Source organism: Vibrio phycocola, assembly GCF_054404255.1.
Window position 1 is genome coordinate 230,687 of sequence record NZ_JBTAMQ010000004.1, and the last position, 57,671, is coordinate 288,357.

Annotated in this window: 51 protein-coding genes (2 of these 51 running past the window's edge); 16 read left to right on the plus strand and 35 right to left on the minus strand. The window is 41.9% G+C overall.

All coding sequences use genetic code 11. The features are described from left to right. On the minus strand, positions 1-980 hold the 5' portion of the coding sequence (locus tag ACXJY6_RS07290) for an ATP-binding protein (RefSeq protein ID WP_458767875.1). 976 nt of this gene lie to the left of the window's left edge; 980 of the gene's 1,956 nt are visible here — the first part of the coding sequence; the start codon lies at positions 978-980; the stop codon falls past the left edge of the window. Positions 981-1,149: 169 nt separating this feature from the next. Here ACXJY6_RS07290 and ACXJY6_RS07295 point away from each other — a divergent pair, with 169 nt between their 5' ends. Both ACXJY6_RS07295 and serC read left to right on the plus strand, forming a co-directional pair. Then, positions 1,150-2,433: a DUF945 family protein gene (locus tag ACXJY6_RS07295; protein WP_458767877.1), complete on the plus strand. Its 1,284-nt coding sequence runs from the start codon at positions 1,150-1,152 to the stop codon at positions 2,431-2,433. A gap of 98 nt (positions 2,434-2,531) precedes the next feature. Continuing rightward, on the plus strand, positions 2,532-3,626 hold the full coding sequence (serC, locus tag ACXJY6_RS07300) for a 3-phosphoserine/phosphohydroxythreonine transaminase (RefSeq protein ID WP_456049485.1): 1,095 nt from the start codon (positions 2,532-2,534) through the stop codon (positions 3,624-3,626). Between the two features lie 87 nt (positions 3,627-3,713). Here serC and ACXJY6_RS07305 read toward each other — a convergent pair whose 3' ends face one another. Beyond that, positions 3,714-6,023, minus strand: coding sequence for a YgiQ family radical SAM protein (locus tag ACXJY6_RS07305; RefSeq protein WP_458767878.1), 2,310 nt, complete (start codon positions 6,021-6,023; stop codon positions 3,714-3,716). Between the two features lie 390 nt (positions 6,024-6,413). Between ACXJY6_RS07305 and ACXJY6_RS07310 the strand changes: the two genes are divergently transcribed. Continuing rightward, positions 6,414-7,100 carry an HI_1241 family integral membrane domain gene (locus ACXJY6_RS07310; protein ID WP_458767880.1) on the plus strand — a complete coding sequence of 229 codons (687 nt, stop codon included), beginning with the start codon at positions 6,414-6,416 and terminating at the stop codon, positions 7,098-7,100. A 69-nt stretch (positions 7,101-7,169) separates the two neighbouring features. Here ACXJY6_RS07310 and ACXJY6_RS07315 read toward each other — a convergent pair whose 3' ends face one another. Further along, entirely contained in the window at positions 7,170-7,754 is a 585-nt protein-coding gene (locus ACXJY6_RS07315; protein WP_458767881.1) for a DUF938 domain-containing protein, read from the minus strand. Between the two features lie 40 nt (positions 7,755-7,794). After that, positions 7,795-8,211, minus strand: a complete 417-nt coding sequence (locus tag ACXJY6_RS07320) for a GFA family protein (protein ID WP_458767882.1) — start codon at positions 8,209-8,211, stop codon at positions 7,795-7,797. Between the two features lie 180 nt (positions 8,212-8,391). On the opposite strand from ACXJY6_RS07320, the gene miaE reads away from it, so the two are divergent. Continuing rightward, positions 8,392-9,153, plus strand: a complete 762-nt coding sequence (gene miaE / locus ACXJY6_RS07325) for a tRNA isopentenyl-2-thiomethyl-A-37 hydroxylase MiaE (protein WP_458767883.1) — start codon at positions 8,392-8,394, stop codon at positions 9,151-9,153. Between the two features lie 99 nt (positions 9,154-9,252). Then, positions 9,253-9,447, plus strand: a complete 195-nt coding sequence (locus tag ACXJY6_RS07330; protein ID WP_458767884.1) for a DUF4250 domain-containing protein — start codon at positions 9,253-9,255, stop codon at positions 9,445-9,447. Positions 9,448-9,470: 23 nt separating this feature from the next. Here ACXJY6_RS07330 and ACXJY6_RS07335 read toward each other — a convergent pair whose 3' ends face one another. The 6 genes from ACXJY6_RS07335 to ACXJY6_RS07360 all read right to left on the minus strand — a co-directional run bounded on the left by ACXJY6_RS07335 (position 9,471) and on the right by ACXJY6_RS07360 (position 13,959). Further along, on the minus strand, positions 9,471-10,382 hold the full coding sequence (locus tag ACXJY6_RS07335) for a LysR substrate-binding domain-containing protein (protein WP_456049491.1): 912 nt from the start codon (positions 10,380-10,382) through the stop codon (positions 9,471-9,473). 304 nt (positions 10,383-10,686) lie between these two features. Next, positions 10,687-11,076 carry a GspS/AspS pilotin family protein gene (locus ACXJY6_RS07340; RefSeq protein WP_456049492.1) on the minus strand — a complete coding sequence of 130 codons (390 nt, stop codon included), beginning with the start codon at positions 11,074-11,076 and terminating at the stop codon, positions 10,687-10,689. A 1-nt stretch (position 11,077) separates the two neighbouring features. Next, positions 11,078-11,374 carry a YciI family protein gene (locus tag ACXJY6_RS07345; protein WP_456049493.1) on the minus strand — a complete coding sequence of 99 codons (297 nt, stop codon included), beginning with the start codon at positions 11,372-11,374 and terminating at the stop codon, positions 11,078-11,080. Between the two features lie 87 nt (positions 11,375-11,461). Next, a complete protein-coding gene (gene yciA / locus ACXJY6_RS07350) occupies positions 11,462-11,863 on the minus strand; it encodes an acyl-CoA thioester hydrolase YciA (protein ID WP_456049494.1) in 402 nt (133 codons plus the stop codon). Then, a complete protein-coding gene (locus ACXJY6_RS07355) occupies positions 11,860-12,402 on the minus strand; it encodes a septation protein A (protein ID WP_456049495.1) in 543 nt (180 codons plus the stop codon). Before ACXJY6_RS07355 ends, yciA begins: the two co-directional genes overlap by 4 nt. Positions 12,403-12,531: 129 nt before the next feature. Next, positions 12,532-13,959: a sensor domain-containing diguanylate cyclase gene (locus ACXJY6_RS07360; protein ID WP_458767886.1), complete on the minus strand. Its 1,428-nt coding sequence runs from the start codon at positions 13,957-13,959 to the stop codon at positions 12,532-12,534. A 352-nt stretch (positions 13,960-14,311) separates the two neighbouring features. Here ACXJY6_RS07360 and ACXJY6_RS07365 point away from each other — a divergent pair, with 352 nt between their 5' ends. The 4 genes from ACXJY6_RS07365 (at position 14,312) to ACXJY6_RS07380 (ending at position 22,436) form a co-directional block, all read left to right on the plus strand. After that, positions 14,312-16,222 (plus strand): RecQ family ATP-dependent DNA helicase, encoded by a 1,911-nt coding sequence (locus tag ACXJY6_RS07365; RefSeq protein WP_458768084.1) that lies wholly within the window; start codon positions 14,312-14,314, stop codon positions 16,220-16,222. A 72-nt stretch (positions 16,223-16,294) separates the two neighbouring features. After that, positions 16,295-16,798, plus strand: coding sequence for an NlpC/P60 family protein (locus ACXJY6_RS07370; RefSeq protein ID WP_458767887.1), 504 nt, complete (start codon positions 16,295-16,297; stop codon positions 16,796-16,798). Between the two features lie 204 nt (positions 16,799-17,002). Further along, on the plus strand, positions 17,003-19,657 hold the full coding sequence (locus tag ACXJY6_RS07375) for an Ig-like domain-containing protein (RefSeq protein ID WP_458767888.1): 2,655 nt from the start codon (positions 17,003-17,005) through the stop codon (positions 19,655-19,657). Between the two features lie 169 nt (positions 19,658-19,826). Then, complete coding sequence (locus ACXJY6_RS07380) at positions 19,827-22,436, plus strand: ABC transporter substrate binding protein (protein ID WP_458767890.1); 2,610 nt, start codon at positions 19,827-19,829, stop codon at positions 22,434-22,436. Positions 22,437-22,589: 153 nt separating this feature from the next. On the opposite strand, the gene ACXJY6_RS07385 is transcribed toward ACXJY6_RS07380, so the two are convergent. From ACXJY6_RS07385 to ACXJY6_RS07415, 7 genes are all read right to left on the minus strand, one after another. Beyond that, positions 22,590-23,846, minus strand: coding sequence for a dicarboxylate/amino acid:cation symporter (locus ACXJY6_RS07385; RefSeq protein WP_458767892.1), 1,257 nt, complete (start codon positions 23,844-23,846; stop codon positions 22,590-22,592). Positions 23,847-24,206: 360 nt separating this feature from the next. Further along, on the minus strand, positions 24,207-25,013 hold the full coding sequence (gene trpA, locus ACXJY6_RS07390; protein ID WP_458767894.1) for a tryptophan synthase subunit alpha: 807 nt from the start codon (positions 25,011-25,013) through the stop codon (positions 24,207-24,209). Further along, positions 25,013-26,203 carry a tryptophan synthase subunit beta gene (gene trpB, locus ACXJY6_RS07395; protein WP_458767895.1) on the minus strand — a complete coding sequence of 397 codons (1,191 nt, stop codon included), beginning with the start codon at positions 26,201-26,203 and terminating at the stop codon, positions 25,013-25,015. The genes trpA and trpB overlap by 1 nt, the downstream gene beginning before the upstream one ends. 50 nt (positions 26,204-26,253) lie before the next feature. Then, positions 26,254-27,663 (minus strand): bifunctional indole-3-glycerol-phosphate synthase TrpC/phosphoribosylanthranilate isomerase TrpF, encoded by a 1,410-nt coding sequence (gene trpCF, locus ACXJY6_RS07400; RefSeq protein ID WP_458767896.1) that lies wholly within the window; start codon positions 27,661-27,663, stop codon positions 26,254-26,256. Between the two features lie 5 nt (positions 27,664-27,668). Next, positions 27,669-28,667 carry an anthranilate phosphoribosyltransferase gene (gene trpD, locus ACXJY6_RS07405; protein WP_456049503.1) on the minus strand — a complete coding sequence of 333 codons (999 nt, stop codon included), beginning with the start codon at positions 28,665-28,667 and terminating at the stop codon, positions 27,669-27,671. 87 nt (positions 28,668-28,754) lie between these two features. Further along, entirely contained in the window at positions 28,755-29,336 is a 582-nt protein-coding gene (locus ACXJY6_RS07410; RefSeq protein WP_458767897.1) for an aminodeoxychorismate/anthranilate synthase component II, read from the minus strand. A gap of 12 nt (positions 29,337-29,348) precedes the next feature. Further along, the gene (locus ACXJY6_RS07415; RefSeq protein ID WP_458767898.1) at positions 29,349-30,923 is read right to left on the minus strand and encodes an anthranilate synthase component 1; all 1,575 of its coding nucleotides are present in this window, start codon (positions 30,921-30,923) and stop codon (positions 29,349-29,351) included. A gap of 301 nt (positions 30,924-31,224) precedes the next feature. On the opposite strand from ACXJY6_RS07415, the gene rnm reads away from it, so the two are divergent. From rnm to ACXJY6_RS07430, 3 genes are all read left to right on the plus strand, one after another. Then, positions 31,225-32,082, plus strand: coding sequence for an RNase RNM (gene rnm, locus ACXJY6_RS07420; protein ID WP_458767900.1), 858 nt, complete (start codon positions 31,225-31,227; stop codon positions 32,080-32,082). Between the two features lie 20 nt (positions 32,083-32,102). Continuing rightward, a complete protein-coding gene (locus tag ACXJY6_RS07425) occupies positions 32,103-32,723 on the plus strand; it encodes an L-threonylcarbamoyladenylate synthase (RefSeq protein WP_456049507.1) in 621 nt (206 codons plus the stop codon). Between the two features lie 497 nt (positions 32,724-33,220). Next, positions 33,221-33,358: a hypothetical protein gene (locus ACXJY6_RS07430; protein WP_456049508.1), complete on the plus strand. Its 138-nt coding sequence runs from the start codon at positions 33,221-33,223 to the stop codon at positions 33,356-33,358. Positions 33,359-33,371: 13 nt separating this feature from the next. On the opposite strand, the gene ACXJY6_RS07435 is transcribed toward ACXJY6_RS07430, so the two are convergent. Together ACXJY6_RS07435 and ACXJY6_RS07440 are read right to left on the minus strand one after the other, a co-directional pair. Next, positions 33,372-34,055, minus strand: coding sequence for a DUF6796 family protein (locus ACXJY6_RS07435; protein WP_458767902.1), 684 nt, complete (start codon positions 34,053-34,055; stop codon positions 33,372-33,374). Between the two features lie 29 nt (positions 34,056-34,084). Beyond that, positions 34,085-35,683, minus strand: coding sequence for a CRTAC1 family protein (locus ACXJY6_RS07440; RefSeq protein ID WP_456049510.1), 1,599 nt, complete (start codon positions 35,681-35,683; stop codon positions 34,085-34,087). 604 nt (positions 35,684-36,287) lie between these two features. On the opposite strand from ACXJY6_RS07440, the gene rluB reads away from it, so the two are divergent. After that, positions 36,288-37,277, plus strand: a complete 990-nt coding sequence (rluB, locus tag ACXJY6_RS07445; protein WP_456049511.1) for a 23S rRNA pseudouridine(2605) synthase RluB — start codon at positions 36,288-36,290, stop codon at positions 37,275-37,277. Positions 37,278-37,365: 88 nt separating this feature from the next. Here rluB and ACXJY6_RS07450 read toward each other — a convergent pair whose 3' ends face one another. The 7 genes from ACXJY6_RS07450 to ACXJY6_RS07480 form a co-directional block, all read right to left on the minus strand. Next, positions 37,366-37,851: a GNAT family N-acetyltransferase gene (locus ACXJY6_RS07450; RefSeq protein ID WP_458767904.1), complete on the minus strand. Its 486-nt coding sequence runs from the start codon at positions 37,849-37,851 to the stop codon at positions 37,366-37,368. 11 nt (positions 37,852-37,862) lie between these two features. Next, positions 37,863-39,584: a heme ABC transporter ATP-binding protein/permease CydC gene (cydC, locus tag ACXJY6_RS07455; protein WP_458767906.1), complete on the minus strand. Its 1,722-nt coding sequence runs from the start codon at positions 39,582-39,584 to the stop codon at positions 37,863-37,865. Continuing rightward, positions 39,577-41,364 carry a heme ABC transporter permease/ATP-binding protein CydD gene (gene cydD / locus ACXJY6_RS07460; protein WP_458767908.1) on the minus strand — a complete coding sequence of 596 codons (1,788 nt, stop codon included), beginning with the start codon at positions 41,362-41,364 and terminating at the stop codon, positions 39,577-39,579. Before cydD ends, cydC begins: the two co-directional genes overlap by 8 nt. Positions 41,365-41,482: 118 nt before the next feature. Beyond that, entirely contained in the window at positions 41,483-42,439 is a 957-nt protein-coding gene (trxB, locus tag ACXJY6_RS07465) for a thioredoxin-disulfide reductase (RefSeq protein WP_458767909.1), read from the minus strand. A 135-nt stretch (positions 42,440-42,574) separates the two neighbouring features. After that, entirely contained in the window at positions 42,575-43,411 is an 837-nt protein-coding gene (locus ACXJY6_RS07470) for a DUF2797 domain-containing protein (protein ID WP_458767910.1), read from the minus strand. A 138-nt stretch (positions 43,412-43,549) separates the two neighbouring features. Then, a complete protein-coding gene (locus tag ACXJY6_RS07475; RefSeq protein WP_458767912.1) occupies positions 43,550-44,200 on the minus strand; it encodes a SanA/YdcF family protein in 651 nt (216 codons plus the stop codon). A 243-nt stretch (positions 44,201-44,443) separates the two neighbouring features. After that, positions 44,444-46,132 carry an NAD-dependent malic enzyme gene (locus tag ACXJY6_RS07480; protein ID WP_458767913.1) on the minus strand — a complete coding sequence of 563 codons (1,689 nt, stop codon included), beginning with the start codon at positions 46,130-46,132 and terminating at the stop codon, positions 44,444-44,446. Between the two features lie 356 nt (positions 46,133-46,488). Here ACXJY6_RS07480 and ACXJY6_RS07485 point away from each other — a divergent pair, with 356 nt between their 5' ends. After that, positions 46,489-46,863: a hypothetical protein gene (locus ACXJY6_RS07485; RefSeq protein WP_458767914.1), complete on the plus strand. Its 375-nt coding sequence runs from the start codon at positions 46,489-46,491 to the stop codon at positions 46,861-46,863. Positions 46,864-46,940: 77 nt separating this feature from the next. Here ACXJY6_RS07485 and ACXJY6_RS07490 read toward each other — a convergent pair whose 3' ends face one another. The 7 genes from ACXJY6_RS07490 to ACXJY6_RS07520 all read right to left on the minus strand — a co-directional run bounded on the left by ACXJY6_RS07490 (position 46,941) and on the right by ACXJY6_RS07520 (position 52,906). After that, on the minus strand, positions 46,941-48,044 hold the full coding sequence (locus tag ACXJY6_RS07490; RefSeq protein ID WP_458767915.1) for a phosphoribosylaminoimidazolesuccinocarboxamide synthase: 1,104 nt from the start codon (positions 48,042-48,044) through the stop codon (positions 46,941-46,943). A 236-nt stretch (positions 48,045-48,280) separates the two neighbouring features. After that, complete coding sequence (locus ACXJY6_RS07495; protein WP_458767917.1) at positions 48,281-48,670, minus strand: hypothetical protein; 390 nt, start codon at positions 48,668-48,670, stop codon at positions 48,281-48,283. A 476-nt stretch (positions 48,671-49,146) separates the two neighbouring features. Beyond that, positions 49,147-49,347 carry a hypothetical protein gene (locus ACXJY6_RS07500; RefSeq protein WP_456049522.1) on the minus strand — a complete coding sequence of 67 codons (201 nt, stop codon included), beginning with the start codon at positions 49,345-49,347 and terminating at the stop codon, positions 49,147-49,149. A 146-nt stretch (positions 49,348-49,493) separates the two neighbouring features. Further along, the gene (locus ACXJY6_RS07505) at positions 49,494-50,534 is read right to left on the minus strand and encodes a hypothetical protein (protein WP_458767919.1); all 1,041 of its coding nucleotides are present in this window, start codon (positions 50,532-50,534) and stop codon (positions 49,494-49,496) included. 92 nt (positions 50,535-50,626) lie between these two features. After that, positions 50,627-51,295: a YiaD family glycine zipper/OmpA-like lipoprotein gene (locus tag ACXJY6_RS07510; RefSeq protein ID WP_456049524.1), complete on the minus strand. Its 669-nt coding sequence runs from the start codon at positions 51,293-51,295 to the stop codon at positions 50,627-50,629. Between the two features lie 44 nt (positions 51,296-51,339). After that, positions 51,340-52,023: a DUF2786 domain-containing protein gene (locus tag ACXJY6_RS07515; protein ID WP_456049525.1), complete on the minus strand. Its 684-nt coding sequence runs from the start codon at positions 52,021-52,023 to the stop codon at positions 51,340-51,342. 193 nt (positions 52,024-52,216) lie between these two features. Next, complete coding sequence (locus ACXJY6_RS07520) at positions 52,217-52,906, minus strand: DUF3334 family protein (protein WP_458767921.1); 690 nt, start codon at positions 52,904-52,906, stop codon at positions 52,217-52,219. Positions 52,907-53,105: 199 nt separating this feature from the next. On the opposite strand from ACXJY6_RS07520, the gene ydiJ reads away from it, so the two are divergent. After that, positions 53,106-56,144, plus strand: coding sequence for a D-2-hydroxyglutarate dehydrogenase YdiJ (gene ydiJ / locus ACXJY6_RS07525; RefSeq protein ID WP_458767922.1), 3,039 nt, complete (start codon positions 53,106-53,108; stop codon positions 56,142-56,144). Positions 56,145-56,223: 79 nt separating this feature from the next. Then, a complete protein-coding gene (locus ACXJY6_RS07530; RefSeq protein ID WP_458767923.1) occupies positions 56,224-56,685 on the plus strand; it encodes a methyltransferase family protein in 462 nt (153 codons plus the stop codon). Positions 56,686-56,750: 65 nt separating this feature from the next. Here the strand turns inward: ACXJY6_RS07530 and ACXJY6_RS07535 are convergent, their stop codons facing one another. Together ACXJY6_RS07535 and ACXJY6_RS07540 are read right to left on the minus strand one after the other, a co-directional pair. Next, positions 56,751-57,479 carry a DUF3581 domain-containing protein gene (locus ACXJY6_RS07535; RefSeq protein WP_456049529.1) on the minus strand — a complete coding sequence of 243 codons (729 nt, stop codon included), beginning with the start codon at positions 57,477-57,479 and terminating at the stop codon, positions 56,751-56,753. Positions 57,480-57,591: 112 nt separating this feature from the next. Continuing rightward, positions 57,592-57,671: the end of an HI1450 family dsDNA-mimic protein gene (locus ACXJY6_RS07540; protein ID WP_456049530.1), read on the minus strand. It continues 250 nt past the right edge of the window; only the last 80 of its 330 coding nucleotides appear in the window; the start codon falls outside the window, past its right edge; its stop codon occupies positions 57,592-57,594.

Sequence of the window (57,671 nt, forward strand, 5' to 3'; positions counted from 1 at the left end):
TGTTCGAGCGACTCGAAGGTTTTTTGTAATTCGAGTTTGGTCGTTATGCTGCGTTGAAGACGGCGGTTAAAATGGCGTAAGAGTAAGTTGGTAAATAAAGGCAGTAGATGGGAGTTTGAATGCATGACTTTGCCAAAGACTTCCCGGTCGAGTTTAATCACATGAGTTTTTGTTAGAGTGACTCCGGTAGAGAAAGAGGCTTCGCCAGTGACAAACGACATGCCTCCCACGAGGTTTCCTTTTTGATGTCGGACGACTTCTCTTTGTTTTCCTGATTCATCTTTTTTGTATAACGCCACTTCACCGTTAGTTATAAACCAAAGAAACTGATTTTCCTCTCCTTCTTTGGTTAGAAGGTGGTTGGATGAATAAGTGCGACATGCGTGAGTATCGTCATCGACTCGAAAAAAATCGTACAGTGCGATAATGACATTTTCTGCGAGTTCATTATCACTCATCGTATGATAATCACTGATAAACCCTTGCCGGTAGTTATGCATCGACTTATCGATATGAGCTCTAAGTAAACGAGCTTGATCCAGGATATAGCTATAATCAAGAAGATCACTTGGTGCATGTTTAATAACAAAGGTTGTAAGTTCTTTTTGAACAGTGTTGTAGAGAGACTTTTCGGGAATCGGTGTGGTTAAACAGTGATCTAGGCGGCCTTCATTAACAATGTCGAGTATGGTTTGCAGATCTTGTCCACTGCTAATCAATAGTTTACGACTGCGTTGTGTATGAGAGTGTTTATCAAGTTGGATGAGGAAATCTGCACCATCCAATCCTTCATGGTGGCAAGCGATGACCAAAGCAACGGATTGTCCTTGGTCGTGAATGTAGCCTAGAGTTTGTGTAGCTTCGGATAATGAATCAACACAATATACGTCAAAACAGTTGGAGAAACGTGCCAAATCTTGTTGGTAGTTTTCTACATTTATTGGGTTATCATCAAGGCAGAGAATAGCGAACTTTCCCATCTGTTCCTCGCTTAACAAAAGTGATATCGAAAACTTTACCAACTATTAACACCCATGTATGAGAGCTAGGTTTTATAATAGTGTCTAAATTAGACATCTCACCTAAATATGCCTATTCTTCAACGCAATACAAAAGGTTAGGCTTGGCTAATACAAGGATTAAAAATTAATGAACGATGTAAAAAAATACACGGCGATAGCGGGTGGGGTTCTGCTGGTTGCTTGTTGGCCATTAGTTGTCGGTCAAATTGGCGAGAAATTGATACAAGATAATATTGCTCGTATCGATGACACGCGATTGAACGTTGAGTTAGTGTCCTATGATCGCGGTTATTTTTCGTCAAATGTGCTGACTAAAGTCGAACTGGTGGACCAAGATATCAAGAAGCAGTTTGAAATTGATAAATTGCCAACAGAATGGTATTTAGATTCGGCTATCGACCATAATTTGTTTACACTCGATGCGGTGACGAAATTTCGAGATTATCCAGATATTCCTTTCCAGATTACGACTCAATCTCAGTTGAGCGGAGATACACATATTGATGCCGAGTTAGATCAATTCGACTATGCCTTTAGTGATTCTAAAGATGCATGGACCCTCTCTGTTCAACCCGCCCATCTTTTGGCTGACGTAACACTCGATAAAGTGCTTTCAGCATCATTTAATATGTTAGAACTTAAAATGACCAATCAGTTTGGAGAGTTCTTTTCATTTTCTGATTTACAAAGCTCAGCTCAAGGTCAAATGCACGACAGTTTGTGGGTTGGTGATCAGTCAGCTTCGATTGCCAGCATTGAATTTGGCCGCCCAGATGAAGAAGCATTGTCAGTCACGGAAGGTATTCGTTATACATTGAATTCAAAACGTGTTGATGCGGTAGAGAACGAATCGACACCTACGCCAGCAATATATAGCAGTCATACGGTCGTTAATATCGATACCTTGATTAGTTCAGAGCAGCAGTTTGATGACATTACCATCGATATTTCAGCAGGTAATATCGATGCAGAAAATCTAGGCGCTTTATTAGATATTGTCCAATCTGATAATCCTCAACAATCTGAGAAACAAGCGATTGTTGCGATTGATGCATTGGTTAATCATGGATTATTTTTTAATGTAGATAAGCTAGGTTTGTCTTATCTCAATCAGCCAATCGATTCTTCAATTAAATTAAATATCGAGTCTGGTACAGAGCATATTTCACACGCACCAATGACATTACTTGGCATTTTAAATGGCGATATTTTTGTTCAAATACCCAAAGGCTTGGTCGAACAAGTACCTAATTTACAGTTGGGCATCGATCAACTGAAATCAAAAGAGTATATTGTGGAAACTGAAGCCAACTTCGAATTTACTGCCACTATCGAAGCGGGCAACATTGTATTTGCGAATGGGCAAAAGACGCCAATTCTTTCAGCCCTAATGCCTTTATTTTTGCGTTAAATATTCCCTTTATCTGAAATAGGCTGTCTTTGTCTATTTTGGGTGGTAAGTTGTATTTTAATACCCAGTTAATTTTGAATTTCAGGAGTAAGAAGTCAATGGAGCCAAAAGCTGACAACGTTTATAACTTTAGTGCCGGTCCCGCAGCATTACCGAAAGCGGTAATGGCAAAAGCTCAAGCCGAGTTTTTGAATTGGAATAATTTGGGCACGTCAGTAATGGAAATCAGCCACCGGAGTAAAGCGTTTATCAAGGTCGCTGATGATGCCGAACAAGATTTACGAGATTTACTTTCGATTCCTGATAACTACAAAGTATTGTTCTGTCAGGGTGGTGCTCGTGCGCAATTTGCGGCCGTACCACTGAATTTGTTGGGTAGCCAAACTAAGGCAACCTATATTGATGCTGGCTATTGGGCGCGTAGTGCGGTCGCTGAAGCGAAAAAATATTGTGAAATAGACTTAGTGGATGCGAAAACCGAGATTGATGGGAAAGCTGCGGTGGTTCCAGCGTCAGAATGGCCAATAGCAGCAGATTCTGCGTATGTTCACTTCTGCCCCAATGAAACTATTGATGGTGTAGAAATTACCGATATTCCTGTTACCGATAAGCCAATTGTTGCAGACATGTCATCCAATATTTTGTCACGTGAAATCGATGTGAGTAAGTTTGGCGTTATTTATGCCGGAGCACAGAAAAATATTGGTTCTGCTGGGATTGCAATTGCGATTGTACGCGATGATCTTCTAGGTTTAGCGAAAGATGTGCTACCTAGCATCTTGAACTACAAAGTCTTGTCAGAAACCGATTCTATGTTTAATACACCGCCAACTTATGCATGGTACCTTTCAGGTTTAGTGTTTAAATGGTTAAAAGAGCAGGGTGGCGTGAAAGCGATGGAAGCCATTAACAAAGAAAAAGCAGATACGCTTTATGGTGCCATTGATGGGTCCGATTTTTATCGAAATACGATCCACCCAGCAAACCGCTCACGAATGAATGTTCCCTTTCAACTGGCGAAACCAGAATTGGATGAAAAATTCCTTGAACTGGCGGAAGCTCGCGGTTTGGCCGCATTGAAAGGTCACCGAGCTGTTGGTGGGATGCGTGCGTCAATTTACAATGCAATGTCACTCGAAGGTGTTCAAGCATTAGTCAGCTTTATGAAAGAGTTTGAAGCGGAATACGCATAATTTTATTTTCAATTACATAACTTGAAATGATAAAGCGCAGTCAATTGACTGCGCTTTTTTATTGAGTATTTCCTATCAATAGACAGATTAACTCTGGCGAATGGAACGCTGGCGAACGGGCTTGCGTTTTTGCCCTCTATTTGAGTTGTCTCGACTGTCGTTACCTTGTCTGTTTCCGTTGGTATTGGCTTTACCATTGGATTTATTCTGGCTTTGACTGTTCGAAGTTGATTTGCCCTTTTTTCGTTTTGAATTGGGCGTGGACTCTCCACTTTTTTCTGCCAGTGGTTTAAATCCAGGCTGTGTCTTGGTGTGTTTCGTTGCAAAGCGATTGGCACCGTGACGACCAGATTGGCGACGTTGTGCTGGCGTGCGTTTGTTCAAATCTTCCGCAGGTACAAGGCAGTTGGGCTTATCACCAATCAAGTGGGCTTTCCCCATTGACGTCAGTGCTTCACGAATAATCGGCCAGTTTTGCGGATCATGATAACGTAGTAAAGCCTTGTGCAACCGGCGCTGGCGCTCGCCTTTCGCGACCGTCACATCTTCACGCTTTTTGTATTTAACTCGTTTTAGAGGGTTGGTTTCTGAATAATACATCGCGGTGGCATTACACATTGGCGATGGGTAGAAGTTTTGGACTTGGTCACATTCGAAGTTGTTACCTTTAAGCCACAAAGCGAGGTTGAGCATGTCTTCATCTTCTGTTCCTGGGTGAGCAGAGATAAAGTAAGGGATCAGGTATTGCTTTTTACCTGCTTCAACACTGTACTTCTCAAACATCTCCTTGAAGCGATCATAAGTCCCCATTCCCGGTTTCATCATCAGATCAAGGGGTGATTTCTCAGTATGCTCTGGGGCTATTTTAAGGTAGCCTCCCACATGATGAGTTACCAGCTCTTTGACATACTCAGGTGATTCGATGGCAAGGTCATAACGCACACCTGATGCAATTAATACTTTCTTAACGCCTTTGACTTCTCGTGCTGCTCGGTACAGATCAATCGTATGTTTGTGATCGGTATTTAATTTGTGACAAATACCAGGGAACACACACGATGGACGACGACAGTTCATTTCGGCTTTTGGATCGGAACAACCTAGGCGGTACATATTGGCTGTTGGGCCACCAAGATCCGATATCGTGCCAGTAAATCCCGGAACTTTGTCGCGAATCTGTTCTAATTCATTAATGATCGATTCTTGAGATCGGTTTTGAATAATACGACCTTCATGTTCAGTGATCGAACAGAACGAACAACCGCCAAAGCAACCACGCATGATATTGACAGAGGTCTTAATCATTTCGTAAGCGGGAATCTTAGCTTTACCATAGCGAGGGTGAGGAACTCGGGCATATGGAAGATCGAAGACAAAGTCCATCTCTTCTGTGGAAAGAGGAATAGGTGCCTGATTGACCCAAAGCTCACGATCTCCGTGTTTTTGAACCAGTGCTCGTCCAGAATACGGGTTGGTTTCCAAATGAAGAATTCGACTGGCATGAGCATATAAGATTCTGTCATTTACCAGTTTTTCAAATGAAGGTATCCGTACCGCCGTATTCTCAGCATCATGTTTCGAAGGGCGAATGGTAATAGGTTGTGGTTTCGCTTCTTCCGCCTTTTTTGTTGTTTCGCACTGAGTTTCCACTTCATAAGGATTAACCGGAACATAAGCTTTGCCCGGCTTTTCAATACGAGATGAGTCGATAATACGCATAGTTTCAGGTGCTTGAGACAGCATCACTGCCGTACCTCGGATACGTGTCAGTGCTGAAATCTCTTCACCGTCAGCAAGGCGATGCGCAACTTCTACTAAGGCGCGTTCAGCGTTACCGAATAAGAGGATATCAGCTTTGGAATCTTGCAAGATAGAGCGACGTACTTTGTCTGACCAGTAATCATAGTGCGCGACTCGACGTAAACTGGCTTCAATGCCGCCGATCACAATTGGAACGCCTTTATAGGCTTCTCGACAGCGTTGAGAGTAGATTAATGTCGCACGATCTGGTCTTTTTCCACCTTCATTATGAGGGGTATAAGCGTCATCATGGCGAAGCTTTTTGTCTGATGTATAACGGTTGATCATTGAATCCATATTTCCAGCAGTGATACCGAAAAACAGATTGGGTTTTCCTAACGCCATAAAGCCATCTTTATTATTCCATTCTGGCTGGGGAATAATTCCGACACGAAAACCTTGGGACTCGAGCAAGCGACCAATTATGGCCATGCCAAAACTTGGATGATCGACATACGCATCACCTGTTACGATGATAATATCGCAACTGTCCCAACCGAGCTGTTCCATCTCCTTTTTGTTTGTTGGAAGAAATGGAGCGGTGCCGTAGCAACTAGCCCAGTACTGTCTGTATTCATTAATCTTCTTAATATTCATCAAAACGTCGTTTTTGCTCGCATGGCCAGAAAGTATTCAAAGCCTTATAGAATATAGGGTCTCATAAAGAGGTTCCCATCGACTGATTGTTATATAGTACAAAAATCAATCAATGAAAAAATAGCGATGGAGTTTATCACGAACTGAGTGGATTACACCAAATTCGTTTACCTTAAAGTGTGTTTTTCAGAAAATAAGTCAAGTATTCAGTAACAGTTTATGTCTAACCGCTTATGTTAAAAAAGAAGGGCGAAACAAGATAGGCAGGATATCAAACGTCCGATCGCAAAAAGGAAATATCGAATTTGAAGCCTCAGAATTGGCATCTTCGCTATTAAGGCTGCTATAGTTCGCTCCATTAATTTGGTTTGTGTTGGACGATTGATTTAGATGCTACAACTTGACGCTGTGTTTGCTCTTTTACCACCGATGCTATTTGGCACATTGGTACTATTAACTCTGATTCTTGAAAAAGGCGATATTTGCCCCGGTCAGCGTGGGCGCATCCATAAGACGTTGCCGGTTATTGCAATTGGCTGGGGGATTTCAGGGATCACAATGCTTCCGTCGTTAGCGGTAGGAGCACTACTATTGATTTATTTTAGCCAAGTGAAAACGGGAAAGACGCGCGGATCAGGGCCGATTAAATTGCTGTTTGGTGTCAACGTGCTAGCGGGTTTACTGTTTGTGATGCAGCTGGTTTCGTCAGGGCAGTGGTTGATGATGGTCTCCTTGGTATTATTTGTAATCCTGCTAGGGGCATCTTTAGGGCACCTTCTATTGGTCATCGCGCGAACTCGCTTGCAAGCCTTTCATAAACTTCTTCCTTGTGCAGGCGTTGTCGCAGCAATGTGTCTCTCACTTTGCTTAATTCCGCTTGGTACAAGCCTATCTGAGCAAGAGCTTGAACAGGCGACTCCTTCGATTTTATTTGCGTTCATCGTGATGATCATTTCAATCGTTGTGTGGATTTGGCCGATTATTCGATCAACAACACCAACGAAATGGCCTCTCGTCGTCTCATTAGGGCTGCTTTTAACATCAGCAAGCGCCATTATCACACTTATCTCCCATTAGAACGTGTTCTCGATGATTGCGCTTGAGAGAGAATAAAATTCTAAGAGCATAACGGCTCGCCATGGTTCGTTATGCCGCTTTCCAAACCAGTAAGAAGTTGTTCGCTGGCATTGGTATGGTTTGAGTGAGGCTGAGGTTTGATGCCCACCCTGTTAATTCATCAATGTCCCGAATCCCACCATATCCATTTTTCTGTAAATGAAGATCGAAGTCACGATTGCTGTCGCTGGTAAAATCACCGTCTACTTTCATTGGCCCATATTGACAAAATAGACCTCCAGTTTGTAGGTTTTCTCCAATCGTTTCCATCATTAGCTTGGCATCATTTCGCTGCATAATATGAGTGGTGTTGGCCGTAAAAATGCCATCAACCTGTAAGTCAGGCCAGTTGTTCTTTCCAAAATGGAAATCGAACGGAGGAATCACATTCGGCAACTTTGAGTCGGAGATCCACGCATTGATGCTGGCATGGTTTTCAAGCATATCACTTGTATTCCAGACGAGGTGGCGTAGGTGTTTGGCGAAAAATACCGCATGTTGGCCCGTTCCTGAGCCGATCTCCAATACATGTTGAGTGCGATTAAAATGGATCACGAGTTGTTCTAAAATAGGGTTTTGATTTCTCTCACATGAGTCGGAAAAACGTTTTGTCATTAAATGCTACCTAAAAGGTTTTGAATGAAATTTGATGTTGCTAAGTTCGTGGACCATCTCTACCTTCCTTAAACTTAGGTAGGGTATCGTGTAGCTCACACCAATTCGCTTTGTATTGAGTATAAATATGCGCATCAGGCTGAGTCGGAATCGGTTCGTCGAAGGTGGCAATTGCGAGTTCTATGTGACTCAATGGTACGCCTTTAGTTCGGAAGCCGATACTTGAACCACATTCGCTGCAAAATGTTCTTATGGTGCCATTGGGAGCGACAAATTCTTTTAAATAGTCGCAACCAGAAAGCCAGGTTAAGCCAGAAGATCCCACTAGTGTTGCATAGGCGGCACCGTGAAATTTACGACACATTGAACAGTGACAATGGGCGACTCGTTCATCAAAACTCTCTACCGTAAACGTTACGACACCACACAAACAGCTCCCTTTGTATGTGTTACTCATATGCTCTCCCTAGTTTGCGTCTTGTGCATCATTAAACATACTGAGGCAATGTTGTGTTTCGGTCAATTGGAAAGCAGACAAGGAGTGGTTTGAAAACGATAAATGTGCGTATTCTTACCATCTAATGTCGTGCAGTCGTGATAATATATGCGCAATGTTATTTCCAAACTTCGACTCATTATGTACCAAGAATTATTACAACCGATTCATTCCTTCCTTAAATGCGCAACTCCAGATTCTTGGGTTGAAGAGGCTCGTAAACCCGAAAATCTATCGGTCATTTTGCGGGATCATTTACTCTGTGAATTGAAAGCGGCGCAGAGTGCAGTATTCCTTTTAAAACGTTACGTTCTAACGGACGAAGGCAAACAGCAAATCAATGAACTTGTTGAACCTTATGAGCTCTTCGCATACAAGCGCATTGGCAGTCTGGAGTCTCTTAAAGGCAAGAGTAATATTTCTAAATCAATCAAACCAAAACAAAACTGTCCATACGGGCAAGAGATGATTGATAAAATGGTTTTGTTGATTCGTGAAGAGTTACATCACTTCTATCAAGTGTTGGAGATTATAGAAGCCCAAGGTTTAGAGTATCGCCCCATTACGGCGAGCCGCTACGCTAAGGGAATGATTAAACACGTGCGCACTTTTGAGCCCGCAGCATTGATAGATAAACTGATCATTGGCGCTTTTATTGAAGCTCGCTCTTGTGAACGGTTTGCGAAATTGGCGCCGCATCTTGATACTGATATTGGTAAATTCTATATTTCCCTGCTGCGTTCAGAAGCAAGGCATTACCAAGATTATTTAGCGCTTGCCGAGCAGATCGCTGGTGATGATATATCTGAGCGAATTGAGCATTTTTCGAATGTCGAAGCAGAGTTAATAAGTTCCAATGATTCTGAGTTTCGCTTCCATTCAGGTGTACCTTCTGTTACCTAGATCATTCGGCTGAGGCGATTCTAATTTTGCGATGTCCCTAAAAGTACATTCTCGTTTTGTAGGCTACGATAAAAGGGATGAACTGAAAGGAGAACCGCTATGGATCTAAGTAATGTTGATCGATTTGATAGCCCAATATTGTTGGGCATCGTCAATGAAAAATTACGTCTAGAGTGTGGCAGCCTAGAAGAATTATGCCGAACTTATGAGATGCAACCTCAAGATGTTACGCAAAAATTAACTGGGCTCGGCTATCATTACGACCCGTTAACCAATCAATTTAAAGCGCGGTAACCCGAGAGAGACACAATCACTTATTATGCGATTTTAATGCCCTCGAGATGACTGCGACACTGCTGGCGCGCTGTAGTGAAAAAAGCTTGTAAGTAACGCTTTTCTTTTTCACTATTGCGCGTTGCAGCAAATAATCGACGCCACAATCCTGTTCCTAACGGTTTACTGCAGACCAACCCTTGGCGTGAAAACTCACTAATTGCCCAGTTAGGTAATGCCGCAACGCCAAGCCCTGCGGATACCATTTGCACAAGCATCAAGGTGTTGTCGGCCTGTTTCCAGTTCTTTGGCTCAATGTTCGCGGGCATTAAGAAATGCTTCACCACATCCAATCTTTGTTTGGGGACGGGATAGCCAAGCATCGTTTGATCTTTAAGGTGATGAGGTTCGATTACGTCGACTTCAGCAAGCGGGTGTTGAGTTGATGTGATTAACCGCATTTCAAAATCAAATAGAGGTTCGTAATGAATTTCTGAACGCGGCTGAATGTCTGAGGTAATGAGTAGATCGAGTTCACCCGCTAGCAGAGCAGGTAGGGGATCGAAACCAAACCCAGATAAAAAATCGAGCTCTACACTTGGCCATGCAGTTTGGTACTCTTTTAATGCGGGCATTAACCACTGGAAGCAAGAATGGCAGTCGATGGCCATATGTAGGCGTCCATTCACATCTTCTTTTAGGCTGACAATATCATTCTCAGCCTTAGCGAGTTTGGGTAAAATATCTTCCGCTAACGTTAGTAATATCTCACCTTCCGAGGTAAACCGAACTGGTCTGGTTTTACGTAAAAATAGTTGCCCACCTAAGCGAGATTCTAAATCTTTTAACTGATGAGAGAGCGCTGATTGAGTGAGGTGAAGCGCATTTGCGGTCGCAGTGAGTGACCCGGTATCACGTAATGAAACCAATGTTCTTAAGTGTTTAATTTCAATCATTCGAATGGCTCTATTCAAAACAAGGCTTGTTTAACCTAACGGTTTGTCCTCAGCGTGTAAATATATAACTCTAATTAATTTTAATAAATTTAAAGATAAAAATTACAACATGAATTTTATTGATATACATGTTGAATGCTTGGACATTATACAGGTGATTAATATCTTTATATTTTAGCCATCCAGATTAAGGGCTAATCCCGATTGTGGACTCAAGATGTCAGGTTGGACGGAAATAGAAGTAGCGTTAGCTTAATGAGGAAGCCCAATCTCAAGTTAATTCATTGAGGTTGGGCAAATCAGGTTATTGTGTGTCGATGCAATCGGCTTTGCTGATTATCTGGTCGGTCATCAATTGGCCGCGAGTATTTCGAACCTTGATGCGATAATTAATACCTGCATCGAGGTTTTCTAGTGTACTTGGGTCAGTACAATAGCTGTTGATACTGGTTGCGATGAGCTGATCGATAGTGGGAGCGCCAGGGGTATCCGTGTTATAAATCATCATTAATTCAATCACGTTTTTCTGTGCTAAAGCTCGTAGAATCGAGAGTGGGCCTCGTTCAATTGGAAGCTGAGAATTCAGTGTTTGAGCACGTTGAAGCGTTAGAATTTCCAACTTATCCGCATCGTTACTACTACACCCAGCCAACAATAATACTGCCATCAAAGGCAGGAAAATAAATTTTTTCATATTAAAATACTTGTTTAAATGGTTTTACAATCACGTTCGCATACACACCCGCATCAATATAAGGATCGGCGTCCGCCCATGCTTTTGCTTCTTCCAGTGAATCAAACTTTGCTATGACGGTTGAACCCGTGAAACCAGCTTCACCTGGATTTTCATTATCAATAGCAGGCATTGGACCGGCAGTGAGTAAGCGACCCTCATCGCGAAGGTTTTGTAAGCGCTCTAAATGAGCTGCACGAACACTCATTCGCTTTTCCAGTGAGTTTTCAATATCTTGAGAAAAAATGACGTACCACATTTCAAGTTCCTTAAAGAGTCGGTCAATTTGAATATCACTCACTATATCGTAAGTGAGTAAAGAGAGCGTAACAAAGAGAAAAAAGAGTTAGCACGATCGGGTTATTTTCCGAGGACGTCCTTCAGAATCGACCGCAACATAATTAAAGGTCGCTTCACAAACCATAAATCGAGCACCAATCCCATCTTCAAGAATCGGCTTCACCCATACTTCGAGTTCAATTGACATCGAAGAGTTCCCCACTTTTACACATTCACCATAGCAACAGACGACATCGCCTACAGTGACAGGTTTGCGGAAAGTAATACTCGAAACCGAAACCGTAACGATACGGCCACAGGATATCTCCTTGGCGAGAATCCCCCCAGCCAGATCGAGCTGTGACATGATCCACCCGCCAAAAATATCACCGTTCGCATTGGTGCTAGCGGGCATTGCAAGTGTGCGTGAAAGGAGTTGACCTTTAGGGTCTTGAGTATCATCAATCATTGATTTGGTTCTTCTTCTTTATCCATGTACTTGTAAATATAAACACCAGTAAGTACCGTAAAAATTAATGTCGCGATTAACAAACCGAAGACTTTAAAATTCACCCAAACTTCTAGCGGTAAATTAAATGCAACGTAGATATTCAATAATGAACAGGCGATAAAGAATATCACCCATGCCCAGCTAATTTTTCCCCACACTTGGTCTGGAAGAGTGAGCTCTTTTCCAAGCATGTTTTTGATTAGTGACTTACCCATCATATGGCTAACGCCGATCGCGAGAGCAAAGCAGAGGTAAACAATAGTGACTTTCCATTTTATAAAATTGTCATCATGCAAGAATATGGTTAAACCACCAAACACGGTGATAACTCCGAACATAATGACCTGCATTTTTTCGACTTTTTTAGTGATCGCATAAGTGATGACCAACTGGAGAAAGGTAGCGACGATCAGGGCACCAGTAGCGACATAAACATCGTAGAGTTTAAATAAAGCAAAAAAGACAAGTAGCGGTAGAAAGTCGAGTAGTTGTTTCATAACAATTCCATAAATACACGTAATGGTCGACAGTCTAACGGAGTTTTCATGTTTTCTGAATAGTTTGAATGGTTCACTTACATTTTACTTACCTTAGACTTTAATTACGATAAGTAAAATGCAAAGCCTCTATCGATCAGAGTACACCTGATTTCGCCCTTGCTCTTTAGCCAAGTACATTGCTTTGTCGGCACGACGTATAAGAGAAGGCACTGTTTCTTTTTCTTGTAGTTGCGAAACACCAATACTAACGGTGACCTTAGGGTCGAACGGCTGACGTTCAATTGACCGTGTTAATCGTTCCATGGCTCGAGTCGCGTCGTGAATATTTAAGCCAGGTAGAATGACAATAAATTCTTCGCCTCCCCAACGGCAGAAAGCATCTTCTTTACGCAATTCACTCTGACAGGTTTTTGCGACCTGTTGTAATACATTGTCACCGGCCAGGTGTCCGAACTTGTCATTTATCGATTTAAAGTGGTCAATGTCTAGCATCGCAATGGTCAAAGGTGAGTGTGTGTGTTTGGCGTTTTTCATCGATTTCGCGACTAAAGTATCAAACCCTTGGCGATTATATGCACCTGTTAACGTGTCGACGGTTGCCATCTGTTCCAATCTTGATTGATAACCTCTAAAGCTTAATTGAGCAACGAATATGACGAGCAAGGAAACCAGAACGCTGATACCAAAGTTATTAAAAAGAGAACGAAAGAAGGAGTTATTATCGAAGCGGTCGATTTGTTGAACAATAATGTGCCACTGGAATTCTTCTACCCATCGAGTGCTTATGTAGATTGTAGACCCATTTTCATCGATATAGCTTCCACTCATATTTGAGCTACTGAGAATTTCAGGAGCTAGCGTTTTTAAGCCTTCATTCTGTTGAATCGAGCTAAAACTGAGTGGTTTTGAACCTTGAAGCGTGACCATTCCAGTGTCGTCAATGAAGAAAATTTCACGTTCATAGCGCATTTTGTATTTTTCGATTAACTCAGCCACAGTGTTGGAGCTTAAGCCAACACCAATGACACCAATAAAATTATTTTCAAAGTCATAGACGCGATAATTAACGAAAACTACGACTTGGTCTGGGTTCGCGGTATCATGATCGATGTTGATTTCATACTCTTTATTAGCACCTAGGTTTTTCACTCGAAAATACCAAGAATCATGATCATTGTTTTCGTCGACTTTTTTCAAAATACTCGAATAGTGATAATAATTTTTGGTTAGGTCAGAGACGAAAAAAGCCGTAACGGTATTGTACTGTTTTTTTATTTCACCGAGGTATTGAATAATCTCGTTTGTGTCAGATTCACCCGATAGGGTCCAGTTACGTACAAATGTGTCTTGAGCCATCAAGGATGAAATGAAGATAGGACGGATTAAGTCCTGTTGAATCTCAGAGTAAATATTATCACTGGTGAGTGGCAATGAGTCGTTTTTGATTTGTACTTCGAGCGTGTCATGAGCGATTCGATAACTTACCAATCCAGTGATAAAAAAACCGATCATGATGAGGCTGACTAATAGCCAAGTAAATTTACTTTTTGTCATTATTAATGTATTCCATGCAATGCTCTGTGGCAAAGTCGATGATAAAGATGAAATCTAAACAAAAACTCACGCATATGCCAATATAAAATCGCGGTGACTCTATTGAGTTATAGCATACGAAACCTCCACGGTATCGCTTCAATGAGTATTTTATTTATTCTCATTAGCTTTTAGATAATTGAAGTGCGTATGTTGGCTTTGACAAAGTATGACTCTGGTAGCACTGCGAGCGACATCGTGATTTTTAAGACGTTCGTTTATTGGATTATTTTTATACTGTGTTTATCTGTAATCTTTATAATATTGAGTCATAAAACGACCCATTGGTGAGTTAATGAAGAATGGAACAATAATGATGGAACAAACGCTGCAACAATACTTTGGTTTCGACCATTTACGCCAGGGTCAATCAGAGGTTATCCAACATATTTTAGACGGACAATCAGCCGCGGCTATTTTTCCTACTGGTTCGGGGAAATCACTGTGTTATCAATTGCCAGCGGTAATGTTACCTCATTTAACGTTGGTGATTTCTCCACTGTTGGCCTTAATCAGTGATCAATTGGAGTTTCTACACAGTAAAGGAATCGCCGCAGCGAGCATCGATTCGACTCAAGACAGAGAAAGCACGCAAGCCATTATGCAGCAGGTAAAAAGTGGCGAGTTGAAAGTACTGATGATTTCTGTGGAGCGCTTGAAGAATGAGCGTTTTCGTCAATTTATTTCTCAAGTGCCCATCTCTTTGTTAGTGGTCGATGAAGCACACTGTATTTCGGAATGGGGCCATAATTTTCGGCCTGATTACCTAAAGCTTCCGTATTATCGTCAACAGCTCAATATTTCTCAGGTGTTATTGCTAACCGCTACAGCTACACCTCAAGTTATTACGGATATGAGCGAAAAGTTTGATATTGCGCCAGATGCCATCACAGTGACTGGGTTTTATCGGCCGAATTTGCATCTTTCGGTCATACCGTGTGCCGAAGAAGAGAAATTTGACCAGTTAGCTAAGCTGTTAACTCAAAATTCTCATGCTCCAGCCATAGTGTATGTGACATTACAGAAAACAGCGGAAATCATTGCCAGTCGATTACAGCGTATCGGTGTAGACGCCACCCCGTATCACGCCGGATTAAAGCACGAGATACGGCAATCGATTCAACAAGAGTTTATGAATGGTTCTTCTAATTGCATCGTTGCTACGATTGCGTTTGGTATGGGCATCGACAAAGCGGATATTCGTCAGGTGATTCACTATGACTTACCTAAATCAATAGAGAATTATTCTCAGGAAATCGGTCGGGCAGGGCGAGATGGAAAGGTGTCGCAATGTACGATATTGGCCAATACCGATAGTCTGAATGTATTGGAAAACTTCATTTATGGTGATACTCCAGACAAAGCTTCGATTGAATATGTCGTCGATGACATCATGGCATCAACAGGAAGCTGGGAAGTGATGATGACACGCCTGTCGAGTGAGAGTTATGTTCGCCAGTTGCCGCTGAAAACTCTGTTGGTTTATCTTGAACTTCGATCGATTATTCAATCCCAATTTAGTTACTTCGCGACGTATCGTTTTAAGTTAAATCAAAGCATCGACAGCATCACGAGCCACTTTGAAGGTGAGCGTCGTCAGTTTGTTGAATCACTTTTTGCGTGTTGTCCAAAAGCTAAAACTTGGTACAGCGTAGACTTCGATGCGTTATGGATAGGTTATCAAACGGAACGCAAACGCGTTGTCGCGGCATTGGATTATTTTCATCAGCAAGGTTGGATCGATCTTGAGAGTAAGCAGATAACCGATGTGTATAAAGTTCTAGACCGTCAGCAGTCCAAGTCACAATTGGTGGATGATCTGTATCAGTTATTTGAGAAGAAAGAGCAGAGCGAAATTAATCGAATTCAGATGATGCTCGACTTCTTTCAAAGTAGAGCATGTTTGAGTTCAACGTTAGCGAGCTACTTTGCTGATACTCAAGCACCGCAACGTTGTGGCCACTGCTCGGTATGCCAAGGAGAGATTGCGACATTGAGCGGAAGAACGTTACCCGATCTTGATGTTCAACAAATTGAAGGTTGGATCAAGCCGTATATTCAAGCCAGTACACAGCCATTAACAGAAAAAGCGTTAACGCGATTTTTATGTGGAATCACCACGCCACTGAGCACAAAATTGAAAGGCAGTAAGATGGAAGGTTTTGGAACCTTGGAGTTTTATCCCTTTGCGCAAGTCAGCGAAGTGGTGAAGACACTGCTATAACTTAGTGTATGATTAGCTCTAATATCATCACGGAGAGAGAGTCATGCAACCCTATTTTAAGGTACAGAAATAATGGAAATTCGACAAAATGGCCTCATCCTTATTCTTTCCATGTTTCTATTGGTAGGTTGTAGCATGGGCCCTGAACGAGAAGGTTTCCATACTGCTACCTCTAGCCCTAAACGTGAAATTCTTGGTGATTCTGAGTCGGTCAAACAACGTTTGTTGGGCCATTATGGCGAATGGAAAGGAACGCCGTACGTCTATGGTGGACTGAGCAGCCGAGGTGTTGATTGTTCGGGTTTCGTTTATTTGACCTTTTTGGAGCGTCTGGGGCTGACACTACCGCGAACCACGTCATCTCAAGTAAAAGTCGGTATTAAAGTCTCACCACGGAAGATGAAAGTTGGGGATTTGGTCTTTTTCAAAACCGGATTCAATACTCGCCATGTAGGGATCTACCTCGGTGACAATCAGTTTCTTCATGCGTCAGAATCGAAAGGTGTGATCATTTCATTTTTGACGAACCCATATTGGCAGAGCCATTTTTGGCAGGTTAGAAGAGTGATGGCTTAATTTATAATGCTGTCAGTTTATGTTCGTTAAATACGGACATTAAACTTACGATATTTTCCTTACAAACAAAGAAAATTACATCGCTTTACATGAAATACTTGATAGATATCTCAATAATGAAATTCTGCATACTTCAATAATATTCAGTGTATATGCTTTAAATGCAGCCTCTAACTAATTCAATGGCTTAGGAAGCATCTATATATGTCGCTACAACTCAAAGTTATCCTAAATGGGCAAGTTTCTTACCTGCCTTTGAGTAATTCCAATTTAGTTCGCGCCTCTCACTTAGGTGTTGCCTATACATTGATTGATGAAAACGGTGATGCTGTTACATCGAATTTGGAACTCAAGCGACAGGAAAATACACTTGAAATTTCTTATCAAGATGAAGTCGTTGCTGTTATAGATGGGTTCTATGTACAAATAGAAAATGCACCAGTGTATTGGATTGAAGGTGGCCCTTTGCCTGAAATCATTACTGATGCGGATGGCCGAATTACTGAACAACTTGATAATTTCTCACTAGAAACTGTAGTAGAGAATGGAACTTTTATTTCGGGTAGCAAGACACTTTTAACCGAGCAAGGTATTGTCTGGATCTCAAATGAAGCGCCACAACAAGGTATATTGACACCAATAACCGAATCTCTAGGACTAGTCCAGGTGGGGACATTACTCATCGGCAGTGCGTTATATGAGGATAATACTTCAAATCAAAGGTCTGACTCTAATCAAGTAGAAGAGTCTTCATATAACATTGATGTCGAAGCAGTAGCAGGTCGTTTCCAGTCCACTGTACAGATCGATGTGTATGACCAAGATGGAAACCTTCTCACATCTAAAACACTAGATATGAGCAGTAATTCAGCAAATTTTAGTCTTAACTCCGATTACTCCGGACCTATATTAGTGGTTGTTTCTGATATAAATGGCATTGCTGGTGATTATATTGATGAAACTACAGGCGATCTTGTTAGTTTGGATTCATCGTTAAGTGCGATGGGAATTGTCGATGGTTTCAGTGATATTTCATTAAGTGTTACGCCACTTACCGAGCTCGCGGTTCGTCAGGCTGGTGTCGATATCAACAATATTTCCCTGACAATGGACGATTTAGCAGTAAATGATCAGATTGGTGATTTATTCGGGGTAGACGATATCATCGGCTCAGTGATCACCGTTTTAGACGATGAATTTAACTTAGCTGATGGCTTATCGAATGAGGAAGAATATGGTTCTGTACTTGCGATACTTTCGGGTGCAGACAGTGGTACAGGGAGTATAGATGCGACTCTGGATACGATGGAGTCGGCAATTAGTGAAACCTCAGGTAGTGAGTTGTCGATAACCCAGACAGGTGTTGAACTATTAGCTTCTGGTGTGGATAATTTTGAAAGTGGCACCAATGCTGATAAAACAGAATTAAGCTATGCCAACCTTGAAGTCCCTATGATTGATGAAGCTAGCGATGGTTTGGATATTGCTGATAGCAGTGATGGCGTGATAGTGAAAGTGCCAGATGCTGCCGTTGGAGATTCCATTACCATTCACTGGGGAAGTACAAACACCTACACGGTAACAATCTCCAATAGTGAAATAAACTTAGATGGTACTGCTAGCATCACCGTTCCAAGTAGTGTCGTGAATGCGGCGGGAGATGGTGAAATAGAGGTTAGCTATAAAACCAACGGAGAGAAACAAAGTCCATCGGTATTGATTGACGTCGAAGTTACAGCACCGACTATCTCGATTTCCAGTGATGCGACCGACCTGAAAGCCGGTGAAACGGCGACCATTACCTTTACGTTAAGCGAATCGAGTACTGATTTTAGCCTTGCTGATATTAGTTATTCTGGCGGCGTGCTAAGTAACTTCAGTGGCAGTGGCACCAGTTATACGGCGACCTTTACGCCAACGACCGACACCACCGCTACCGCCAATATCAGTGTGGGTAGCAGCGCGTTTAGCGATGCGGCCGGTAATCAAAATACCGATGGTAGTGATGGTGATAACCGTGTCAGCATTAGCGTAGATACCGAGAGTCCCACTCTAGCATCTTCTGTGCCTGGGGATGAGTCGACTGACATCGATGTCGACGCAAACATCTTATTGACGTTTGATGATGATGTCATTGAAGGTGTTGGTAATATCACTATTTCAAATGGAGATGACGATATTCGCACTATTGCCATCACTGATACTACCCAAGTAACCATAAGTGGAAACACGGTTACAATCGACCCAACTGATGATCTAAATAGTAGTCAAGATTATACGGTTACTGTAGACCAAGGCGCGCTTTTGGATGGTTCAGGTAATGATTCAACAGCAGTTAGCGATTCCAAGGTTAATTTCACTACTGAATATATCAAGCCCGATGAAATTACCGTTATATGGGACTTTACAGATGGTTCGATTACAACGACAGACGAGGCGTCGGCTGGTGCATTTCTAGCGGATGTCGAATATACATTTATGTTCATTGTAGATAGCGACTCAGCAAATTTGGTTACAACTGATATGACTAGGTGGTCTGGAGGTAGTAATTTAGGCAGTGATGAAACGTACGTGCTATACGGTAACGGTGAAGGTGTGCTTGGTATGAATGGTGGATATGTGACTGGAGACGAGGAAATTAATACCTATCATGTTGCATGGATGACATCAAATAAGCCCACAACCCCTTACACAAATAACCTCACTCGGGCTGGTTATGTGGGGAAGGGAGGTTGGTTTCAACGCCGTTATTCAAATAATACTCAAGGGATTGGCATATGGAGTGATACTTGGGGGGGCTTCCCTACCGGTAGTAATGCATTACTCTACGCAACCAGTACCAATATTACACCAATGTAGTGACTAACTATGAAAAACGCATAAATCTTTTGCGGGAGTGTTCTATAATGAATAAAAAGCGATCCGTTTCTTCGACGTATTTCGGGTCTGATGTTAAACGGAATTAAACCACTGACTTCTAAGTTTACTGTCTTGTTTTCAGAAAAAGTGGCTCTTAACAGGACGAAATATGAAACGTCAATATGTCCAATCTATTCAAGTTAATTCAGTGAGGCATTTAAGATTCTTAGCTATAACCTTTATTCTGTTGATCGGTATAATGCTTTCAGTATCTCCGCTCTATGCTGCACTCAATGACAATAAAATAAACTTGGCTAATAAACATGTTCTGTATCTAAACTCTTATTCGCCTTCCTTTGAGACCTTTTCCCCACAAGTCGATGGTATTAAATCGATTTTCTCTGAAAATCAGATCAAGCTTGATATCGAGTTTATGGATACTAAGCGCCTCAATAGAGAAGCAAATATTACCCATTTTGACCAACTTTTTTCTTATAAACTCAGCCAGCTAGATGATTATGATGCGGTTATTGTTGCCGATGACAATGCCACTAACTACCTTATGGAGAAACGCTCGACATACTTCCCAGATACTCCCATTGTCTTTCTGGGAGTTAATAGCCTCGATAATGCAAAACTATATAGCCAAAATCCTATGGTTACTGGCGTCGTTGAGGAAATATCTATGGCTGATACATTAGCTATGGCAAGACAACTCAATCCAAAAGCCAAAAGAATCGTTGCCTTGGCTGACAATACAACTTCTGGCACCCATGACTTATCTATCTTCTATCAAGAAAGAAGCCTGTTTTCTGATATGGAAATGACTCATATCGACCTTTCAGAAATGACATTTGCCAATTTTGCTGACGCTATTTCGAAACTTGGTCCAGAAGATATTATCATTCGCCTAACAACCTATAGAGATATAACGGGCACAACGATATCCTTCAGTGAAGGACTCAAATTAGTTTTGGAAAATGTCAATCAACCTGTATATCACACCTATTACTGGGGAATTCCAGATGGACTTATCGGTGGTAAAATTGTTAGCCACTTTGAACAGGGCGTGACCGCAGCGAAGTTAGTTACCGACGTCCTTAACGGTGCCGACATTAGTCAGATCCCTTTGGTGGAGAACAGTCCAAATAAATATATGGTTAATTACAATGTATTAAAGGCCTATGGTTACGATGAAAGCCTCCTTCCAAAAGGAACACAGCTGCTCGGTAAGGAAATGGGATTCTTCCAACAATATCGGCAATACATATTAGCGACGATATTCATTCTTATGATCCAAGGTGTGATCATTTTCTATTTGGTTCTTAATGTAAGAAAAAGAAAAAAAATTGAATTTACTCTGCTAAAAAATAAACAACAACTTGTACAGGCCAATGATGAACTCTCGGCAAATAATAAGGATCTTACTACTGCCTTTGACAACATCAGAGAACAGGAAGAGCACATTTATCGACTGATCAATATCGACAATCTAACTGGTCTTAAAAATCGTTTTTCTATATCTGAAACCATAGACAACGCTATAAAGAAAGCCTATGGTCAAGAGAAGCTCGCGATTCTATTTCTCGATGTGGATAATTTCAAAAATATCAATGATACCCATGGTCATGATATGGGCGATCGAATTATTAAAGCCACAGGTGAGCTGCTCAACAAATATGTGTCCGATAAAGTTCATATTGGACGATTTGGTGGCGATGAATTTATCTTCTGTGTTCACTATGATGATAGTGAAAAAGAGTTAGATCCATTAATCCAAGAGATCCAAAGCATATTTTTAAATCCTATCACCATTGACCAAAATTCCTTCTATTTTACGGTCAGTATTGGCGTTGCACTCTTTCCTGAACATGCTCCAGAACAGAGAGAACTGATCCAACTCGCTGATCTTGCTCTCTATGAAGCTAAGGCTCGAGGAAGAAATACAATTGTCTACTTTAATGATTCAATGAATAACACTTTGTCTGAAAAAATGGATTTCCAGAATGCTGTCAGAGACGGTTTCAGCAAAGGTGAATTTCGAATGAATTATCAGCCGTATATCGATTTAGGTACTGGCAAAGTAACGGGCCTTGAAGCGCTAATTCGTTGGAACAGTCCGATATTGGGCCAGGTTTCGCCATATCGCTTGATCAGCGCGGCTGAGGAAATGGGGTTTATTGTTGAGCTGGGTCAGTGGATATTTCAAGAAGCCTGCAAATTTGCAAAAATGATCAACGAGAGTGCCGATGACCCCATCATGGTTTCCATCAATGTATCTCCGCTTCAAATTATGGACCAGTATTTCAGCGACACTATTTTTAACATCATTAGTGAAGTAGGAATTGCTCCTAAACATATTTGCTTGGAGGTGACGGAGACCGTACTACTGTCTTCGATGGAAAACAGTCGAAAAGTTTTTGAGCAATTCCAAGAGTATGGCATTCGGATTGCGTTGGATGATTTTGGTACGGGTTACTCTTCTTTAAGTTATTTTAAAGAGCTGTCATTCGATATCTTGAAAATTGACAAGTCTTTTGTCGATAACATTACATCTACCGACTACGAAGCCTATTTATCTAGGGTAATGATAACTTTGGCACATATGAAGTCTCTGAGAGTAGTTGCTGAAGGTGTTGAAGAACAAAGTCAACAAGAAGTATTGAGTTCGTTTAACTGCGATATGGTTCAGGGTTACTATTATTCAGTGCCTTTGGAGTCGAAGGATGTTAAAAGCTTTATTGATAAATACCACACGGATAAGCTTCAGGCTATGTAAAAAGGTAACTTTTAGCCTTCGAGCTTAATAATCATTTTTGGTAAGTACACCACGTTGTTCCGTCGTTAAAATTATCGTTACTCAGAAACTGAAAAAACCACTGTATACTCCTTAACAGTGGCTTTTATCGTTTATTTTACCTATAAATGCGGTTTAGGCCTGTTGATTGGTGTACTCGACGTTTTTTGCTTCTTCATCGTTAATTAATGAATCAACAATAACGGCACAAGCTGCATCACCAGTGATGTTCAATGCAGTACGTATCATGTCGAACACGCGATCTAGAGCAAACAGAAGAGGAAGCCCTTCGATTGGAATACCCGCAGAAAGAAGTACCGCAACCACTAGGAATGAAGGTCCTGGAACACCCGCTTGACCCACCGCACCCAACGTCGCCGTTAGAATAATCGCAATGTACGATCCCATGCTCAAATCAATGTGGAACAGTTGAGCGAAGAATATTGCAACAAGTCCGTAATAAATTGCGTTACCAGACATATTGATGGTCGCACCTAATGGCAATACAAACGAGGCTGTTGAATTACGCACACCTAAGTCATGCTCCACAGCATCCATCGTTACTGGCAATGTCGCCATTGAAGAAGCAGTAGACAGTGCAACCGCTTGAGGTTTCTTCATTACAGATAGGAATTTACGCGCTGATGTTTTGGTGAAAATTTGAATCATCAGTGGATAAGCGATAAACCCGAAGATCAAGATAGCGGCAACGTAAACCGCGAATAGCTTGGCGACAACAGCAAGAGCACCGAAACCAAAGGTACCAACGGCTTCTGCCATGAGACCGAATACACCAAGTGGTGCGATAAGCATGACTTTGTTAATCATCCATACCATTGCATCGACGATAGTGTTCACGCCATTAATGATAGGTGTGCGCTTTTCAACACTTTGCTTCGAGATAGCGATACCAAAGAAGAGACAAAAGACTAAGATCTGGAGAATGTTCGCTTCATTCAATGATTGGAAAACATTGGTCGGGATCATCCCAACAATCGTGTCCCAAAATGTTGGTAATGCACCTTTAGACGCGTATTCAGCCGAGAACATGTTCTCAATACTCGATACATCAATACCTACACCCGGTTGGAAAATCATGCCCATCACTAACGCTAAAGCAACGGCAGCAGCTGATGTGAACGCAAAGTAACCCAATGTCACCGCACCAACTTTACCGGCTGAGTGGCTATTTCCTAGTCCTGCAGCGCCTGAGATAAGAGCTACAGCGACCAATGGGATGACTAACATTTTGATTAAATTGATAAAAATAGCACCAAGTGGCGCAAATATAGCTGCTTGGGGCCCCATTAGAGCGCCGACCGCGGTACCCACGATCATTGCAATAACGACTTGAACGCCGATATTGGTTAGTAAACTTTTTTGTTTTGACACAGTGTAACCTCTGATAAAGTTGATTGTTCTCGTTGAAGAATTAATAACCAAATATTGTTATTAAATTAAACTTTTTAACTGCAGATTTTATTATGAGTTTTATCGCCGAATTGAGCATTGTTTGTATTAATATGCAAAGTTATGGCGTTAATATTATGAATTGTTAGAGTATCGTCTGAGAATTTGGTTTGATTGACTAAAATCAAGAGAGTGGGAGAGAGGTTAAGTGTTAATCGATAATTCTGATATTTATTTGATATAAAGATGAATATATAACGTAAATTCAAAAAATCGATCGCTACCATAAGATAGACGATCGATTTTAGAATGGCTTAACGGTTAGCGAAAACGTTGTACAAATTACTTGTGTGTTGCCGCTTTCATTGAGCTGATGAAATCACTCATTTCACTAAGTAGTGCTTCTGGTTGCAATTGATGTTGCTCGATAATTTTAACCACAGCAGAGCCTGAAATTGCACCAGCTGCGCCGCTCGTAATAGCTTGTTTTACTTGTTCTGGCTGAGAAATGCCGAATCCAAGTAATGCGGGTGGAGCATCGAAGCGTTTTAGAGCATCAAGCAGTTTATCGACGGGCATGTTTGCTTTGGTCTCAGCGCCAGTAACACCAGCACGAGAAAGCAAATAGGTATAACCTTGGCCCAATTCCGCTACTTTCTTCAATGTCTCGTCATCCGCTGTCGGTGGAGCAATAAAGATAGGTTTGATATTGTGCGCATTGGCTTTCTCAATAAACATGGCACTCTCACTGGTTGGCACATCGGCAATCAATACTGAGTCAACTCCTGCATTTTCACATTTCGCGTAAAACTCATCTACCCCATTTGAATACACCAAATTGGCATACATGAGTAAACCAATCGGCAAATCGGGATAGAGTGCTCGGATTCGACTAATGATGTCAAAACAGTGATCGGGTGTGGTTCCTGAATCCAAAGCTCGGATATTTGCGCCTTGAATGGTTGGGCCATCGGCAGAAGGATCAGAAAACGGGAAACCAAGTTCAAGAGCATCGGCACCAGATTCAACCAAGGTTTTTATGATTTCAAATGAAAGTTCTGGGCTCGGATCACCAATGGTAACGAATGGAACAAACGCGCCTTCGTTATTAGCTGCAAGCTTGGTAAAGAGTGATTGATAGCGATCCATTATAGAACTCCTTTGTCTTCAAGGATTTTATGTACGGTGAAGATATCTTTATCGCCACGCCCAGATAGGTTTACTACCAATGTTTGTTCTTTTTCTGGCTCAGAACGCGCCATTTTTAATGCGTGAGCTAAAGCGTGAGAAGATTCTAACGCGGGGATAATACCTTCGTTTCGTGCTAACTCTTGGAATGCATCCAATGCTTCATCATCGGTAGCATCAACATATTCAGCACGACCAATGGAATTCAAGTAAGCGTGTTGTGGCCCGACAGATGGGAAGTCCAAACCCGCAGAAATAGAGTAAGACTCTTCAACTTGACCATGTGGGTCTTGCATGAGAGGCGCTTTCATACCAAAGAAAATCCCGGTTTTGGCGTGCTTAAGTGGTGCGCCATGCTTTTCAGTATCAACACCAAGACCACCGGGTTCGACACCGATCAAACGCACGGATTCTTCTTCGATAAAATCAGCAAACATACCGATGGCATTTGAACCGCCACCGACACAAGCAATGACTGCATCAGGAAGTTTTCCTTCACGTGCAAGTATCTGGTTTTTGGTCTCTTCACCAATCATGCGTTGAAATTCGCGAACGATAGTTGGGAATGGATGCGGACCTGCCGCAGTACCAAGTAGGTAGTGGGCTTTTTCATAGCTAGCAGACCAGTCGCGGAGCGCTTCGTTACATGCGTCTTTTAGTGTCGATGAACCTGAGTGAACAGGAATTACTTCAGCGCCCATTAGTCGCATGCGAAAAACGTTAGGGCTTTGACGTTCAACATCTTTCGCACCCATATACACTTTGCATTTTAAATCGAGTAGAGCACAAGCAAGTGCAGTTGCAACGCCATGTTGACCTGCGCCTGTTTCAGCGATGATCTCTTTTTTACCCATGCGTTTAGCCAATAATGCTTGACCTAATACTTGGTTGGTTTTATGCGCGCCGCCATGGAGTAAGTCTTCACGTTTAAGGTAAAGCTTGGTTTTCGTTCCCTTGGTCAAGTTACGCGTGAGTGTCAACGCTGTTGGACGTCCTGCGTACTCTTGTAAAAGCGTCATAAACTCGGCTTGAAATTCAGGGTCTTCTTGGGCGTCGATGAACGCTTGCTCTAATTGGTCGAGAGCTGGAACCAGAATTTGCGGTACAAATTGGCCACCGTATTCGCCAAAGTAGGCATCTAATTTAGACATGTATTCTTATCCTTAAAAATGGGTATTCGCACTTATCTGCAATCGTTCGCCTAGTAGGCTCTAATTTTTGCAAATGCTTGCTCTAATTTCTCGTTGTCTTTTTGCCCTGGTGAAGATTCCACACCTGAATTTAAATCCAAACCAAGACAACCAAGTGACGCGGCTTGTTGGGCATTGTTGGGGTTTATACCGCCAGCGAGCATAATATCGCTGGTATCGGTTAACGCTCGCCAATCGAACGTCGTGCCTGTTCCCCCAAGTTGTTCGCCGACTTTCGCATCAAACAAATGACGCTCTATATCCGCTCCAAGTTTCGCCGGCATCTCGTCGCTCACACCATAGGCTTTCCAAATTGCGATTGATTCGGGTAGTTGTTTGCGTAAACGGCTCACATAGTCTTGGTCTTCAGTTCCATGAAGCTGAACGGCACTAAGGGAAAGTTGACTTGCTATTGTGACAATGTCACTCAAATCATGATTTTGGAAGACCCCAACATAGAGAAGTGGAGCACCTTCAATTACTTGAGATGCTTGCTCTGGAGTCACATAACGAGGTGACTTCTCAACAAAGATCAGCCCGCCATAAACGCTACCTGCCTGATGAACGGCTTGCGCATCTTCGGCGCGAGTTAAGCCACAAACCTTGTTGTCGCCTAATATAATTTGACGAGCAGCGCGGTCAATATTGTCTTGTGCCATTAGCGAGCTGCCGATTAGAAAACCATTGGCGTAAGTGGCTAAATCTCTCACTTGCTGGTTAGTGTAGATGCCCGATTCAGAAATAATAATTCGGTCTTGTGGCAGCTTAGGTGCGAGTTCTTTGGTGCGGTTAAGGTCTGTAGTGAGGTCACGTAAATTGCGATTATTAATACCGATAACTTTCGCATCTAAATTGACTGCACGTACTAGCTCTTCATCGTTGCTTACTTCTGTTAGTACACCCATCTTGAAGCTATGCGCAAGTTCGGCTAACTCGCGATATTCGTTATCATCGAGAACCGAAAGCATAAGCAAAATAGCATCTGCTCCGTAATGACGAGCGAGATACACCTGATATGGGTCGATCATAAAGTCTTTACACAGTACTGGCTGATGAACTGAGTTTCTTACTTGAGGCAAGAAATCAAAGCTTCCTTGGAAGTACTTCTCATCGGTTAATACCGAGATCGCGTTGGCGTATGGCTTGTACGCGGTGGCTATCTCTTCTGGATTGAAAATAGGGCGAATCAACCCCTTTGATGGTGACGCTTTTTTACATTCCAGAATAAAAACAGCATGTTCAGACGTTAGCGCTTGGTAGAAACTACGATCTGATAGTGTAATTTCAGATTCAAAGTTTGCGAGAGGTTGCTGCTGTTTGCGTTCTTCTACCCAAATCGCCTTGTCTTTTACAATCTTGACCAGCACTTCCGCCATTTCAGTATGCAGAGTCGAAATATGTTCTGAGAGTTGTTGCGTCATTTCCCTTAGCCTCGTTGTGCCAGTTGTTGAACTAATTCGTATGGTTTACCTGTTGCCATTGCGTCTAGTGCTTGTTGTGCATTGGCTTTAAGATCTTCTTGGCCAAATAAACGTAATAGCATTGCCACATTGATTGCCACTGCTGACATTTGTGCTTCGGTGCCTTTCCCCGTTAATATTTGGGTGATGATCTCACGGTTCTCCTCGGGTTCGCCACCTTTTATTGATTCAAGTGGGAAGGTTTTTAGGCCAAAATCATCTGGAGTAACGGTGTATTCTTCAATTTTTCCGTCACGAATTTCTGCAACGGTAGTTTCACCATGAATTGCCACTTCATCCAATCCTGAACCGTGAATAACCGCCGCACGTTTCATTCCCATTTGCAGCATGGTTTCTGCGATTGGGCGAATGAGTTCTTTGCTGTAAACCCCCATCAATTCGATATTTGGGCGAGCAGGGTTAACCAAGGGGCCGAGAATGTTGAACATAGTCCGGGTTTTCATTACTTGGCGAACCGGTGCTGCGTGACGCATTCCGGCGTGATATTGCGGAGCAAACAGAAAGGCGACACCAAGATCATCAACGGCTTTACGAGCGACTTCTGGGCTCATTGCTAAGTCAATACCGAACGCGTTGAGTAGATCAGAAGAACCGGATTTGCTCGATACGCCTCGGTTACCATGTTTGGCGACTTTCACTCCACATGCAGCAGCAACGAAAGCAGAAGCGGTAGATATGTTAATCGTGTTATGACCATCTCCACCCGTACCGACAATATCAGCGAAGTCGTAATCTGGGCTAGGGAAGGGCTTTGCATTGGCTAGAAGAGCTTTTGCTGCACCGGAAATCTCTTCAGGTGTTTCACCTTTGATTTTCAAGCAGGTTAATAGTGTCCCCAATAGTACTGGGTCCATTTCACCTTTTACGATCTGGTCAAACAGATGTTGGCTTTCTTCTTGAGTTAATGACTGCTGTGCGTAAAGTTTGTCGATAATCGCTTGCATGGTTTCGTCCTTAAATTCTGTCGCTAATTCGGTTACTCATTTAATCGCTAAATGCGTTGTCTTTGTCGATTTGAATGTATCGTAAGTCTAGCCTGCAAGAGACCAATCAATCGCATTGGATAATAGTGTTGCGCCATAGGTGGTCATAATTGATTCAGGGTGAAACTGAAATCCACATACCTTGTCGTTTTCCTGTACAACAGACATCACCAAACCGTTGACTTCTGCTGTTACCGTCAGTGCATCCGGTATTTCGGTTGCCACTAACGAATGATAACGCGCAATGGCTAATGGTGAAGGTAAATTCTGGTATATCTCGTGATTTTGGTGTTCCATCATTGATATTTTGCCATGAATAATTTCACCCGCTCCAGCGACAACACCGCCGTATGCCTCGACGATGGCTTGGTGCCCCAGACAAATACCAATCATTGGCACTTTGCCTTTTAAGCTTTGAATAAGTTCTGGCATACAGCCCGCTTCAGAGGGAGCTCCAGGACCGGGAGATAAGACTACAACCGGGTTGTCGAGTTGTGCTAACTCTGCATTGATTTGCGCAACCGTTAGATTATTCCGATAAATAGTGACGTTGTGACCAAGTGAGCGGAACTGATCAACGAGGTTGTAGGTAAATGAGTCAAAGTTGTCGATAAATAATAAATTAGCCATGATGAGTTCTCCTTATGCTTCCTGCTTTTGATGAGCCATTTGGATCGCAGAGATCACGGCTTGAGCTTTGGTTCGAGTTTCGTCAGCTTCTGACTGTGGGGCGGAATCATACACCACACCCGCACCGGCTTGAACACGTGCGACGCCATTTTCAACATACGCAGAACGAATCACAATACAGGTGTCGAGATCGCCTTCACCAGTCAGGTAGCCAACCGCGCCGCCATAGCCACCGCGGCGCTCTTGTTCAACTTCTCGAATTAACTGCATTGCTCGAATTTTAGGTGCGCCGGTTAAGGTTCCCATATTCATACAGGCTTGATAGGCATGAAGTGCATCCAGATCGCCTCTAAGTTGTCCGACAACACGAGAGACTAGATGCATCACATGACTGTACCTGTCGACAGCCAGTAGATTTGCCACGTGTCGAGTACCCGCTTCGGAGATACGAGCAACATCATTACGGGCTAAATCCACTAACATCATATGCTCAGCATTTTCTTTTCGATCGCCTCGCAATTCGAGTTCGATGCGACCATCAAGATCGAGGTTAATCGAACCATCAGGGTTTTTACCACGACGACGGGTGCCAGCAATCGGGTAGATTTCTATTTGATTGGTTTCTTGAGAATATTTCAGAGCACTTTCTGGTGATGCGCCGAACAGTGTAAACAGCTCGTCTTGCATATAGAACATATAAGGGCTTGGGTTACTCTCTTTGAGCTTCTTATAAGCGGCCAACGGTGAAGGGCACGGTAAATTAAAACTGCGAGATGGGACAACTTGGAAAATATCGCCTTGCACAATGTGATGTTTTAAGTCATCAACTATCTGACAAAAATCATTGTCACTTACAGAAACGTCTACATTTACTTGATCTAACTGCTGCGCTTCTGGTAGTTCCGCTGGTTCTTTACATTGTTCAATGATGCTATCGATACGCTGCGTTAGTTGAGCGACATGTGCTGGGTCAGGATTAAACAAGCTCCCCTGAATATCACAGCATCCACGCTGGTGGTCGATCACCAATAACGTTTCCGATACATAAAACACGTAATCGGGACATTGGTTGGTTTGCGCTGCATCACCAAGCGGTTCAAAGTTCGCCACCATATCGTACGCAAACAGTCCACCAAGGAAAATGGCAAAACGATCATGTCCCTCACGGTTAAAGCTATGCTGAACTAAGCGTAAAGGATCGAAAGAAGAAGATTGCTGGAGTCGAGAATCTTCATCTAATGTATCTGAAGGGGTTTCAAACTCGAGTTCTAAACGATCGTTGGTTAAGTGATGTTTGATACTTGGCTTGATATTAAGTGCTAGGTGCTCAATTAAATTTTGACCGTTTTCAGTTAGCGCTTGAAACTCAACTTTATGTCCGTTGCATACGATTCGCGCTGCGGCGTCAACCAACAATAAGCTTTTTAGGTCTTGCTTTGATTCAATTTCAGAAGACTCAAGCAATAAACTATCGGTCTTATGTTCACATAAGGTATGAAATAATTTTGTTGGGTCAGCGTGGTAAGCGACGGTTTTTTTTATGACCTCTAACTTACCCAGTTGATTGATACCTATTGTATTGTTCATGAGGTAATCCTATAAAAATAATGTAAAAAAGCCCGCATCAATTGCGGGCTCTTAAATTCGATTTGCTATCAGTCTAGACCCGCTGGAATAAATATGTCACGCGCCACCAGTTCCAACCATTGTTGGTTGTTACTAAATTCTTTTTCTGCATGGCAGTAAATTCTTGTAACATAGCGGGAAGACTCTCTTAAACTCTTCTAAGTAATTGCGTACTAGTTTGCTAGTGCGTACGGTGAAAGTCAAGCCTTTTTCCTTAGAAATTGCCCTATATTGCCTTATGAAGTAGGAATCAAAAGAAACAATGCCAAGAATAGACTTACACAGTCACACCATCGCTTCTGACGGGCGGTTTACCCCGACTGATGTTATTAATCGAGCACTTGAATTTAATATAGATGTGCTAGCGATAACCGATCATGATACGACTGCGGGATTGGCTGAAGCATTTCATCATATTGAATCTAATCAATTGCCGATTCGTTTAATTTCGGGTATTGAGATTTCAACATTGTGGCAGAATAAAGATATTCACCTTGTTGGGTTGAATATTGACGTAGAAAATTTACAGTTGTGCGAATTAATTGCACAACAAAAACAGCTCCGGGTTGAACGCTCTGAACTCATGGCAAGCCGGTTAGAGAAAGTGACACGTGAAGGTGTACTTGAAGAAGTAAAAGCAATTGCGGGAGAGGCGTATATTACCCGTGCTCATTTTGCTAAGTGGTTGGTTGAAAACGGGTATGCAAAATCGATGCAGCACGTATTTAAGAAATTTTTGACTCGCAATAATCCCGGTTATGTCCCTCCAATGTGGTGCTCTATGACTGAAGCCGTGAGCGCAATTCATGCCGCTGGAGGCCAAGCCGTTCTTGCTCACCCTGGGCGTTATGACCTTACCGCAAAATGGTTAAAGCGCTTATTAACTGCATTTTGTGACGCTGGTGGTGACGCTATGGAAGTTGCTCAACCACAACAAGGGCCGAATGAACGGCGCAACTTGGCAGATTATGCGTTACAATACAATTTATTAGCATCGCAAGGCAGCGATTTCCATTATCCTTCTCCGTGGATGGAGTTAGGAAGAAATCTATGGTTGCCTGCTGGTGTAGAACCTGTTTGGAAAGACTGGGGAATTGAACCCCAGAAAGTTGAGTCTTAGACTCGATGTGAGGAAGTAGAATGAGTCAATATTTTTATGTTCACCCCGACAACCCTCAAACACGTCTTATTAACCAAGCTGTCGCGATTATTCGTAACGGCGGAGTGGTGGTTTACCCAACCGATTCTGGTTATGCGTTAGGTTGTCAGTTAGAAAATAAGCAAGCACTAGAACGAATTTGTCAGATTAGACGTCTGGACGATAAACACAACTTTACCCTTTTATGTCGCGATCTTTCAGAGTTGTCGTTTTACGCCCGTGTTGATAATACCGCATTTCGTTTATTGAAAAACAATACCCCTGGCCCTTATACCTTTATTTTCAAGGGAACGAAGGAAGTGCCCCGTCGTTTGATGAACAGTAAACGTAAGACTATTGGTATCCGTGTTCCGGATAACAAAATAGCATTGGATTTACTTGAAGCATTGGGTGAGCCGATGATGTCGACGTCACTCATTTTACCTAACAAAGAGACGACCGAATCAGATCCTGAAGAAATTCGTGATTCGTTAGAGCATGCAGTTGATGTGATTCTCAACGGTGGTTATCTTGGTGAGCAGCCTACAACGGTCATTGATTTTAGTGATGATGAAGTGAAAGTGTTACGACAAGGTGCTGGTGATAGTACGCCTTTCGAATAGTAAGTGACTATCTTCATGTAATCACAGCAACAAAACCCCCATCGCCCTGCTAGTCGGGGCGATGATCGTTATCGAATGAAATCTTCTAATATTTACACTTAATACGACATTGAGGCTGCAGCGTTTCTCTATTTTTTGTGATTGTTTTCAGTTGTGCATAATGATTGCACATTGGGTTTGAATTGACCGTGAGTGTTGCCTACGGCTTCCTATATTCAATGCCTTGTACAGCAGGTTGGGAGCTGTATTAACCATTATTTATCTTTAACTTAGCTAAAAAAAGATAAGACATTGCAATAATGATCGTAAATATTAAAGAGACATAACATAGAGCTAAACCAGAACCACTTTTTGGGCAGGTCGAACCATTACTTATTTCAAATATACTACCTATAAACGCAAGTAAGAAAACAGGTACCCAACCGATTAAAAATAATTTGTTCAATGGCCGTCGGGATATCATAAGTATTGTAGCAATCAACATGAATAAATAACCTATGAAGACCACAAAGCAAGCTGGAATAAAACCGACAGTTGGGCATGGTGCTACGCCAGTAATGGTTGTATACGATACCGACGCTGCGCCATACAATCCAGTTGCAAGCAAAGCAAACAAAATAAATTTTACAAAATAAACCGCTATATTCCTCATGATTTGTTTACTTTATAAAGTGCATACAAAGATAAAGAAAAAACAATCAAATGAACGACATTCATTGCAGCAGGTAACAGCCACACTCCAACACTCATTCCGGTAAAATAGGTGGTAAAAATCAAACCGAGCAATAATGCAGGGCTAAATATCGCCATCCACTTAGGATATAAGGTTTTTCCGATTGCAATACGCCAAACCCAAAATATGGACACAACAACAATGGCTAAGCGTAAAGCATTGACCAAAGGTTCATTATGAGCACCAAAATCCATTAATAAGCTATGTAATTGTGCAATTATTGTTGGGTCACTTGTATCAGCAATTTCATGAGCTGTCAGTGCTAAATAAATACGCCCACCTAACCAAGCATTTCCGACCATAAAAGCGTAACCACCGAGCAAGGTAATAATCCACCCATAAAGTTTGCTACCTCCACGGATAAACATTTGTCCAATATGCCAATAGCCTAATAGGTACAATGGAGCAGCCAATGTGCTAAAAAAGTGCCCCATTGTTAGTTTTTCTTTGGCGACATTTGCAAAGTAGATATAACCTTCTTTTTCGTAACCTCCAAGAGGAGAATATTGCAAAGTAAATTCGCCGACACCAACAAAAAGGGCAGCAAAGAAGCCAGCAAGTCCAGTCAAAAATAAAACCTTTTGGGTTTGTGTATCCATTATTTAAGTCTCATTATTATTGAAGAATTTTATTCATTAGATAAATCAATGATGGTATTCACTGCTGGCGAGTCCACGGTGATAGCTTTGCCATTTTGGAATTTCACAAGTACAGAAGCTATGTTTGTTTGATCTCCTAAACCAAAGAAAACATCGGTTGTTTGATCCGATCCTAAACCTTCACTGGTATAAAACTGGTTGTGGTATGTTGTGCCATTTTCCATGATGACGGTAACTAATGCACCAATCGATGCCGCTTCATCATTAAAGTTAACCTTTAACCAATGACGCTCACCACCGTTATTAATAAATGCGCGTAATGGACCATTAAGATTACCTATAACCGCATCTGGCCAACCATCATCGTTAAAATCAGAAACAACCGTTGTAACACCAAACATTGGATTAGAGATACCTGATACTTTTTCTACTGGCTTAAACACATTGCCATCGTACTGTTGCAATAAGTTGCCAGGATACAAATCTAGAAGTTCAACCGCAGGGAAACGAATGTAGTTTTGTGTGATCAAATAATCCGCCATGGTGTCGTTATTGAAGTCATATGAAACCAAGCCCCAACCAAAACCATATTTAGCAGCATTGTTTTTTAAAGCGGTATCTTCAAACGTAAAGTTGCCTTGGTTTTCGAGTAAAATATAATTTTTATTTAGTGTCTGATCTTCGGTTAAATCGCCTCGCACTAAAACGTCTGGCAAGGTCGTTCCTACATTACTGAAATATAAGTCCATAAAACCATCATTGTTATAGTCACTCACTGCAATCCCCATTGGGTAGCTATAAGTTACCGGTAATTCAACGCGATCAAAGGTCGTATCCCCGTTATTTTTAAAGACGCGAACAAACCCTGTATCTTGAGCAACAACGAGATCACTTAGTCCATTATTATTAAGGTCTACAAAGACAGCAGTAAAGGTATTATGTTGTTCATATACACCTGAAGATTGGGTAATATCAGTAAATGTATTGTCACCATTGTTTAATAATAAGTTGCTGATTCCACCGTATTCTTGATTGAAAATGGTTTCACCTTCAACAAATTCGGGACGAATGTAATTAGAAACATAAAGATCTACCGCACCATCGTTATTAATATCACCAAAGGACACTGATAGTGGCATAGATGTCGGGTCTAATGGAAAGTCGACTTTGTTACCATTAAAACCATTCGTAGTATTTTCGTAGAAATATAGGCCACTATCTCGAACAACAAATAAGTCAACACGACCATCATTGTTAGCATCAATCGAAGAGGCACCGTAGGTTGGGTCATCAACATCTTTTGTAAACCAACCTGTTGATGAGAGGCTAATAAATTGGTTATTCTCATACTTCTGCAAGCTATCTTGCTGGCCAACCCCTCCGCCAACAAAAATCTCATCGGTACCATCCCCATCGACATCAATCGTTGCTAAGGCCATAAATGGTAATGCTGCGACAAAGTCTGATTTATGAGTGAATTGAGTTGTTACTTCAGTGAATTGTAGGTCTGTTTCACCTTGCTCCTGTTGGGGGCCTTGCACTACATATTCAATCACTTTAGGCGCTGATAATATAATGACAACGCTTATCGCAATAATAATTAAAAGTATTTTTAACCACTTATTCATTTTGATCCTCCATAACAATATTTTTATACCCAACAACGACATATTTACGATATCAATGTAAGACTACAAATTTTTCATAGAGTTGTATTATTGAATATATCAATTTGGAATAACTTAATTGATAAATGGAATATATATTCTTGCTAAAACTGTATCTTTCAAAACAGCCATGACACATCGAAATTATCCACTTAACTTGAATCAATCGCTGCTACGTCATTATCATTAATACAACACGTAGATGGTGGTAATTTCACCACTCGTGAACACGAGAGAGTTTCCTTATTTGTTTAACAGCTAAGACGTTGTATTAACATATGGAATTTAAAGTTCGATCTTTTCTAGAAGAGAGGCATAACATTAAACATTGAAGTTTCAGGATTAATCACATCACACAAGATCAGTTTGGATTTGCTTTGAGCCACGACATCGATTTCCTTCGTTGGGTAAACACAAAGCATAAACATGGTATTAACCAGATAGTGTCTCATGTATAATGCCCGTCCAGAATAGATATTCTTTGAGTTATATAGCTGTAACTTATTGATATTTTTTGAAAATACAAATGCTGACGTCTGTGAAGACGACACAACAAGGTAATGAAATGAACGAAAAGTTACAAAAAGTTTTAGCACGAGCAGGGCACGGTTCACGTCGTGAGTTAGAATCTCTGATTAAAGCCGGGCGTGTTAGTGTTAATGGTAAAGTAGCTATTCTTGGTGAGCGTCTTGATGATCCAAGTGCGATCATTCGTGTCGATGGGCACGTAGTATCAATTAAAGCGGAAGAAGAAGTTGTATGCCGCGTATTGGCGTATTACAAACCAGAAGGTGAGTTATGTACTCGTAGCGATCCAGAAGGTCGCCGCACGGTATTTGACCGTTTACCTAAAATTCGTGGTTCACGCTGGGTTTCTGTTGGCCGCTTAGATGCGAATACATCGGGATTGTTGCTGTTTACAACCGATGGTGAACTTGCTAACCGTTTAATGCACCCAAGCCGGCAAGTTGAACGTGAATATTTAGTTCGCGTCTTTGGTGAAGTGACAGAACAAAATATTCGCAATCTAGTTCGCGGTGTCGAACTTGAAGATGGCGAAGCGCGTTTCGAAGATATTGTTTATACCGGTGGAGAAGGGATGAACCATACCTTCTATGTCGTGATTAATGAAGGCCGAAACCGAGAAGTGCGCCGTTTGTGGGAATCACAAGATACAACGGTAAGCCGCCTAAAACGTGTTCGTTACGGTGAGATTTATCTTGATAAAGCGTTGCCTCGTGGTGGTTGGGTTGAACTAGACCTCAAAGATGTTAACTATCTACGTACCATGGTAGAACTCCCACCAGAGAAAGAAACCATGCTGGATTTGTCGAAAGACAACACATCGCGTAAACGCGAGCGTGCTCGTGGTCATAAAATTCGTCGTGCGATTAAGCGCCACGAAGAACGCGTTACGACACCAGCAGGCAAACGTGGTAAACCGAGCGCCAAACCAGCGTCTAATTCTGGTAAAAAACCAACGAGTGGTAAACCGACGAATGGTAAGAAACCATCAACTCGTCGCACACCCGCGAAAAAGCGTACTCGTATTTAGTTAGTATGCTCAGTGAGTGAAAGTATAATGAAAAAATCCCCAAGCGAATAAAAATTCACTTGGGGATTTTTTGATCTAAGCGATACGATTAAAAACTCAGCAGCATGTCATTCCAATTCGCGCCACCATGGCTCGATGCTGAAACTCCTTGGCAGACAAACCCATTGCTTTGATAGAAATTGATTAACTTGTCTTTGCAGGTTAATACGATTCCAAAATGATTTCGTTGTCTACTGATTTCGATTAAATGTTCGGTTAAGCGAGAGGCGTAGCCATTTCGTTGAAAGTCTGGGTGGACAACCAAACCAAATACAGTTTGGTATTTTCCATCAGGACAGTGCATCGAAGGGTTGGCATACAGTTCGTCAGGTAGCTCAGGGCTGTGATAGACACATCCGTTGATGTGACCAACAATGACACCATCGACTTCTAATACGAAAAAACATTCAGGAAAAACGGCAAATCGATCAATGAACGATTGCAAAGAAGCCGCTTCACTTTCTGGAAAACAAAGCTGCTCGATCTCCGACATGCGATTGATATCGGCTTGGGTCGCAGGACGAATGTGATGCATACCTATATTCCTTATAATGTTTGGTTTAGTTGGAAATAACGGCCTTGTTTTTCCATGAGTTCGCTATGTGCGCCAAACTCAACGATCTGGCCTTTTTCAACAAGACATATCGCATCCATCTTATCCATATCAACCAAACGGTGAGTGATGAATAATACGGTTTTATCGGTAAAGTGCCGCTGCAACAGTGCCATAATTTGTTGTTCAGTCTGCTTGTCGAGACCTTCTGTTGGCTCATCCAATAACAGAACCTCACCATTATGGAGAATCGCCCGTGCGATACCAATGCGACGGCGTTCACCACCAGAAAGTTGACGGCCGCCATCACCTAACCATGTGTCTAATCCACCATCGTGAGTTAATTTATTCAATCCAACAGACGAAAGTGCTTTAAATAGCGCTTCATCACTCGCTTCAGGGTCGGCAATTAATAGATTGTCACGTAGTGAACCATTGAGGATATCAACTCGTTGACTTACGATACTTAATGACTGGCGCAGCTGGGTTTCGTTCCATTCTCGTAAATCGACACCGGCAAGGGAGACTGAGCCCGATTGAGGATCCCAATAGCGCGATAACAGTTGCATAATCGTAGATTTTCCTGAACCCGTTTGACCGACAATCGCCACTTTATTGCCTGCTGGAATCGTAAAATCAACATCGTGCAGCACTTGCTGAGTATCGTCGCTATAGCGAAAATCGACATGGGAAAATACAATATCAAACTGTTGTGAATGTTCAGTAGATTGCGACGAGAAAGTGACTTCTGGCTGCGCTTGCAGTATTTCATTCAGACGTCTTGCTGAGGTGAGAGTTTGACCCAGATGTTGAAACGCACCAGCTATGGGGACTAAGAGCTCAAAGCTTGCCATTGTCGCAAAGACAACCATCGCGATCATTGGATCTTGCCCACGCCCACCAACACCATCAGCAACAACCCAAAGCATAAGTACAAGCATCCACCCGTTAGCAAGCATTAGTAATGCTTGAGCTAGACCGGTAAAACGTGCGTTAACTTTCTGCCGTGCTAGCAATTCAGATTGTTGTTGTTCGATTTGTTCGCGGTATCTCGGCTCGGCTCCAAATAGGCTTAACTCTCCAAAACCTTGAACCCAATCGAGTAGCGTAATACGAAAATCAGCTCGAAAAAGAGTGAGTTCGCGACCATTATTTTTGCCCAGTTTGTAAAATAGAACAGGCCAAATCAAAAGAAGGAATAGCAACATACCACCGAGCAGCAGTGCAACATCAAGATCGAACCAAGCGATAAATCCGGTAAGGAAAATAATACCTAAAGTACCAATGGTCATAGGGCTGATAAGACGCAAATACACATGATCCATCGCGTCGATATCGGCAACTAAACGGTTGAGTAAATCAGCATCGCGTAAATTCGCCACTCGACCTGGAATCAAGGGGACAAGTTTATCAAAAAAGAAGATACGCAGATCAGCAAGCACTTTAAACGTGACGCTGTGACTTACAACGCGTTCACCCCATCGCCCAGCCGTACGACCCATTGCCATACCTCGAACAAAAGCACCGGGCAACATGTAGTTGAACGTTTCTCTTGCGATGGTAAGCCCCGCAACCGCTGCTGCTGTCAGGAACCAACCTGATAATGTAAGTAAGCCAATGGATGCAGCTAAAGTGATAAACGCTAACAGCATACCGATGATTAAGCCAAACCAATGTTTTTTATACAGGGCTAGAAAAGGCAGTAAATCACGCATCAAGGTTGCCCTCCATTTGAGATTGAAGAGTGTCATTGGCACTGAGCATTTGACTAAACATCCCGTTGGCGAGCGAGAGTTCATCGTAGTGTCCCGTTTGTGTGATTTTACCGTGTTCCATCACGATAATATGATCGACCTGTTTAAGCTGAGCAAGCTGATGGGTAACAAAAAGCGTGGTGTTATTGCGCGTCATTGATTCAATACTCTTCATCACCAATTGCTCACTGCGGGCATCTAAGCTCGCAGTGGGTTCGTCGAGGAGCCAGAAATTGCCATCTTGCAATATTGCACGAGCTAATGCTAAGCGCTGTGCTTGGCCAACCGATAAACCACCTGAACGATCGCTAACCGGATAGTCGAGTCCTAATTCTGAAACAAATTCATCGGCGAAGGCGTGTTGTAACGCGGATTCAACCTCGTTATTGCTAAGTTGAGGGCTTGATAGTGTGACATTGTCACGAATGGTTCCGTGTAACAATAATGGATTTTGTCCTATCCAACTAATTTGTTTACGCCATGCAGGATGCGAGAGTTCTCGAAGCTCGATACCATTTATGGTTAACGAGCCGCGGTAAGGCATAAATCCGAGTATTGCGTTGATTAATGTGGTCTTGCCTGCACCACTTGGGCCAACGATCGCGGTGGTTTTTTCACTTGCGATGGTAAAGGATATTGGGCCAACAAGTTGTGCGCCATCTGGACTGATAACTTCTAGGCCATCTGCTTTAATTTCAATTGGTTGATTTGCGCTAAGAGTTTGGTCACCACTTACGATTTCTTCAACATCGAGTTCGAGAAATTCGACAATGCTTTCAGCCGCTCCGACAGCTTGCTGTTTAGCGTGATAAAAAGTGCCTAAGTCTCTTAGAGGTTGATAAAACTCTGGCGCCAATATCAGGATAAATAAACCAGAGAAAAGAGTTACGCCGGCGCCGTAGTAACCAAAGTTAAGTTCACCGATAAAGCTAAAGCCAAAGTACACCGCAGTAATCGCAATGGAAATTGAGGTAAAGAACTCTAAAACTGCCGATGAGAGAAAGGCAATTTTAAGGACATCCATCGTTCTAACCCGGAATACATCAGACGCCGCACGTAAGTGGTCTGATTCAGCTTGTGCGCGGTTAAACATGCGAATCGTGGTCATCGATTGTAAACGATCGTAAAAGTGCCCAGAAAGGCGTTGAAGCGCTTTAAAGTTTTTACGGTTTGCATCGGCTGCTTTCATGCCAACTAATGCCATAAAGAAGGGAACCAATGGCGCGGTAATTAGGAAAATAAGCCCCGCAGCCCAGTTGGTTGGAAATACCACAATCAAAATAATGAATGGAATCATCACCGCAAGAGACATTTGTGGCAGATAGCGAGCGAAGAAATCGTGCATATTTTCGACTTGCTCTAATGTGAGAGTAGCCCATGCGCCTGCTGGCTTGCCTTTGATATAGGCCGGCCCCATTTCTGTCAACTTATCGAGAATCAGTTGTCGGATATAGATTCGTATCGTTTGCCCAGCATGAAACCCTGCCATTTCACGCGCCCAAGCACACGCCGCTCGCCCTGCGATAAGAGCAAGCAAGCCAAGAAAGTGGGGAATAAGCGTGCTTTTATCAGCATGGTCGATGATGAGCTGAGATAGAATCGTAGCAATTAATGCGGCTTGTCCGAGTAAAAGCAGGGTCGAGAGTATACCCAAGCTAACGGCAAGCAATAACCAACGCTTCGCTTTTTTACTCTGGAGGCGAAGCCAGGCATTCAGGTTCTTCTGTTTATCTTTATCCATTTGATGAGGCTTATTTAGAGTTTTTATTATGGAATTGAACAAGGAAGTATACAAAATAAAACCCGGAGGGGACACCACCGGGTTGGGTCAATTCAGTTTTCTTCAAAAGCGAGAAAGACTATTTTTCTAGGCTATCTAAATAACGTTCAGCATCAAGCGCAGCCATACATCCAGTCCCTGCAGAAGTAATTGCTTGGCGGTAGTTGTGATCCATCACGTCTCCAGCAGCGAAGATCCCTTCAACACTGGTTTGGGTTGCATTACCATCGAGCCCTGATTGAACGACGATATAACCATTTTTCATCTCTAGTTGGTCGCTAAAAATATCAGTATTCGGTTTGTGGCCGATGGCAATAAACACACCCATAACATCAAGATTTTCAGTGTCGTCTGATTGAGTATCTTTCAGACGAACACCGGTTACACCCATTTCGTCACCGACAACTTCTTCTAAAGTTCGGTCTGTGTGAAGGATAATATTTCCGTTGGCGACTTTGTCCATTAGGCGGTCGATGAGAATTTTCTCAGAACGAAATGTATCGCGACGATGAATTAGGTGAACCTCTGAGGCGATATTCGATAGATAGAGCGCTTCTTCAACTGCGGTGTTGCCACCACCAACAACGGCGACTTTTTGATTGCGGTAGAAGAAACCATCACACGTGGCACAAGCAGATACACCGCGTCCTTGAAAAGCTTCTTCAGATGGCAAACCGAGATACTTTGCCGAAGCGCCAGTCGAAATGATTAGGGCATCACACGTGAATTCACCATTGTCTCCTTTTAGGTGGAATGGACGCTGGGAGAAATCGACTTCGTTAATATGGTCGAAAATAATCTCGGTGTTGAAACGCTCGGCGTGCTCTTTCATGCGATCCATCAGCGCTGGTCCAGTGAGCCCTTCTGGATCGCCTGGCCAGTTTTCTACTTCTGTCGTCGTGGTTAGCTGACCACCTTGCTGAAGCCCGGTTATCATTACTGGATCTAGGTTTGCTCGGGCAGCGTACACTGCGGCGGTGTAGCCAGCGGGTCCAGAACCAAGAATGAGTAATTTAGAATGTTTATTGTTGCTCATTTGTGCTCCAACTTTTTTGTTCGTTGAGTTATTGGCCTGATTGTAGGTGATTCTCTAAATCAATTAAAGCCAATGACAATAATGACATGGTACCAATTTGTTATAGGCTATTCTTTTTGCAGTTATTTCGCATAATTAATAGTCTATCGTGACTTCGTAGGAAGAAAATTTTCGTACGTTGATCACCCCAGTATCGAAGATGAGGTACTGACCTTTAATTCCTTGTAACAATCCAGTGACAACAGGCTCTTTATCAAAGTTATGAGAGGTTATTTTTACTGGATGTTGAGTTACGGGGTAACTAATTTGTGTGATTTGAGTATTATCTATCAGCGGTAATAGCTCAATTGCGTCGTCGCCATATTGCTGTTTGAGATCGGCAATATGATCGCTAACTAGTTCAAGCAGTACTTTTGCTTTCGCCACTAAATCCATTGGTTCACCATCACCTTTTAACAAAGTACGCCAATTGGTTTTATCGGCAATATGTTTTGCTAATTCGATCTCAACTAAACCTGAAAGTTTACGATTAGTAACTTTGATGATCGGTAACCCTTGAGTGGCGCCTTGGTCAATCCAGCGAGTGGGAATTTGAGTATGACGAGTAATACCAACTTTCAGGCTTGAAGTATTTGACAGGTAAACGTAGTGATCGACCATGCAATTATCTTGCGCCCATTCCGGTTCACGACATGTGCCTGCGTCAAAGTGGCAAGTTTCTGGTTTCATAATACACATATCACAGCTTGCGAGCTTTTTCATACAGACAAAACAATGACCTTGGGAATAGCTCTTTTTGGTTTTCTTTCCGCAGTTACTGCACAAGATCTTACCTGTGTGAGTGAGACTGATTTGTTTACCAATTAGGGGGGTGAGTGCAATTTCCTGTTCCCCAATCGGCAAGAAATAATCTGTAGTTTCAGAGAGGTTTGCGCGCATTTTACTTAATACGCCAGTTGCTTGATTCGACATGACATTACTCTAATTATTATCTATTTTCGCTAGACGTTATCATCCTAATGGAAGGTTGTCATCTCCATGGGCATAAGCAAATAATGAATACTTCAAGAAAATGGAAAGATATTGAATCGTTGGCTCAGAAATTGAGGGTTATTCAGACGTTTTATCGAGCAAAATCGGTTCCTTTGGCCCTAGAAATTTAGGTTCAGACTTGAGGACGTAGAGATCGAGAACGGCTTTAACCCGAGCTAATACTTCTCGCATCCGAACATACCGACCTGAATAGCCTTCAGGGCCGGGTACCGCGAGACAAGTAGCATCGATTTGATGATATTGAGCAATGAACAACGCACGCTCGCAATGAAAACCTTGAGTGATAATGAGGAAATGGTCGCTATCGAAAATACGGCGCGCTCTTACAATGGAATCTAAAGTACTAAATCCAGCGTAATCGAGATAAATATGTTCTTCCGGGACGCCCGCTCGAAGCAAATCCCGTTTCATTGTCCAAGGTTCATTGTAGGACCGATGGGCATTATCGCCACTCAAGAGAAAGTTACTGACTTTGTGTTGATTATAGAGCCTGATCGCTGCATCAATACGATGTGTGTAGTAGGAATTGAGCGTTTTCCCTAAGTACTTACTAGTACCAAGCACAACTGCAACGTCGTAATGTGGAGTGTGAATTTCAGATGTAAGAATATTGGATTGGGTTTTATAGCTTACCCAACGGTCGATTCCAATGATCAAGGCTAGCGTTATCAATAAAGCCATAATAGTCATAGATAACCACTGCTTCATTCGATATACATTAATCTTAATTCCCATCTACTGGCAAAACTTCCGGTCTAATAAATTAATATGAGTCTATTAGATATTACAATAGCAAACATCATATCTCGATTCAGTTGTTTTGGCGTTCGGAATTAATAAGGTACACATTTCTATGATATTGCTCAAAGCACAGCGACCTCTTGTTGAGAGGTCGCAGAGATATCGCTCAGGACAGCGATGGTTAGAATAGGTTAAGAGAGTTAGATCTAATTAATAGGCTGTTCGTTTGTAGCTCCGATATTCTGGCTTCCAAAAGTTAACCTCAATAGCTCGTTCCAGTGCTTCTTCACTAATTTCTGGTGCGACTTGCTGTTCAATCGCTTTTAAGCCTACGGCAAGTGCTATTTTCTTTGATACTGTGTGAATCTCTTCTAGAGGTGGTAGTAATGAACCATCGCCGGTAATGGCTAGCGGTGAACATTCTGCAAGCGCTCGACTGGATTCCATTAGCATTTCAGTTGTGACACGCGTGGCGTTAGACGCCAAAACACCCAAACCGATCCCAGGGAAAATATAGCTGTTATTACATTGAGCAATTTCAAAAGTTTTATCGCCAACTTGTACTGGAGAAAAAGGACTTCCTGTTGCAACCAGAGCTTCGCCATGGGTCCAGTTGAGAATATTGTTCGGCGTACCTTCAACTCGGCTAGTCGGGTTCGATAATGGGAACACAATGGGTCTCGAACAGTGTTTGTGCATCTCTTTGATTACATCTTCGCTAAACAGTCCCGGGGCACCAGAAACGCCGATTAGGACAGTCGGTTTTGCTTCTCTAACGACGTCGAGTAATGAAAAACCATTCCCTTCAGTGTGCCAGTTTTGAGTGCTTTCTTTTTTCTGGACTAAGCGTTGTTGGAAATCCAGTAAGTTTGGCATTCCCTCTTGGAGTAAACCCCAACGGTCGACCATATAAACTTGAGAGCGCGCTTGTTCATCGCTAATTCCTTCAGATACCATCTGTGCAATAATTGCTTCAGCGATACCACAACCAGCAGAGCCCGCACCGAGAAAGGTAATTCTTTGCTTTGACAGTTGGCTTCCGGCAGCTTTACATGCCGCCATTAAAGATCCGACTGTGATCGCGGCTGTTCCCTGAATGTCATCATTGAAGCAACAAATTCTATCTTTATAGCGCTCAAGCAAGGGCATCGCATTGATTTGAGCAAAATCTTCAAACTGTATTAGAACGTCAGGCCAGCGGCGCAATACTGCTTGGATAAATTCTTCGACGAATTCGTTGTACTCTTCTCCGGTGATCCGAGTGTTTCGCCACCCCATATACATAGGGTCATCTAAACGCTGTGGGTTATTGGTACCAACATCTAATACGATAGGCAAAGTATAAGCAGGGCTGATACCTCCACAGGCGGTGTAGAGTGACAACTTGCCTATTGGGATACCCATACCACCGATGCCTTGATCGCCAAGCCCTAGGATACGTTCACCATCGGTTACCACAATAATTTTTACGTTTTGGTTAGAGGCATTATTTAATAAATCATCAATTCTATCTCGGTTAGGGTAGGAGATAAAAACGCCACGCCCGCGACGGTAAATATTGGAGAAGTTCTCACATGCTGCGCCCACAGTTGGTGTGTAGATGATAGGCATCATTTCAGTAACATGGTTTTGTACTAACCGGTAATAGAGCGTTTCATTAGTATCTTGAATATTACGTAAGTAGATATGCTTATCCATGTCACTATCAAAGCTGCAATATTGACGGTATGCGCGGTCAACTTGCTCTTCAATTGTTTCGGTAATTTCGGGTAACAGTCCTTCGAGGTTGAACGAACGGCGCTCATCAGTAGTGAATGCGGCCCCTTTATTAAGAAGTGGCGTACTGAGTAGTGCCGTTCCGGCATAGGGGATATATAGCGGGCGTTTGTCATGATTCATGTTAAACCTATTAGTCGATATTTGAAGGATACGAATAAAGTGTAATTGGCGGCTTATGTTATGTAAATAGAAAGGAAAGGTATAAGTTGTTGGAACCGAGTTACATTTGCATAACAAATGTTTTAGTTTTTTAAATTGACTGATGATTAAACAGGACTTAATTCATGGTTGAAAATATTAATCAACTAGACACCTATGATGAATGAGATGTTCGATAACTGTTGCGATTTTGTTTTTTATATAGCCATTTAATATATCTCGAGGCTATAAAAGACCGTTTTTTTATATTCCATTGCTATATTAACTTGGTTCATTAATAGTCAGATCATCATGGTATGACATGACGGGGAGGCGAGATGAATAATTCAGCAGCAATGAATATCGAATTTGATTACACCAACTTTCTTGGAGAAAGTAGCAATCATCATTGGACTTTTGTTGAACTCTTTGGATTTAAGTGGCCATCAGTCGGGAATAATCCAAATCAGGAGTTGGATAAAACCGCTGAACAAAAGCTTTGGGATGCCGCGATGAATCGCTTGTCATCTCAGCATAGCGATGAGTCGAATATCATAGTGCTGGTGGAGCTGGCTAGGGTGCTGGGTATTAGTTGTTTTCGTTTGAAAATGCCGTATCAGATACCTATGGAACAGCGAACATTGATCGAACAGCAAGCAAATGCGAATTTGATCATTATTGCTCCAGAAGAATTTTTGGTGATGTTGTTATAGAAGCTTTCTTGCTTTTTCTGGGCTAAAATTGCAAAAGGGACTTCAAATGAAGTCCCTTTTTGATGTGATAATTCTGATTAGTCGATCAAACCATATTGGGTTCTGAGTACATCAATAATTTCCTGTTTAGGGTTTTCACTCAGATGTAATGGTTTTCCTATCACTTTTTCAGCAATTTCAATGTAGGTTTTAGAGACATTCATCATTGCTTCAAGTGGTAGTTCATTGTCTTTAGCAAGCGCTTCGCGTTCAGGCATACGCTCTTTATTAAGCAAAATATCTGGGTCTGGGAAATGGTTCAATAAGAATTGGCGGAAGCCTTCTTTTGAATTCTCCACTATTTTGCCTTTGTTGTAGGCTGCTTCGTCCCATAAGCGTGATGAATCTGGCGTACCAACTTCGTCCATGTAAATCAGTTTTTCTTGGCCTTTAGCATTAGTGACATAACCAAATTCGAACTTGGTATCAACAAAGATTTGTCCGATTTGCGCTAATGCGTTGCTAATCACGTCAAAACCTTGCGAAAGCAGTACTTCATATTGAGCAATGTCGTCTTTGGTGCTGAAATTAAATGCGGCGAAATTCTCTTCAATGTTGGCTTTAGTGATGTTGACATCATCCGCTTCCGGAACCCCAGGAATTCCTTTTAATATTCCTTTTGTGGAAGGCGTCATAATAAGTTCAGGTAGTTCTTTGTCTTTTCCTAACCCTTCCGGTAATTGAATACCACAAAATTCACGTTCGCCTTTCTCATACGCACGCCACATTGAGCCAGTAATGTACTTACGACAAATTGCTTCAATCATTACAGGTTTGGCTTTCTGTACGATCCAGACAAATGGGTGAGGGATATCTAAGATATGACTATCTGCTAGCCCGTTATCTTTAAATAATTGGAACCAATGATTGGAAATAGCGTTAAGCGCCGCTCCTTTACCTGGAACACCTTTAAGGCCGCCTTCAGCATGCCATACGCAATCGAAAGCCGAAAGGCGATCACTGATCACCATAATAGCCAAAGGTGCATCCGACGCAACATCGTAACCTTTTTCGAGAATCAGACGCTTACTATCTTCTTCGGTAAGCCAATAAACAGAACGGACTTTACCGCTATGTACTGGGAGGTGAGTTCGAATTGGGAGGTCATCGTTGACGGCAAGAACTTGATCTGCAAGGCTCATTAAGACATTCCTATCATTTATAAAACGCCACATAGAGATGGGTTATTGGATAAAAAATTGCTGAGCGAATAATACCAGAACTTGAGTGATACGCCATCTAAAAAGCAAACGATTGCTTAATTTTATTTGGCCGAGATTTTAGATTAGAGAATAACAAAAACGTAGAGTACTTAAAAAGAAAAAATTTAAGCGAAAACAAGGATGTTTTCGCTAACAACAGTACAACGAGGCATCAATTAGTGAAGTAGAGTGCTTCTCGTATTGATGAAAAACAATTGACAGTCATGGATTTCGGCCAGGATATATAAACGAGATTGTTGTTCTACAGGAATTTGGTTTGAGGCAACGATAGCACTGGCATTACCGGAGTAGATGGCTTTTTCAACGACATCTGATTCGGAAAACTGGCGAGAAGGCATTAAATGAATCACTTTGCTACTCCAAGATTGATCAGTCGATACTTCGACAATGTGATGACGTGGGCATTGCGATGTAAACATAATCCATTGTGGAAGGTGCGCCAGTTCGCTTAATTGATCATTGACACCATATAAGTTAACTCGGCTTTCTGAAGAGAGAAATAGATGGTCATTGTTTTCAATAGAATTTACTGTGTTAAAAATCATAATACTGTTTCCCTGTACATGCTGTATGCCTATACAGTATTATTTTCCGCAGTACTGATCAAGTAAAAATTGTTCATTTTGCAAACATAAATGTGATTGAGTTCTATATATGTGCTACAAAAATAGTCAAATTAAGAAAATGAGATGTGATATAGGATGGAACTTAAGGAGAACATAGGGGTATATATTTATGATAATACAGATGTTTTTAGGATTTGGTATCCATAGCGGAATATTCATAGCCAACGAAACTGGATCTACGATAGGAGTGTTGAGAGGTCAGCAGGGATATCTGTAGGAATAGGACTATTACGTTCTATGACAAGTCGTTTGTGCAATCGAGCAAAGCTTCAACTACAGCAAAACAGATGAATTATCGTTGGATTGGACACAGTAATCTGTTTTGCGAGTTCTTGCATTAAATCGATGAGTAGGGAGCTCATTCGATTGCATACTATTGATGAGGATTAATTGTATTAGGCGTGACGCGCTAAATTGTTTTCGTTGGGAAAGCGTTGCAATGCTGCAAGTTCAGCTAGATTAAATTGGCGGACATCCAAGCGAGCAAGTTCATTACAATCTTCACATGAGTGGTGACACTTTCCATCGACATAATGATGCTTTGTTAAATAGTTAGGTTGATTGCACCAGTCGCAAACACCTTCGATAGTAAACATTAAATTTCTCCCAAATATTACTAGTTATATTGTAAGACATATTAATGCAGTTAATTATTACACAGATGTTAACAATTAGTTAAATCTAGCCCATTAAGTGTGACTAATGTCTATTTATATAGTGGACTGACTCAATTTAATTCTGTTTATTGAATCCTAGACTTGCGTGCTTGTTGTGCTTTTTTAAGCGTAACGAGCAGTTTAAGGGAGTGGTTTAGATTCGTCATTGCTGAATCGGTTCCGCCTGCGTCGGGGTGATAGATTTTACTTAACTGGCGATAACGCAGTTTTAATTGCTTTTCATCGGGGATAGCTTTAGAGCTGCATCCAAATAGAACACAGGCATGTTCCAATTGCTGTTGATTAGCTGACGGTTTTTTATCTTGGCTTTGTTGTAGCTTTTTGTATTGCTTAACTATCTTAGACATTTGTTGTTTTTGTCTTTCAACAGTACGTTGGCTTGATTTTAGCTGTTTTGATAGATCATCTTGTTTTTGTCTTTGCTGACCCGTTTGTTTAATTCGTTTTTTTCTACTGCGAATCTTTAGTGAACCAGTTATAAGAGCGAATATCGCAATTGCACTAATGGTTATGATATCAGTATGGGCGATGCCATTTGTTTGATTAATAGGATCGCCAGTTTTCTTATCCGTTTCTTCTGAGTTCAGCGATAGCGTTTCAGACAATTGTTCAAGCTGTTGGACTCGCTGCAGTCTCTTTCCATCGAATTTTGCCTGTAATAGCGCATTGTATTGTTCTTCTGCTGCTTCTGAGTCTATCGCTGCAATTCGATACCAGGCAATACTTTGATCGATAGACGCAATCCTATCGCCATATTGAGAGTAAAATTCTCCAAGCCTTATAGCATCATCATGGTTTCCTTTAACGGCGTGTAAGCTAAGCCAATACAGAGCTTCTTGTAGTTCTTGAGATGATGGGGTGTCGGTAAGATAGAGTTTGATTAACTCCTTTTGCGCCGGGATGCTTCCCAATTCCGAGGCTTGTTCAAACCAGTATTGTGCTTTTTGTATCGAAGGTTCAACACCCGTTCCTTGTTGATAAGTAACGGCTAATTGATATTGAGCGAGTGGATCACGCTGTGCAGCGAGGCGTTGTAATTCATTGATATCACTAGCATGTGATTGCCATGCGATTAAACTAATTAGTAACGTCGATGCAAGCTTCAAATGCCTTATTCTCTCTTTCCATTGAAATAAAGGATATCAATAAAGATACAAGATGACGGAAATTATCTTCGTATCTTTATCGGTCTAATACTTTATTGTAGTGGAAGAATTTGAATTTCGACACGTCGATTACATGCACGTCCCGCAGCAGTATCATTGCTACATAACGCAACACGTTCTCCGTAACCTCGAGAAATAGCACGTCCAGCAGTAACGCCTTGTGATACCAAATAGGCTCTGACTGATTCAGCACGTTGTTCGGAAAGAACTTGGTTAGTTTGATCACTACCGGTACTGTCGGTGTGACCTTCAATAACTAAGCTTGTGTTTGGGTATTCAACCAATATAGTGGCGACACCCGATAAAGTATTGTGGATTGAAGACGTGAGTTGGTAAGAATTAGTATCAAAACCAATACCATTTTCCATGCGAAGTAGAAGTTCATTTTCACCGACTCGCTCTACTTGTACTCCTGAGTTGACCAACTCTTGACGAAGCGCTTCTTCCTGTTGATCGAAATAGTAGCCAACGCCTCCTCCAATTGCTCCACCACCGACTGCACCAATAAGCACATTTTGGCGGCGTTCTTTGGCACTGTCTCCAGTTGCGAGTCCAATCGCTACGCCTGAAAGAGCACCGATAATCGCCCCTTTCGTCGCAGAATTGGTTTCACTTTCCCCGGTTGTCGCATTTTGTCGTTGAGTCGTTTCACATCCAGCGAGAAGTGCAACAACAGATAAAGCAATCGTCAATTTTTTCACTTACATCTCTCCAATTATTGGTGATTCAGTTCTTATGACAACAATTATTTCAATTGTTTCGGTCGTTGTGCTCCGTCAATCGGTTTATTGACAGAAACTCGGCGACCTTTTTTCAATCCAACTTCGTAGTCGGCGGTTATTGCTTTCATTGCTTCGTTTAATTGCTTCTTAAACGTTTCACGGTCGATGTTCTCGAATTCTTTATCAATATAGTTGTTTATTTTATTATTTGATTCATCATCGGGTGTAATTATGGGGAGTTTTTCAAGTGCTCCTTCGATCCAACCCGAAACAAATGAGCTTACACGGCGAGTGACTTCGGTGGTTGGGGTCCCACTACCAGAAAAACTGTTTCGGAATTGTCCGGTTTGCTCATTGAGTTCACGGTAAATAATATCAAAGGCAAATGCGGCAAAAATGGCCCGATCTGCTTCACCAATAAACTCAACTCGTTTTAACCCTTTATGATTGAGTAGCACTGCCTCAACACCAAATTTGGTATTGATCCCTCTGATGATTCTTAGAATATTGTGGCTAATACTTGCAGGCAGTAGATGCGACGATTGCGTTTTCCCCATCTTAATGAACTCAATATCGTCTTTATCAAGACCATACTTAAGCATAAGACGGTGAGCCATTTTTATGGCATTCGCGGCTTCATTCACGTTGGCTGAGTTACCTAGTTCTAGGCACTTGGCGATTTTTTTTAGCGCTTTTTGCTTATCCATCAAGCTGCAATTACTTTCTCGAAAAAATTGGGTCGGTTATTTTAGCCTGTGTCGCTAAAAATATAAAGGGCAGTACCGAGGCTAATTTGAGTAGTGTGAACCGACTTAAACTAATATTAGGAATAAGAACACACCAATAGCATAGCGACTTAACCGCCATGCTATTTGGGTATACTATTTATGATGAAGCCCGTTATATACCTAACTCGGCGAGTAGGTCATCACTACCATCGTTAAGGGTTTCATTTTGGGTTTGCTTATCTTTCTTGTTTGCCATGCGATCCAATTCAGCCTCAAGAATAGAATCGGCCGATTCTTCAACATGAGATTCAAACTCTTCCAGCTGAATAAATTCGGTTTTATCCATCGCTAACTCAAGATAAAAAATATTGTTAGCTTCAGTGGAAAATGTCACGCGACGAGCTTGTGGACGATCAAGATTGGTATCAACCGAAAGGTTTACTTGCTTGTTTAGAGCGAGCATTTTAGGTTGGTTCTGAGTGATGTTAGTTTGTAAGTCGTTGCGAATTTTATTCGTAAAATCACCAACTAACTGGTTCATTAGTTCCCCAAGAACATCACCCACTTCATCTGAGGTATGGGCTATTGCTAACTCATCTTCAGGCATTCCCATGTTGCGCATATAGTTGGTATAAAGCTCTAGCGCTGCTTTGGCGGTGAAATTAATAACAACTAACCCTGAGAAGCCGCCATCAAACAGAACAAAGCAACCAAAATCGGGTTTTAAAGATGTTTTATGGATTTTTTGGACCATAGCGGAGTAGGAGACTTTAGATTCTGTTGCAACACTCAGCACACCTGAAACCGACTGACATAATTTAAGTAGAATATCTTCTGTAGTTATAACGTGATTTTTTTTCATTGTATTGTCCGTTAATGCAAATGATCGAATTCTCTATGTGAGAAATAAAATTCGTTAAGTGTTTTGGCTTAGAAGCCTAGATTTTCCGTTTTGAACACTGTCACAAATGTTGTAAAGTGACGCCTCTAAATCATAATAATAAAAATCTTAATTAATCACCCAACCCAATGGGATATCGCCTAGCAGGGGCAGGAAGCAAATGTTACCAAGACTATCTAAACAATCAGACATCGATCCTGTTGTCTTAAGCTTTTTACAAGAACTCAAGAATTCCGGATTTCATGGTGATATTGAAACGACTTATGCAAGTCGACTTTCCGTATCTACTGACAATAGTGTGTACCAACAGTTGCCTCAAGCTTTGGTTCTGCCGAAAACCACCGCAGATGTTTCACTTATAGGTAAAGTTAGCACAAATCCAGAATATCGCGCGGTTACCTTTTCTCCTCGTGGAGGTGGTACTGGCACCAATGGTCAGTCATTAACCAAAGGAATTGTGGTTGATCTGTCACGTTATATGAACCAAGTTCTCGAGATAGATGAGCAAGAGGGCTGGGTTCGAGTCCAAGCTGGCGTGATTAAAGATCAGTTAAATGATGCAATTCGTCCTTTTGGTTATTTCTTCTCTCCTGATTTATCGACCAGTAACCGTGCAACTTTAGGCGGGATGATAAACACCGATGCTTCGGGTCAAGGATCGTTGAAATACGGTAAAACCTCAGACCATGTTTTATCGTTACAAGCGGTGTTCGCCGATGGTTCCATTTTTGAATCGGACATGTCTCAGGGCGAGCCTGAAGCAAACAGTATCGCCGCTCGAGCATTCCAAGTGACAGAGTCTGTGTGTCGAGAGAAACGCGCTGAAATTGTTGCGAAATTTCCACCATTAAACCGATTTCTAACCGGATATGATTTACACAACGCGATCAGTGATGAAACTAATGCGTTTGATCTGACTCGAGTGCTTTGCGGCTCTGAGGGCTCTTTGGCATTCATCACCGAAGCCAAATTAAATATCACGCCTATTCCAAAAGCACGTACGCTGGTAAACGTTAAATACAACTCTTTCGATGCGGCACTTCGAAGTGCTCCGGTTATGGTTAAGGCGAATGCGTTATCTGTTGAAACAATCGATTCAAAAGTGCTCAACTTAGCTAAGCAAGACATCGTTTGGCATACGGTGAGCGATCTATTGTCCGATGTTCCTAATGTCGAAATGTTGGGGATTAACATTGTTGAGTTTGCTGGTCAGAATCACGACGAAATTGAAAGCCAAGTTAGTGAACTTACCGTGCGCCTTGATGAGATGCTTAAGACCCAAGAAGGCGGAATTATTGGTTACCAAATTTGTTCCGATTTAGCTGGGATTAATCGAATCTACAATATGCGCAAGAAAGCAGTAGGTTTGCTAGGTGCGGCTAAAGGGGCGGCAAAACCGGTTGCATTTGCCGAAGATACCTGTGTGCCACCAGAAAACTTAGCCGATTATATTGCAGAATTCCGTGAGTTGCTTGATTCTAAAAACCTTGCTTATGGCATGTTTGGACACGTTGATGCTGGAGTGCTTCATGTCCGTCCTGCTTTGGATATGTGTGACCCAAAACAAGAGATGCTGATGCATGAAGTCTCTGATGAAGTGGTCAAATTAGTCGCTAAATATGGTGGCTTAATGTGGGGAGAGCACGGAAAAGGTTACCGTTCAGAATATGGTCCAGAGTTTTTTGGTGAGGAATTGTTTACTGAACTTCGCCGAGTAAAAGCCGCGTTTGACCCAGATAATAAGATGAACCCTGGCAAAGTGTGTACACCGCTTGATTCAGAAGCAGAACTGGTCAAAGTTTCGGACGTAAAACGAGGCTTTTATGATCGCCAGATTGATGTAGAAGTTCGAGATAGTTTTAAGCAGGCGATGGAATGTAATGGGAATGGGCTGTGCTTTAATTACGATACCAGTTCCCCAATGTGTCCTTCGATGAAAGTGACTGCCGATCGTCGTCATTCACCGAAAGGACGGGCCGGATTGGTAAGAGAGTGGTTACGTCAGCTCAGTGATCAAGGAATTGATATTCTTGATCTCGAAAAACAAACATTAAATAGTTCGCTAAGTGTAAAAACACTGCTTGATCGTGTTCGTAATTCTATTAAGAAAGATAAAGAGTACGATTTTTCTCATGAAGTTTATGAGGCAATGAACGGATGTTTAGCCTGTAAAGCGTGTGCGACTCAGTGTCCGATTAAAGTCGATGTTCCTAGCTTTAGATCGCGTTTCTTAAATATCTATCACTCACGCTATCAACGCCCTGCGAAAGATTATCTTGTTGCTAATATTGAAACCATGTTGCCGTTAATGGCGAAGGTTCCGACCCTAGTTAATGGCGTTTTAGAGCAAAAATGGGTGCAGTCATTAACCGAAAAAACAGTTGGTTACCGTGATACGCCATTGCTTACGGTGCCAACCTTAGCAAAGCGGGTGAAACAGCAACCTGTTGTGAGCTTTAATATCGAGGCGCTACGCCACATTCCCGAGGCGAATCGCGATAATTATGTGATTATTGTTCAGGATCCGTTTACCAGTTATTACGATGCAGACGTCGTCGATGACTTTATTTCTTTGGTGGTTAAGTTAGGTAAACAGCCTATTTTGTTGCCGTTTAAACCAAATGGTAAAGCTCAGCACATTAAAGGTTTTCTAGAGCAATTTGGTAAAACCGCAAAAAATACTGCTGAGTTTTTAAATCAAGTCGCTCAACTTGGTATCCCACTTGTCGGTGTCGACCCTGCTTTAGTGCTCTGTTATCGAGACGAGTATAATGAAGTGTTAGCTGAGCAACGTGGTGAATTTGAAGTGCTCACATCTCACGAGTGGTTGTTGCCTCGTTTGGCGCAATTTGAGCTTAAAGATAGTGATGATAAACCTTGGCATCTATTTGCGCACTGTACCGAAAAAACCAAACTGCCAAACGCTGAACAACAATGGGTGACAATCTTTGCTCATTTCGGGGCAAATTTAGAACCTATAGCAGTGGGGTGTTGTGGTATGGCTGGGACTTTTGGCCATGAATCGGATAAATTTCAAATGTCTCGTGATATCTACAATTTGAGTTGGAAAGGGCAGTTTGAGGCATTACCTCATGAACGCTGTTTGGTTACGGGGTATTCATGTCGTAGTCAGGTTAAACGATTTGAACACATTAAACCGAAGCACCCAATTCAAGCATTATTGACTCATTTGTCATAGAGTACTCAACGAAAAGGTAACGGAAATCGTTACCTTTTTTGTGTTATCGTTGCTCGAGATTTTGAGAGTAGGAGAAAGCATGCATCGATTAGAGCTAAAAATAGTACCTGTTGTTCTTGTGGTGATTGCGGTTGGCTTTATTTGGGCTCTAGATTGGCTATTGCCGACTTTTCGGCTAATGTTTCCTGGTCAAATGATATGTGCAGCTATTTTATTTGTCGCAGCGGGTTATCTCGGCTTAAAAGGGATTTGGGATTTTCGCCAAGCAAAAACAACGGTTCATCCGCACATACCTCATGAAGCAAGCACGGTCGTCTCCAATGGCATCTATCAGTACTCACGTAATCCTATGTACTTGGGTTTAGTGTGTTTGTTATTAGTGGAAGGTTTGGTGCTTAAAAACTGGACGATGATTTTGGTGGTGTGGGGGTTTATTGCGTACTTAAATCGTTTTCAAATCTTGCCTGAAGAACGCGCATTGGAAGCAAAGTTTGGCAAAGAATATCTTGATTACAAAGAGAAAGTTAGACGCTGGATATAGTAACGCCCTATCACAGTTGATAAGGCGTTACGTTACAATTTACAAATGTAGTAGAAGGTCAGGGCTTACGCCGCTTGTTCTTCAAAAAGTGCCAAGAAGTAAGCTTTACGCTGATTAAAATGATCAACCAAATCATCGACAGCGTCACTGCAATAAGGTTTGAGACCACTAACAACTAAGCGCTTTAAACCTTTACCAATCACCACGCCATCTTCTTTAAAATCGAAGTTCATCGTTACGACGCCACGTTTACCTGTTACTTCAAATTTCGACCCTGTGTAGTCTACTTCAGGGTGCTTGAGGTCAAGGCGATCGAATTCAACTTCCATGCTTTCATAAATCACTAGCGGGCGATCACAGTTGATCATTACCTGTTGTTCTTCCATAAGAGGAACCATGATATGAGGGAAGTTCATCGCTGAAAACTTCACGTAACTGGTTACAACGTGCTCAATGAAATCAAGATCATGGCTGATTTCGCCTTCACGATTCATATGAAGATATTCTTTGCCATTTTTATCGACCACAGCACTTTCTTTATCGCATTTGTTCTCGATATGAAGCTCGATTCCATCGGACACCATACCAGAGAAATTAAAGCGCATTTTTTGGCTTACGCCTTCTTTTTGCAAAAGAACAGCAAACAATAAGTCTCCCGGAACACAGAAGCGTTTATTGTCTTCGTCGTGAATTGGGTTAAAGTCTCCAGCCACTTTTTTAGCAAAATGACTTGCTTGTTGGCGAGTGAATTGAAATGTTTCGCTGTTGCTTGAAAAATAAGGAGTCAGATACATAGGTGATTCATTTATGGCCTAAATTGGCTCGGATTATATATGAGTATTGAAAATGAATGGTCTATCCAGTTACAAATAGCTGACTTAGACCTTTCATTTCCATCTTTTGGGGTTAATTTGATGAATCTCGTTGCCATAAGATATGACAAAACTTCTCGTCATCTATTCGACTAATGAGAATGCGAGCAAAGA

Excerpts from the sequence above, each read along its gene's own strand:
- ACXJY6_RS07295 (WP_458767877.1), top strand. The coding sequence starts at position 1,150 with ATGAACGATGTAAAAAAATACACGGCGATAGCGGGTGGGGTTCTGCTG.
- serC (WP_456049485.1), top strand. The coding sequence starts at position 2,532 with ATGGAGCCAAAAGCTGACAACGTTTATAACTTTAGTGCCGGTCCCGCA.
- ACXJY6_RS07305 (WP_458767878.1), bottom strand. The coding sequence starts at position 6,023 with ATGAATATTAAGAAGATTAATGAATACAGACAGTACTGGGCTAGTTGC.
- ACXJY6_RS07310 (WP_458767880.1), top strand. The coding sequence starts at position 6,414 with ATGCTACAACTTGACGCTGTGTTTGCTCTTTTACCACCGATGCTATTT.
- ACXJY6_RS07315 (WP_458767881.1), bottom strand. The coding sequence starts at position 7,754 with ATGACAAAACGTTTTTCCGACTCATGTGAGAGAAATCAAAACCCTATT.
- ACXJY6_RS07320 (WP_458767882.1), bottom strand. The coding sequence starts at position 8,211 with ATGAGTAACACATACAAAGGGAGCTGTTTGTGTGGTGTCGTAACGTTT.
- miaE (WP_458767883.1), top strand. The coding sequence starts at position 8,392 with ATGTACCAAGAATTATTACAACCGATTCATTCCTTCCTTAAATGCGCA.
- ACXJY6_RS07330 (WP_458767884.1), top strand. The coding sequence starts at position 9,253 with ATGGATCTAAGTAATGTTGATCGATTTGATAGCCCAATATTGTTGGGC.
- ACXJY6_RS07335 (WP_456049491.1), bottom strand. The coding sequence starts at position 10,382 with ATGATTGAAATTAAACACTTAAGAACATTGGTTTCATTACGTGATACC.
- ACXJY6_RS07340 (WP_456049492.1), bottom strand. The coding sequence starts at position 11,076 with ATGAAAAAATTTATTTTCCTGCCTTTGATGGCAGTATTATTGTTGGCT.
- ACXJY6_RS07345 (WP_456049493.1), bottom strand. The coding sequence starts at position 11,374 with ATGTGGTACGTCATTTTTTCTCAAGATATTGAAAACTCACTGGAAAAG.
- yciA (WP_456049494.1), bottom strand. The coding sequence starts at position 11,863 with ATGATTGATGATACTCAAGACCCTAAAGGTCAACTCCTTTCACGCACA.
- ACXJY6_RS07355 (WP_456049495.1), bottom strand. The coding sequence starts at position 12,402 with ATGAAACAACTACTCGACTTTCTACCGCTACTTGTCTTTTTTGCTTTA.
- ACXJY6_RS07360 (WP_458767886.1), bottom strand. The coding sequence starts at position 13,959 with ATGACAAAAAGTAAATTTACTTGGCTATTAGTCAGCCTCATCATGATC.
- ACXJY6_RS07365 (WP_458768084.1), top strand. The coding sequence starts at position 14,312 with ATGATGGAACAAACGCTGCAACAATACTTTGGTTTCGACCATTTACGC.
- ACXJY6_RS07370 (WP_458767887.1), top strand. The coding sequence starts at position 16,295 with ATGGAAATTCGACAAAATGGCCTCATCCTTATTCTTTCCATGTTTCTA.
- ACXJY6_RS07375 (WP_458767888.1), top strand. The coding sequence starts at position 17,003 with ATGTCGCTACAACTCAAAGTTATCCTAAATGGGCAAGTTTCTTACCTG.
- ACXJY6_RS07380 (WP_458767890.1), top strand. The coding sequence starts at position 19,827 with ATGAAACGTCAATATGTCCAATCTATTCAAGTTAATTCAGTGAGGCAT.
- trpA (WP_458767894.1), bottom strand. The coding sequence starts at position 25,013 with ATGGATCGCTATCAATCACTCTTTACCAAGCTTGCAGCTAATAACGAA.
- trpB (WP_458767895.1), bottom strand. The coding sequence starts at position 26,203 with ATGTCTAAATTAGATGCCTACTTTGGCGAATACGGTGGCCAATTTGTA.
- trpCF (WP_458767896.1), bottom strand. The coding sequence starts at position 27,663 with ATGACGCAACAACTCTCAGAACATATTTCGACTCTGCATACTGAAATG.
- trpD (WP_456049503.1), bottom strand. The coding sequence starts at position 28,667 with ATGCAAGCGATTATCGACAAACTTTACGCACAGCAGTCATTAACTCAA.
- ACXJY6_RS07410 (WP_458767897.1), bottom strand. The coding sequence starts at position 29,336 with ATGGCTAATTTATTATTTATCGACAACTTTGACTCATTTACCTACAAC.
- ACXJY6_RS07415 (WP_458767898.1), bottom strand. The coding sequence starts at position 30,923 with ATGAACAATACAATAGGTATCAATCAACTGGGTAAGTTAGAGGTCATA.
- rnm (WP_458767900.1), top strand. The coding sequence starts at position 31,225 with ATGCCAAGAATAGACTTACACAGTCACACCATCGCTTCTGACGGGCGG.
- ACXJY6_RS07425 (WP_456049507.1), top strand. The coding sequence starts at position 32,103 with ATGAGTCAATATTTTTATGTTCACCCCGACAACCCTCAAACACGTCTT.
- ACXJY6_RS07430 (WP_456049508.1), top strand. The coding sequence starts at position 33,221 with ATGAAGACCACAAAGCAAGCTGGAATAAAACCGACAGTTGGGCATGGT.
- ACXJY6_RS07435 (WP_458767902.1), bottom strand. The coding sequence starts at position 34,055 with ATGGATACACAAACCCAAAAGGTTTTATTTTTGACTGGACTTGCTGGC.
- ACXJY6_RS07440 (WP_456049510.1), bottom strand. The coding sequence starts at position 35,683 with ATGAATAAGTGGTTAAAAATACTTTTAATTATTATTGCGATAAGCGTT.
- rluB (WP_456049511.1), top strand. The coding sequence starts at position 36,288 with ATGAACGAAAAGTTACAAAAAGTTTTAGCACGAGCAGGGCACGGTTCA.
- ACXJY6_RS07450 (WP_458767904.1), bottom strand. The coding sequence starts at position 37,851 with ATGCATCACATTCGTCCTGCGACCCAAGCCGATATCAATCGCATGTCG.
- cydC (WP_458767906.1), bottom strand. The coding sequence starts at position 39,584 with ATGCGTGATTTACTGCCTTTTCTAGCCCTGTATAAAAAACATTGGTTT.
- cydD (WP_458767908.1), bottom strand. The coding sequence starts at position 41,364 with ATGGATAAAGATAAACAGAAGAACCTGAATGCCTGGCTTCGCCTCCAG.
- trxB (WP_458767909.1), bottom strand. The coding sequence starts at position 42,439 with ATGAGCAACAATAAACATTCTAAATTACTCATTCTTGGTTCTGGACCC.
- ACXJY6_RS07470 (WP_458767910.1), bottom strand. The coding sequence starts at position 43,411 with ATGTCGAATCAAGCAACTGGCGTATTAAGTAAAATGCGCGCAAACCTC.
- ACXJY6_RS07475 (WP_458767912.1), bottom strand. The coding sequence starts at position 44,200 with ATGAAGCAGTGGTTATCTATGACTATTATGGCTTTATTGATAACGCTA.
- ACXJY6_RS07480 (WP_458767913.1), bottom strand. The coding sequence starts at position 46,132 with ATGAATCATGACAAACGCCCGCTATATATCCCCTATGCCGGAACGGCA.
- ACXJY6_RS07485 (WP_458767914.1), top strand. The coding sequence starts at position 46,489 with ATGAATAATTCAGCAGCAATGAATATCGAATTTGATTACACCAACTTT.
- ACXJY6_RS07490 (WP_458767915.1), bottom strand. The coding sequence starts at position 48,044 with ATGAGCCTTGCAGATCAAGTTCTTGCCGTCAACGATGACCTCCCAATT.
- ACXJY6_RS07495 (WP_458767917.1), bottom strand. The coding sequence starts at position 48,670 with ATGATTTTTAACACAGTAAATTCTATTGAAAACAATGACCATCTATTT.
- ACXJY6_RS07500 (WP_456049522.1), bottom strand. The coding sequence starts at position 49,347 with ATGTTTACTATCGAAGGTGTTTGCGACTGGTGCAATCAACCTAACTAT.
- ACXJY6_RS07515 (WP_456049525.1), bottom strand. The coding sequence starts at position 52,023 with ATGGATAAGCAAAAAGCGCTAAAAAAAATCGCCAAGTGCCTAGAACTA.
- ACXJY6_RS07520 (WP_458767921.1), bottom strand. The coding sequence starts at position 52,906 with ATGAAAAAAAATCACGTTATAACTACAGAAGATATTCTACTTAAATTA.
- ydiJ (WP_458767922.1), top strand. The coding sequence starts at position 53,106 with ATGTTACCAAGACTATCTAAACAATCAGACATCGATCCTGTTGTCTTA.
- ACXJY6_RS07530 (WP_458767923.1), top strand. The coding sequence starts at position 56,224 with ATGCATCGATTAGAGCTAAAAATAGTACCTGTTGTTCTTGTGGTGATT.
- ACXJY6_RS07535 (WP_456049529.1), bottom strand. The coding sequence starts at position 57,479 with ATGTATCTGACTCCTTATTTTTCAAGCAACAGCGAAACATTTCAATTC.